At 44.9% G+C, this 54594-nt stretch carries 53 protein-coding genes, 1 tRNA gene and 1 rRNA gene; 15 read left to right on the top strand and 40 right to left on the bottom strand.

Annotated elements, in window-relative coordinates; all coding sequences use genetic code 11:
* Nucleotides 1-199: ribosomal RNA gene (locus BHE18_RS23440) — 16S ribosomal RNA — on the bottom strand; the annotation flags it as partial.
* A 355-nt stretch (nt 200-554) separates the two neighbouring features.
* Between BHE18_RS23440 and BHE18_RS03355 the strand changes: the two genes are divergently transcribed.
* On the top strand, nt 555-734 hold the full coding sequence (locus BHE18_RS03355) for a hypothetical protein (protein WP_071617231.1): 180 nt from the start codon (nt 555-557) through the stop codon (nt 732-734).
* A gap of 70 nt (nt 735-804) precedes the next feature.
* On the opposite strand, the gene BHE18_RS23725 is transcribed toward BHE18_RS03355, so the two are convergent.
* The 3 genes from BHE18_RS23725 to BHE18_RS03345 form a co-directional block, all read right to left on the bottom strand.
* Nucleotides 805-939, bottom strand: coding sequence for a hypothetical protein (locus tag BHE18_RS23725; protein WP_268876288.1), 135 nt, complete (start codon nt 937-939; stop codon nt 805-807).
* A 75-nt stretch (nt 940-1014) separates the two neighbouring features.
* Nucleotides 1015-1302 carry a hypothetical protein gene (locus BHE18_RS22640; RefSeq protein WP_083573597.1) on the bottom strand — a complete coding sequence of 96 codons (288 nt, stop codon included), beginning with the start codon at nt 1300-1302 and terminating at the stop codon, nt 1015-1017.
* The gene (locus BHE18_RS03345) at nt 1283-2212 is read right to left on the bottom strand and encodes a DMT family transporter (protein ID WP_071617230.1); all 930 of its coding nucleotides are present in this window, start codon (nt 2210-2212) and stop codon (nt 1283-1285) included. The genes BHE18_RS22640 and BHE18_RS03345 overlap by 20 nt, the downstream gene beginning before the upstream one ends.
* Nucleotides 2213-2357: 145 nt before the next feature.
* Between BHE18_RS03345 and BHE18_RS03340 the strand changes: the two genes are divergently transcribed.
* Nucleotides 2358-3050, top strand: coding sequence for an MgtC/SapB family protein (locus BHE18_RS03340; protein WP_440480376.1), 693 nt, complete (start codon nt 2358-2360; stop codon nt 3048-3050).
* A gap of 31 nt (nt 3051-3081) precedes the next feature.
* Here the strand turns inward: BHE18_RS03340 and BHE18_RS03335 are convergent, their stop codons facing one another.
* The 7 genes from BHE18_RS03335 to BHE18_RS03305 all read right to left on the bottom strand — a co-directional run bounded on the left by BHE18_RS03335 (nt 3082) and on the right by BHE18_RS03305 (nt 12581).
* On the bottom strand, nt 3082-3816 hold the full coding sequence (locus BHE18_RS03335) for an MgtC/SapB family protein (RefSeq protein WP_071617229.1): 735 nt from the start codon (nt 3814-3816) through the stop codon (nt 3082-3084).
* Nucleotides 3817-3965: 149 nt separating this feature from the next.
* Nucleotides 3966-5837, bottom strand: coding sequence for a PTS fructose transporter subunit IIABC (locus BHE18_RS03330; RefSeq protein ID WP_071617228.1), 1872 nt, complete (start codon nt 5835-5837; stop codon nt 3966-3968).
* A 15-nt stretch (nt 5838-5852) separates the two neighbouring features.
* On the bottom strand, nt 5853-6764 hold the full coding sequence (gene pfkB / locus BHE18_RS03325; RefSeq protein ID WP_071617227.1) for a 1-phosphofructokinase: 912 nt from the start codon (nt 6762-6764) through the stop codon (nt 5853-5855).
* Nucleotides 6761-7513: a DeoR/GlpR family DNA-binding transcription regulator gene (locus BHE18_RS03320; protein WP_071617226.1), complete on the bottom strand. Its 753-nt coding sequence runs from the start codon at nt 7511-7513 to the stop codon at nt 6761-6763. Before BHE18_RS03320 ends, pfkB begins: the two co-directional genes overlap by 4 nt.
* Before the next feature lie 207 nt (nt 7514-7720).
* Nucleotides 7721-9697: an LTA synthase family protein gene (locus tag BHE18_RS03315; RefSeq protein ID WP_071617233.1), complete on the bottom strand. Its 1977-nt coding sequence runs from the start codon at nt 9695-9697 to the stop codon at nt 7721-7723.
* Nucleotides 9698-10116: 419 nt separating this feature from the next.
* Complete coding sequence (locus tag BHE18_RS03310; protein WP_071617225.1) at nt 10117-10938, bottom strand: Cof-type HAD-IIB family hydrolase; 822 nt, start codon at nt 10936-10938, stop codon at nt 10117-10119.
* 119 nt (nt 10939-11057) lie between these two features.
* On the bottom strand, nt 11058-12581 hold the full coding sequence (locus BHE18_RS03305; RefSeq protein WP_071617224.1) for a BCCT family transporter: 1524 nt from the start codon (nt 12579-12581) through the stop codon (nt 11058-11060).
* Nucleotides 12582-12847: 266 nt separating this feature from the next.
* Between BHE18_RS03305 and BHE18_RS03300 the strand changes: the two genes are divergently transcribed.
* Nucleotides 12848-12920 (top strand) — tRNA-Ala (locus tag BHE18_RS03300).
* A 92-nt stretch (nt 12921-13012) separates the two neighbouring features.
* Here BHE18_RS03300 and BHE18_RS03295 read toward each other — a convergent pair.
* The 3 genes from BHE18_RS03295 to cidR all read right to left on the bottom strand — a co-directional run bounded on the left by BHE18_RS03295 (nt 13013) and on the right by cidR (nt 15019).
* Complete coding sequence (locus BHE18_RS03295) at nt 13013-13387, bottom strand: hypothetical protein (protein ID WP_071617223.1); 375 nt, start codon at nt 13385-13387, stop codon at nt 13013-13015.
* On the bottom strand, nt 13384-13920 hold the full coding sequence (locus BHE18_RS03290; protein ID WP_071617222.1) for an acyl-CoA thioesterase: 537 nt from the start codon (nt 13918-13920) through the stop codon (nt 13384-13386). The genes BHE18_RS03295 and BHE18_RS03290 overlap by 4 nt, the downstream gene beginning before the upstream one ends.
* Nucleotides 13921-14125: 205 nt before the next feature.
* Entirely contained in the window at nt 14126-15019 is an 894-nt protein-coding gene (gene cidR, locus BHE18_RS03285; RefSeq protein WP_071617221.1) for a cidABC operon transcriptional activator CidR, read from the bottom strand.
* 184 nt (nt 15020-15203) lie between these two features.
* Between cidR and BHE18_RS03280 the strand changes: the two genes are divergently transcribed.
* Nucleotides 15204-15617 (top strand): hypothetical protein, encoded by a 414-nt coding sequence (locus BHE18_RS03280; RefSeq protein WP_071617220.1) that lies wholly within the window; start codon nt 15204-15206, stop codon nt 15615-15617.
* A 53-nt stretch (nt 15618-15670) separates the two neighbouring features.
* On the opposite strand, the gene BHE18_RS03275 is transcribed toward BHE18_RS03280, so the two are convergent.
* The 4 genes from BHE18_RS03275 to BHE18_RS03260 form a co-directional block, all read right to left on the bottom strand.
* Complete coding sequence (locus tag BHE18_RS03275) at nt 15671-16285, bottom strand: PH domain-containing protein (protein ID WP_071617219.1); 615 nt, start codon at nt 16283-16285, stop codon at nt 15671-15673.
* A 370-nt stretch (nt 16286-16655) separates the two neighbouring features.
* On the bottom strand, nt 16656-17930 hold the full coding sequence (locus BHE18_RS03270; RefSeq protein WP_071617218.1) for an exo-beta-N-acetylmuramidase NamZ family protein: 1275 nt from the start codon (nt 17928-17930) through the stop codon (nt 16656-16658).
* Nucleotides 17931-17956: 26 nt separating this feature from the next.
* Complete coding sequence (locus BHE18_RS03265; RefSeq protein WP_071617217.1) at nt 17957-20059, bottom strand: glycoside hydrolase family 3 protein; 2103 nt, start codon at nt 20057-20059, stop codon at nt 17957-17959.
* Between the two features lie 20 nt (nt 20060-20079).
* Nucleotides 20080-21765, bottom strand: coding sequence for a serine hydrolase domain-containing protein (locus BHE18_RS03260; protein ID WP_071617216.1), 1686 nt, complete (start codon nt 21763-21765; stop codon nt 20080-20082).
* Between the two features lie 490 nt (nt 21766-22255).
* On the opposite strand from BHE18_RS03260, the gene BHE18_RS03255 reads away from it, so the two are divergent.
* Nucleotides 22256-23653 carry a cryptochrome/photolyase family protein gene (locus BHE18_RS03255; RefSeq protein ID WP_071617215.1) on the top strand — a complete coding sequence of 466 codons (1398 nt, stop codon included), beginning with the start codon at nt 22256-22258 and terminating at the stop codon, nt 23651-23653.
* A 30-nt stretch (nt 23654-23683) separates the two neighbouring features.
* Here BHE18_RS03255 and BHE18_RS03250 read toward each other — a convergent pair whose 3' ends face one another.
* A complete protein-coding gene (locus BHE18_RS03250; protein ID WP_071617214.1) occupies nt 23684-23866 on the bottom strand; it encodes an archaellin/type IV pilin N-terminal domain-containing protein in 183 nt (60 codons plus the stop codon).
* 27 nt (nt 23867-23893) lie between these two features.
* Nucleotides 23894-24328, bottom strand: a complete 435-nt coding sequence (locus BHE18_RS03245) for a hypothetical protein (protein WP_071617213.1) — start codon at nt 24326-24328, stop codon at nt 23894-23896.
* A gap of 164 nt (nt 24329-24492) precedes the next feature.
* On the opposite strand from BHE18_RS03245, the gene BHE18_RS03240 reads away from it, so the two are divergent.
* Nucleotides 24493-25047 (top strand): sigma-70 family RNA polymerase sigma factor, encoded by a 555-nt coding sequence (locus BHE18_RS03240; RefSeq protein WP_071617212.1) that lies wholly within the window; start codon nt 24493-24495, stop codon nt 25045-25047.
* Nucleotides 25040-25693, top strand: coding sequence for a hypothetical protein (locus BHE18_RS03235; protein WP_071617211.1), 654 nt, complete (start codon nt 25040-25042; stop codon nt 25691-25693). The genes BHE18_RS03240 and BHE18_RS03235 overlap by 8 nt, the downstream gene beginning before the upstream one ends.
* A 32-nt stretch (nt 25694-25725) precedes the next feature.
* Here BHE18_RS03235 and BHE18_RS03230 read toward each other — a convergent pair whose 3' ends face one another.
* Nucleotides 25726-26013, bottom strand: a complete 288-nt coding sequence (locus BHE18_RS03230) for a hypothetical protein (protein WP_071617210.1) — start codon at nt 26011-26013, stop codon at nt 25726-25728.
* Nucleotides 26014-26220: 207 nt separating this feature from the next.
* On the opposite strand from BHE18_RS03230, the gene BHE18_RS03225 reads away from it, so the two are divergent.
* Together BHE18_RS03225 and BHE18_RS03220 are read left to right on the top strand one after the other, a co-directional pair.
* Nucleotides 26221-26772 (top strand): GNAT family N-acetyltransferase, encoded by a 552-nt coding sequence (locus tag BHE18_RS03225; RefSeq protein ID WP_071617209.1) that lies wholly within the window; start codon nt 26221-26223, stop codon nt 26770-26772.
* 62 nt (nt 26773-26834) lie between these two features.
* Complete coding sequence (locus BHE18_RS03220) at nt 26835-27827, top strand: potassium channel family protein (protein WP_071617208.1); 993 nt, start codon at nt 26835-26837, stop codon at nt 27825-27827.
* A gap of 59 nt (nt 27828-27886) precedes the next feature.
* Here the strand turns inward: BHE18_RS03220 and BHE18_RS03215 are convergent, their stop codons facing one another.
* From BHE18_RS03215 to BHE18_RS03205, 3 genes are all read right to left on the bottom strand, one after another.
* Entirely contained in the window at nt 27887-28294 is a 408-nt protein-coding gene (locus BHE18_RS03215; RefSeq protein WP_071617207.1) for a YugN-like family protein, read from the bottom strand.
* 423 nt (nt 28295-28717) lie between these two features.
* A complete protein-coding gene (locus BHE18_RS03210; protein ID WP_071617206.1) occupies nt 28718-30067 on the bottom strand; it encodes a glucose-6-phosphate isomerase in 1350 nt (449 codons plus the stop codon).
* Between the two features lie 449 nt (nt 30068-30516).
* Nucleotides 30517-31680 (bottom strand): iron-containing alcohol dehydrogenase, encoded by a 1164-nt coding sequence (locus BHE18_RS03205; protein ID WP_071617205.1) that lies wholly within the window; start codon nt 31678-31680, stop codon nt 30517-30519.
* Nucleotides 31681-31864: 184 nt separating this feature from the next.
* Between BHE18_RS03205 and BHE18_RS03200 the strand changes: the two genes are divergently transcribed.
* Nucleotides 31865-32098, top strand: a complete 234-nt coding sequence (locus BHE18_RS03200) for a DUF378 domain-containing protein (RefSeq protein ID WP_032086367.1) — start codon at nt 31865-31867, stop codon at nt 32096-32098.
* 99 nt (nt 32099-32197) lie between these two features.
* Here the strand turns inward: BHE18_RS03200 and BHE18_RS03195 are convergent, their stop codons facing one another.
* From BHE18_RS03195 to BHE18_RS03185, 3 genes are all read right to left on the bottom strand, one after another.
* Complete coding sequence (locus BHE18_RS03195; protein ID WP_071617204.1) at nt 32198-33595, bottom strand: aldehyde dehydrogenase; 1398 nt, start codon at nt 33593-33595, stop codon at nt 32198-32200.
* A gap of 142 nt (nt 33596-33737) precedes the next feature.
* Complete coding sequence (locus BHE18_RS03190; protein WP_032086368.1) at nt 33738-34982, bottom strand: Glu/Leu/Phe/Val family dehydrogenase; 1245 nt, start codon at nt 34980-34982, stop codon at nt 33738-33740.
* A 185-nt stretch (nt 34983-35167) separates the two neighbouring features.
* Nucleotides 35168-36364 carry an ornithine--oxo-acid transaminase gene (locus tag BHE18_RS03185; protein WP_071617203.1) on the bottom strand — a complete coding sequence of 399 codons (1197 nt, stop codon included), beginning with the start codon at nt 36362-36364 and terminating at the stop codon, nt 35168-35170.
* Between the two features lie 282 nt (nt 36365-36646).
* Here BHE18_RS03185 and BHE18_RS03180 point away from each other — a divergent pair, with 282 nt between their 5' ends.
* Nucleotides 36647-38038, top strand: a complete 1392-nt coding sequence (locus BHE18_RS03180) for a sigma-54 interaction domain-containing protein (protein WP_071617202.1) — start codon at nt 36647-36649, stop codon at nt 38036-38038.
* A gap of 286 nt (nt 38039-38324) precedes the next feature.
* Here BHE18_RS03180 and BHE18_RS03175 read toward each other — a convergent pair whose 3' ends face one another.
* The 10 genes from BHE18_RS03175 to BHE18_RS03130 all read right to left on the bottom strand — a co-directional run bounded on the left by BHE18_RS03175 (nt 38325) and on the right by BHE18_RS03130 (nt 46699).
* A complete protein-coding gene (locus BHE18_RS03175; protein WP_141771803.1) occupies nt 38325-38624 on the bottom strand; it encodes a hypothetical protein in 300 nt (99 codons plus the stop codon).
* 54 nt (nt 38625-38678) lie between these two features.
* The gene (locus BHE18_RS03170) at nt 38679-40139 is read right to left on the bottom strand and encodes a catalase (RefSeq protein ID WP_071617200.1); all 1461 of its coding nucleotides are present in this window, start codon (nt 40137-40139) and stop codon (nt 38679-38681) included.
* Between the two features lie 189 nt (nt 40140-40328).
* A complete protein-coding gene (locus tag BHE18_RS03165; protein ID WP_071617199.1) occupies nt 40329-40661 on the bottom strand; it encodes a DUF779 domain-containing protein in 333 nt (110 codons plus the stop codon).
* A 1-nt stretch (nt 40662) separates the two neighbouring features.
* Nucleotides 40663-42183 carry an aldehyde dehydrogenase gene (gene adh / locus BHE18_RS03160; protein WP_071617198.1) on the bottom strand — a complete coding sequence of 507 codons (1521 nt, stop codon included), beginning with the start codon at nt 42181-42183 and terminating at the stop codon, nt 40663-40665.
* 181 nt (nt 42184-42364) lie between these two features.
* Complete coding sequence (locus tag BHE18_RS03155; RefSeq protein ID WP_071617197.1) at nt 42365-42931, bottom strand: MEDS domain-containing protein; 567 nt, start codon at nt 42929-42931, stop codon at nt 42365-42367.
* 203 nt (nt 42932-43134) lie between these two features.
* Nucleotides 43135-43710 (bottom strand): MEDS domain-containing protein, encoded by a 576-nt coding sequence (locus tag BHE18_RS03150; protein WP_071617196.1) that lies wholly within the window; start codon nt 43708-43710, stop codon nt 43135-43137.
* Between the two features lie 120 nt (nt 43711-43830).
* Nucleotides 43831-44238: a S1 domain-containing post-transcriptional regulator GSP13 gene (yugI, locus tag BHE18_RS03145; protein ID WP_071617195.1), complete on the bottom strand. Its 408-nt coding sequence runs from the start codon at nt 44236-44238 to the stop codon at nt 43831-43833.
* Nucleotides 44239-44428: 190 nt separating this feature from the next.
* The gene (locus tag BHE18_RS03140; RefSeq protein WP_071617194.1) at nt 44429-45694 is read right to left on the bottom strand and encodes a hypothetical protein; all 1266 of its coding nucleotides are present in this window, start codon (nt 45692-45694) and stop codon (nt 44429-44431) included.
* On the bottom strand, nt 45687-46280 hold the full coding sequence (locus tag BHE18_RS03135; protein WP_235860239.1) for an RNA polymerase sigma factor: 594 nt from the start codon (nt 46278-46280) through the stop codon (nt 45687-45689). Before BHE18_RS03135 ends, BHE18_RS03140 begins: the two co-directional genes overlap by 8 nt.
* A 122-nt stretch (nt 46281-46402) precedes the next feature.
* Nucleotides 46403-46699: a spore morphogenesis/germination protein YwcE gene (locus tag BHE18_RS03130; RefSeq protein ID WP_071617193.1), complete on the bottom strand. Its 297-nt coding sequence runs from the start codon at nt 46697-46699 to the stop codon at nt 46403-46405.
* 368 nt (nt 46700-47067) lie between these two features.
* Between BHE18_RS03130 and BHE18_RS03125 the strand changes: the two genes are divergently transcribed.
* Entirely contained in the window at nt 47068-48396 is a 1329-nt protein-coding gene (locus BHE18_RS03125) for a sodium-dependent transporter (RefSeq protein WP_071617192.1), read from the top strand.
* A 628-nt stretch (nt 48397-49024) separates the two neighbouring features.
* Entirely contained in the window at nt 49025-49387 is a 363-nt protein-coding gene (locus BHE18_RS03120) for a helix-turn-helix domain-containing protein (protein ID WP_071617191.1), read from the top strand.
* Between the two features lie 173 nt (nt 49388-49560).
* On the opposite strand, the gene BHE18_RS03115 is transcribed toward BHE18_RS03120, so the two are convergent.
* Nucleotides 49561-50736, bottom strand: a complete 1176-nt coding sequence (locus BHE18_RS03115) for an aminotransferase (RefSeq protein WP_071617190.1) — start codon at nt 50734-50736, stop codon at nt 49561-49563.
* Nucleotides 50733-51233 (bottom strand): Lrp/AsnC family transcriptional regulator, encoded by a 501-nt coding sequence (locus tag BHE18_RS03110; protein WP_071617189.1) that lies wholly within the window; start codon nt 51231-51233, stop codon nt 50733-50735. The genes BHE18_RS03115 and BHE18_RS03110 overlap by 4 nt, the downstream gene beginning before the upstream one ends.
* A 168-nt stretch (nt 51234-51401) precedes the next feature.
* On the opposite strand from BHE18_RS03110, the gene BHE18_RS03105 reads away from it, so the two are divergent.
* Both BHE18_RS03105 and BHE18_RS03100 read left to right on the top strand, forming a co-directional pair.
* Entirely contained in the window at nt 51402-52304 is a 903-nt protein-coding gene (locus tag BHE18_RS03105) for an alpha/beta fold hydrolase (RefSeq protein WP_083573592.1), read from the top strand.
* A 154-nt stretch (nt 52305-52458) separates the two neighbouring features.
* Nucleotides 52459-53655, top strand: coding sequence for a MalY/PatB family protein (locus BHE18_RS03100; protein ID WP_071617188.1), 1197 nt, complete (start codon nt 52459-52461; stop codon nt 53653-53655).
* Between the two features lie 97 nt (nt 53656-53752).
* Here the strand turns inward: BHE18_RS03100 and BHE18_RS03095 are convergent, their stop codons facing one another.
* Nucleotides 53753-54289 carry a superoxide dismutase family protein gene (locus BHE18_RS03095; protein ID WP_071617187.1) on the bottom strand — a complete coding sequence of 179 codons (537 nt, stop codon included), beginning with the start codon at nt 54287-54289 and terminating at the stop codon, nt 53753-53755.
* Nucleotides 54290-54594: the final 305 nt, after the last annotated feature.

The raw sequence follows: 54594 nt of genomic DNA, 5'->3' as shown, positions 1-54594 counted from the left end.
CACACATGCGAGGAACTGAGTTATCCGGTATTAGCCCCGGTTTCCCGGAGTTATCCCAGTCTTACAGGCAGGTTACCCACGTGTTACTCACCCGTCCGCCGCTGATCTCAGGGAGCAAGCTCCCATCGATCCGCTCGACTTGCATGTATTAGGCACGCCGCCAGCGTTCGTCCTGAGCCAGGATCAAACTCTCCGATAAAAGTTTGAATAGCTCTTTTTGCAACGATTAAATCGTTGCGGTAAATCTAGAATTAACGTTGACGTAATTGTCTTGTTTTGTTCAGTTTTCAAGGTTCAATTTGTTGCTTTCGCTCCGTTTGAAGCGACTTTATTAGCATAACATATATTTCTCATTCGCGTCAACAACTTTTTTTAATTTCTTTTCTGAAATGTTGTTGCTGTATCAGCGACGTTTATTAATATATCACGCCCTCAAAGTTATTGCAATATATTTTTACAAAAAAATTATTCTGTGTCCATTTTTTTCTTGTTCTTCCTTTGGGACAAGCTTCATATATTTGAAAGTAGACTTTCCCTGAAAGGAGTTTCAGTTAATGACAGTTATGGATGCAGCCCAGTACCTCTCTTACTTTATGGCCATTTACCTGTTTGCATACTCGTATGTAGCCGGACTGAAAATCTGTGAAAGCACAAAACCAGTCAGAGGTTTGACTTTTATATTGTCAGTCGTCATGGCATTTGTTTTTTCATGTTTCACTTACACGTTCTCATAATACAAATAGTATCAGCCATAAAAAAAGACGCAAATCAATTTGCGTCTTTTTCTGTGCCCTTCATGCCCGTCTATAATCCAAACAGCAAGCCTTCTTCATCATATACCTTTCCGCCGATTGATATCTTTTGCTCTTTGACGATCTCAGGACAGAAAGAGTAATAAAAATGCTTGGATGGATTTTCTTTCAACACCCAGACGAGCATATTGGAATGGCCCTGTGCTTTTAACTCCGCCCTCGCAAAGCGGAACAGTTCGCTTCCGATTCCACTTCGCTGGTTCTATTTTAATAAATAGATGGCATAAAGTTCACCATCATACAGTTTGTCACGTTCCCTTCCTATGGAAACGAAACCGGCAATCCTTCCGGTATGAAGTACGCATACATAGGTTTGATGAGGACCGGCAAGAATGCCTTCCCACCTCTCCCTTCTCTCCTCCACATTTAAGGCATCAAGGTAATCGCCTGACACAATTCCTTTATACGTCGTTTTCCAGCTGTTAATATGTACATTGGCAATTCCTTCTGCATCCTTTCGCACCGCTTTTCTAATACGGTATTTCTTCATTGTTTTTCACCTCATTCACTTGTTGTACCATTTTCTTAACCTTTCTTTCTTCTATTAGAAAAAGAGTTACACCAAGAATGATGATCAAACCGCCAACTACCTGGGTAAGAAGTATTTTTTCAGACAACAGCCAATAGGCTAGTAAAGAGGCCCCGATGGGTTCGAATAAAATCGCCATCGATATGGTCGATGTGCTTAACCACTTCAGTGACCAATTAAAGAGGGTATGACCAAGAAGCGTAGGGACAATCGCCAGTAGCAGGAAGTAGACCCAGTCTTCTCTTGGATAAGGTCCGAGACTCTCACCCCGGCTTAAAGCATAAAATAACAGTACTATTGCACTGATTGTATAGACCAGGTACGTATAGGTAATCAGAGAAAGCCTTTTACGGATGGTCTGCCCGAAAAGGAGATAGCCGGTCACCAAAGCGCAGGCAAGCAAGGCTAAAATATCCCCCCAAAGTGCTTCTCCGCTGATTCTGAAATCCCCCCAGCTGATGATGAAGCTGCCCGCCACCGCAAGGAATGCGGAAATGACCGCTTTTCCGGTCAGCTTTTCCTGAAAGAAAAGATACGCACCAATAAATGCGAACAGCGGCTGCAGGGTAACAAGTACCGTCGAACTTGCAACAGACGTGTAGTTGAGAGACTCGAACCAAAGAATAAAATGAAAAGCCAGAAATATACCGGCGACGATGGAAAATGCCCAATCTCTTAAAGTAATAAGTTTGAGTTCCCTCACATATTTTAAGAAAAATACCGGGGACATCAACAAAATTGTGAAGAAAAGCCTGTAGAATGCCAGAATCCCGGCAGGAGCGCTCGAAACCTTCACAAAGATGGCTGAGGTTGATACGGAAATCACCCCGATTGCAAGTAGAAGATAAGGATTTACTTTTGTATCTGACATGTAGACACCCCCGTGTTTTCTTAAGGTAATAACAGGCATTCAGCCTTAATAATCAATTGTTCTCATTTTAATAAAACGAGAGAAAGAATACTATAACCAATTCATCATTTTTTACAATTGTTGAAAGGGAGATGGAGGGGGTCAAGTGCATTTCATAGACACGGCACTTTACTTGAAGCTGGGAATCTCTGCTGTACTGGGGCTGGTCATCGGGCTGGAAAGGGAATTAAAAAGGAAGCCTGTCGGTCTTAAGACTTCACTTGTCATTTGTATCGTAAGCTGCCTTTTGACGGTCGTATCCATTGAATCGGCGTATATTTCCGAAGGCTCGGAAAAAGTGAACATCACCATGGATCCGCTGCGGCTTGCAGCTCAGATTGTATCAGGGATCGGATTTCTTGGCGCAGGGGTCATCCTGCGGAAGGGAAATGACAGTATATCCGGGCTTACAACTGCAGCGATGATCTGGGGGGCGGCGGGCATCGGAATTGCGGTAGGGGCCGGCTTCTATATGGAAGCAACTGCAGGAGTCATCCTTATCATCGTTTCCGTGGAGGTCGTACCTACGATCATCACGTTCATAGGACCGAAGCGGCTGCGCGAAAAGGAATTATTCCTTCGGGCTACAATCAAGGAAAAGCATGAGATCAGAGCAATTATAGATCAAATCAAACAAGAGGACATTGCAATTGAAAACATCCGTATTAAAGATTTGAAAAATAATTTGCATCTGCTTGAGTTGAAGATCATTGTTGACTTCAGAAAGAAGACAACGGATATTTATTACAGGATATCCGAGATTGAAGGGATCAAGGATGTTGAAATTGAAAGTCTGTAAATGTAAAATGACCCCCTGTACACCACGGGGGTCATTTCTTATGAAGCTGGATCTTTTCAATGCATGGCAGTTCTTTCACCACTTCAAGTACTCTATTGAAGTTGACAATATCAGGGGTGAGGATGAGCAGGGAATATTTAAAACTGTCAATCCCTTTAAGATCATCATCGTCCTCGATCTGATACTGTGTGATTTCGATGCCGTGACTTGTAATCGCATCATTGATGGCACTGATATTCCCTTCACCTTTTTTCACAACAAGGCTTAAAAGCAGGAGTTTCTTATGCCTGACTCTTTCTTTATAGAACATTTCAAATTTATTTAAGAAAAATAAGGTCATGACGATGATCAAAGTCGTAAATATCGCTTCATAATACATACCGATCCCTACAACAAGTCCGAGACCCGCCACAACCCAGATGCTCGCTGCAGTGGTCAGTCCCCTGACTGTCACTCCTCCATGCACCATGATCGTTCCTGCACCGAGAAAACCGATCCCTGAGATAACATAAGACGGGATTCGGCTGGGATCGAACCCCACCAGCTCCGGGTGCTCCTCCAGGAAAGGTTCAAAACCATATAATGAAACCAGCATCAATAAACAAGACCCTACACCCACAAGGATATGTGTCCGCAATCCGGCCGGGTGGTTCTTTGATTCCCTTTCAATCCCGATCAGACCGCTCAAAATCACAATCAGCATGATGCGGATCAGGGAAGTTTCATACTCGTCCGGAAGTTCCGGCACCCATTCGAAAAAGTCCATAAGCGTCCCCTCTTTACTTTCTTCTATTACGTATACTTTTAACCTGAAACGCCAATTTTAAAACCAATCATTTTGGAAGAGGCGTTGAAACGTCATTCAATGCAAAAATAAAAACCAGGCGACAAACGCCACCTGGTAGGATGTTCTTTTTATTTTACAGGCTTCTTCAAGAAACCAACCATCAAGGCCGTAATGACTGAACCAATCAGCACAGCCACCAGATAAAGGAACGGATTACCTTCGACCACCGGGAAGACGAATAGTCCTCCGTGCGGGGCAGGCAGTCCGATGCCAAAGGCCATCGTCAGGGCACCTGCAACCGCTGAACCAGTCACAATCGATGGAATCACCCGGAAAGGATCTGCCGCCGCGAACGGGATCGCCCCCTCCGTGATGAAGGATGCTCCCATGAAGTAGGCGGCAATCCCTGCTTTCCTTTCATTATCTTTGAATTTACTTTTAAAGAATGTAGTGGCAAGTGCCAATCCAAGCGGAGGAACCATACCGCCCGCCATAATCGCTGCGTGTGGTGCAAGGTTTCCTCCTTCGATCATCGCAATACCGAAAGTGAATGCGGCCTTGTTGATCGGTCCGCCCATATCAACCGCCATCATTCCGCCAAGAATCAACCCAAGTACAACCAGGTTTCCTGTGCCCAGTCCGTCCAGCCAGTTCTGAATCCCGCTGTTAACTGTGCTCAGCGGCTCTACCAGGAACTGAAGCATAATGACACCGGTAATGAAAATGCCGAGCAACGGATAAATCAAAACGGGTTTAATGCCTTCAAGCGGGGCCGGGAAATTCTTCGTTAAACGCTTGATTCCCACGACAACGTAACCTGCAAGGAAACCGGCAATGATCCCTCCCAGAAATCCACTCTGGCCAGTCGCAGCAATCAGACCCCCGACCATCCCCGGGGCAAATCCTGGACGGTCTGCAATGCTCATCGCAATGAATCCGGCGAGAACAGGAACCATCAGGTAAAATGCATTCTCTCCGCCTATTTTATTTAAAATGGCCGCAAATTCATTATACTCCGGAGAATCGGGATTCGCGGATTGAATCCCAAAAAGGAATGAAATCGCGATCAGGATCCCCCCGCCGACAACAAACGGAAGCATATTCGATACACCATTCATCAAATGCTTGTAGAAACCTGTGCGCTGCTTTTTCTCTTCCCCCTGTTCCTCTTTATCTTCCGACCCCTTAGTTCCGCTGTACAGGGGAGCATCCTTGTTGACTGCTTTTTCAAGAAGCACCTGCGGCTTTCTGATCGCTTCTGCCACCGGGACTTCGATGACAGGCTTCCCTTTAAAACGGTTCATCTCCACTTTTGTATCGGCAGCGACAATGATGGCTGGAGCGCTTTCAATTTCGTCCGCAGTCAGCACATCCTTCGCTCCCCCGGAACCATTCGTCTCCACCTTCAGACCAATCCCGAGCTCTTTTGCCTTCGCTTTCAGCGCATCGGCTGCCATGTAAGTATGCGCAATCCCGGTAGGGCAGGCAGTCACAGCGAGCACTTTCCCTTCACTGGGGGAAGACTCTTCGGAAGCTGGCTCTTCTTCTTTATCATGAAGATTAATAATCTCTAAAACTTCCTCCTCCGTGGCTGCATTCACCAATGCTTTACGGACACTTTCATCCATCAATATGGAAGAAAGGCGGCTGAGCGCCTCCAAGTGTGTTTGGTTCGCCCCTTCGGTTGCCGCAATCATGAAGAACAGATGTGCAGGAGCTCCGTCCAGGGACTCATAATCGATTCCGTCCGCCGATTTTCCGAATGCAATCGCCGGTGACTTTACTGCCGATGTTTTTGCATGGGGAATGGCAATCCCTTCACCGATGCCTGTCGTACTCTGTGATTCGCGATTGTGAATCGCTTTTTTGAATTCTTCCGCATCCTGAAGTTTCCCGCCTTTATCAAGGACGGAAACAAGCTCATCAATGACCGATTTTTTTGATGATGCCTGCAGATTCAATGCGATGGTCTCTTTTCTTAAAAGCTCTGTTATACGCATTGTACTTCCTCCCTTTTATCTTTTACTGATTTCAATTTGTTTAAATAAGTCGTTTACTTTAACTTCATCGCAAAGTCCGATTGAAAAAGCCGTCGCCGATCCTGCTGCAGTTCCCAGTCGGAATGAATCTTCAATGCTGTACCCTTTTGAAAGGCCAGCAAGGAATCCGGCCACGGTTGAATCTCCCGCTCCGACTGAACTCTTCAGCTCACCAACAGGTGCGGACGCTTGATACACATCTTCACCCGTTAACAGGAGAGCACCTTTCTCTGCCATGGATACAATCACATTTACAGGGCCTTTTCCTTTCAATTTTTTCCCATAATGGACCGCGTCTTCGATTGATTTGATTTCCACACCGAATATTTCTCCCAGTTCATGATGGTTCGGTTTGATCAAAAAAGGCTTTAAGGAAAGTACCGGTTCAATCAATTTCTTTTCAGCGTCAATAATAATCCTCGTTCCCCGCTTCTCACAGAGAGAAGCCGCTTCCTGATAGAATGATTCAGGGACGGAAGCAGGTATACTCCCAGCGAGTACAAGGGTATCTTTCTCTGATAAAGCTGAAATTTGATTAAGCAGAATATCCAACTGCTCCTTCGTGATGGATGGCCCGTTTCCATTTATTTCAGTTTCTTCGTCTGCCTTCACTTTCACATTGATCCTGGATACTTCATCTACTTCCACAAATTCAGATTCTATCTGTTCATCTTGCAAAAACCGCTTGATGAATTCACCAGTGAAGCCCCCCGCAAAACCTAACGCAGTACTTTTCACATCCAGGACATGAAGGACGCGTGAGACATTGATCCCTTTTCCGCCGGGCAGAGCATTTTCTTTCACCGACCGGTTCAATCCTCCCTGCGTGAAATGATCAAGCTCCATGATATAATCAACTGATGGATTCAGGGTTAAGGTATATATCATGCTGTCACAACCTTTACTGTAGTTTTTTCCATATATGCCGTGTCAGGTTCTTCCCCACTGCCATTCGTAATGACAACCGCCTCATTTAAATCAGCAATTTTACTGAACGCTATCTCACCGAATTTCGAATCGTCGGCGAGAATAAATGCTTCTCTCGAAAGTTCAATTGACGTCTTCTTCACTTGCGCTTCTTCAGGGTCAGGTGTCGTGAATCCGTATTGCGGATGGACCCCATTCGTTCCAAGGAACGCTTTATCAAACCGATATTTTTGAAGAGATTCAATGGCGCCGCTTCCTATCACCGCTTTTGTTGTCGGTTTCACGCTCCCCCCGATGAGGTACGTCTTGAATCCTTTTTGGAGCAGGGCATCCACATGAGTCAACCCATTTGTCACAATCACGATATCAATCTCAGGAAGAAACTCGATTATACCTAATGTGGTGGTCCCTGCATCCAGAAATATGCAGTCCCCTTCTTCAACAAGACCTGCCGCAAAACGTCCGATCATGCTTTTTTCATGAAAGCTTTTGGATGTTTTCTCAGAAACCGTCAATTCTTTCAGCTTTCCTTGCAGCCGCGCCGCTCCCCCGTGAACCCTTTTTAAATACTTTCCTTGTTCAAGCTGGGTCAAATCCCGTCTGATCGTTGATTCAGACGCTTCCGTCAATTCAGCGATATCCTGAATCTTGATGGTTTCCTTATCTTTCAGTAAATCTAAAATGATTCGGTGTCTTTCCTCAGTAAGCATAAGCTCCTCCTGCAATTCTTTATTACCTTCATTATAATGAGAACGTTTTCAAAAATCAATCATTTTCTGTCACTTACAGTCAAAAACAATCATTAAACCATCAAAAACACTCATGATGAATTACTCCGGTTAAGGACGGACCAGCATCCAGTACCAATAAAAAAGCCAGCCCCGGAATGCACCGGAACTGGCTTTTGATCAAATAAATTATTCGTGATTTTCTTCATGCTGCTGAGCTTCAGGATTTTCTGAGCTTTTTGGATTTGGATTGACATACTGATAATCCTTACGATCGATCGGCGTATATCCTTCCGGCTCATAGAAGCGCATTAAATCCTCATAAACTACTTTGTCTGAAAGCTCGAGACGTTTTTGAGCGTCTTTACTCATGCCTTCGCAAGCTTTTGCGGCTTCTTCATTACCTTCTTCAACCGGCTTGCCTGTTTCGTTATCGTAGCAGACACCTTTAATGTTTGAATACTTATCGGAAATGACATCACCATTTCGGAAAGGAACAATCTGCTTATGTTCTTTAGAAAGCAAGTCCTGACCGAAGCTTAGATAATCTTTTGTCTCCACTCCGAGAAGGTGCATGATCGTAGGGCGAATGTCAATCTGTCCGCCGTACGTATGGTTGACTCCACCTTCAGCACCAGAATTCAGGATGAATAATGGTACACGCTGGAGCTGGGCACTCTCATAATCTCCGACTTCTTTTCCAAGGATTTCTGACATTGCTTTATTGTGATTGTCAGAAATACCATAGTGGTCACCGTAAAGGACGATCATCGTATTGTCATAAAGACCCTTTTCTTTCAAGTCGTTCACGAAGTTTTCCAATTGCTTATCCATGTAGTGAGCGGTCTGGAAGTAACGATTCACTACACCATCATTCGTTTCAGCCGTAGGGAAGTTTGCATCCTCCTCGTGACGGTCAAACGGGAAGTGATTGGACAATGTGATGAACTTCGTATAGAACGGCTGCTTCAAGCTTTCGAGCATCGGCATTGATTCTTCAAAGAACGGGCCGTCCTTCAAACCATAAGGAAGCTGTTCTTCCGGTTTGCTCATGTCGTAATACGTTGCATCAAAGAACTTGTCATACCCCATGGAACGGTACATCTCTGAACGGTTCCAGAACGTTTTGTAGTTACCATGGAACACAGCAGACGTATATCCTTTGTCCTTTAAGAGTGCAGGTGCTGACTGATACGTATTGTTCGCATGTGTCATGAATACCGCACCCTGTGGAAGCGGATATAGAGAGTTTTCAATGATAAACTCCGAGTCGGATGTTTTACCCTGCCCTGTTTGATGAAACAGGTTATCAAAGTACATGGCATCTTTATTATCAACTAAAGAATTCAGGAATGGTGTAACCTCCTGGCCATTGAGCTCTCTTCCAATCATAAATGACTGAAGGGATTCCATTGAGATGTATATAACATTTTTTCCTTCGGCTTTACCAAATGCCTCCGGGTTTGGAGCCGCTTTGTTCGCTTTCACAAAGTTCTCAACCTCCGAAACCTCGTTGCTGTCGGCCATGGCACGTTTAGCGTGTGTCTTTGAGTTCTGTACAACATCATAAATCGTAAAGTTCGTCGTACCCAGATATTTCACAAGATAGTTACGGTCAAAGCTGCGTGTCAATAACTCTGGACGATCAATATTCGCAAGACCAAGATTCAATAAGAACACAAGCACTGCTGATGTCATGACTGCAAATACCGCACGGAAGCGAAGTTTTTCCTGAGGCTTCACTTTCTTCGCGATCACAAGCCCAATGATGATGAACAGATCAAGGAAGTAAAGGATATCCACAGGACTGATCAGTTCAATGGCACTGCCTCCGAGCCCGTTATTGGTTTTTGCCTGCATAAGAACCGGTACTGTAATGAAATCATTAAAGAAACGATAGTACACTACGTTTGCATATAGAATGAAAGACATCAATAAATTAATGACGATAAATGCAATGTACCGTCCTCTGCCTTTCCAGAAAAGAGCAATTGCAAAGAAAAATAGTGCTGAGCTAAGCGGGTTTATAAATAGAATGAATTGCTGCATCACATTTTGAATGCCAAGATTGAATTCCGCCAAATAGACAGCATACGTTTTTAACCAGAATAAAATGACGACTGTAAAGAAGAAAGTCAACTTCCCAGCACGCATCTCACTGCGCATGTCATTGAAACGGTTCTTAAAGAAGTTCATACTTCATCACCTTTATTATTAATATTTAGTAAAGTAAATTTGTAGTTTTGTAAATCAGATTGAGTCAACAGAAAGTATTATAACAGAAATTAATTTCAGCTGTATAACATTTTGGTGTGATTCGTAACAAAAATATTTCACCGTGATTCGACAAAAATGGTTGGCTTCTGTAGTGGAATACGATAATGACAAGGATTGTTACGTTATTTCGAAATGAATTACATTTTAGATACGTGGATGAAGCTTCATAAATTGTAAATAAATACAAGAAAGATGTTTCCGTTGTTTTTATCCTTTATCTCTTTCCCGCAACTATACCGCCCGTAAACCTGGAATGTAAATGTAAAATTAACCAAATGTAAAGCTTTTACAGAAAAAGTTTGAAACCTTTACACATGTGTCATTTCCTTGAGTACAAACTGTTCCACAACTTCAGCCACGCCGTCTTCCATATTAGAAGATGTGACATGATCAGCATTCTTCTTTATATCTTCCGGTGCATTGCCCATCGCAACACCAAGACCGGAAAACTCAATCATAGCCAGATCATTGTAGCTGTCGCCGATGGCTATGACTTCTTCCCTGCTGATACCGAGTGGTTTGATCAGATAATCCAGGCTCGCCCCTTTTGTCACTCCAAGCTGCGTAAATTCGAGAAAGAATGGTTTTGAGCGCATGACACACAGTTCGCCGTCCAATTCCTCCTGCAGCTTCTTCTCCACTTCCACCAGTCTTTCCGCTTCTTTCAGCATAAGAGCCTTGACGACCGGTCCGTCTATCGCTTCTTTAAAGTCCGGCACCACCTGCACCGGCAGTCCTGTCAGTCTGCTTTCGATCTCTGCAAATTCATTCGGTTCTTCTACAAGGATCGCATCATCAGAATACGTCAGGATCCCGACACCTTCACGTTTGCTTAAATCATATAATCGATGCGCTGTTTCAGCTGATAATGAACGGCTGTAAATTTCGTCATCCGTACTGCAATTGATGATGACGGATCCGTTAAACGATAAAATATAGCTTCCAAACTCATTCAGTTTCAGTTCTTCCGCCACCCGGCGCATCCCATAGGTCGGCCTGCCAGATGCGAGGACCACCTTCACACCGTTCTCCTGAGCTTTCATCAGTGCTTTTTTTGTTCGTCCGGAGATCGTTTGGTCATCCCGGAGCAATGTATCATCTAAATCAAGAACGATCATTTTATAATTCATTAATAGAAATCCTTTCTATAGTAGAAAATATATTTCCCTACTATAACATCAAAAGGATTTTTAATAAAAGGAAATCTTTGTGAACAGTAGCCCCCTTCCCCCAAAAAAGACAGCTGAGATCAGCTGCCTTTTTTCAATGTATGATGTTTTTGGTCATGTGACGTGGATCTTAACTCCGATCGTATGTCTTTGTAAAAAGAGACTCCCATCAGGATGATCACCAGGGCAAACGGAAGAGCTGCGATGATCAGCATATTCTGCAGTCCCTGGGTGCCCCCGAAATAAACGACGGCGGCCGCCATCATCGATTGAATCAATCCCCATGAAATCTTGACCTGATTTCCAGGATTTAATCGGCCGTCCGTACTGAGCATTCCCAATACAAAAGTTGCGGAATCTGCGGAAGTGATGAAGAAAATCGCGATGACAAAAATCGTAATGATGGACATAAAGGTTCCGAGCGGATATTCAGCAAGCGTCCCGAATGTCGAGGTCTCAAGACTTAACTTAGAAATGGCCGCTATCCCAAGATTCTCGAGACGCAGGGCAGAGACCCCAAATACAGAGAAGAAGATGAAGCATACAAGGGAAGGGAGCAAAAGAACACCGAATAAAAATTCCTTGATTGTCCGGCCCCTTGAAATCCTCGCAATGAATATCCCGACAAAAGGCGCCCAGGAGATCCACCACGCCCAGTAAAAAATGGTCCAGCCATTGATCCAGGTCCTGCCCTCGGCATCCATTGGAGCTATGCGCAGGCTCATTTTAAAGAAATCCGCAGCATAATTTCCAAGTGTATTCGTAAACATATTCAAAATCAGCATTGTCGGCCCGACGATGAATAATAGAACTAACAGGAATGCGGCAAGACCCATATTGATGTTACTCAAATATTTGATCCCTTTCCCGATGCCTGACCATGCAGACCAGATGAATAAAATGGTCGATACAGCCAATACAATCAGCTGTACAGTGTAATTGTTGGGGGTGCCGAATAAAAAGGACAGCCCTCCTGTTATCTGTGCCGATCCGAACCCGAGGGTAGCGGCAACACCGACAACCGTCGCAAATACAGCAAGGACATCGATCCCTTGCCCCAATGGGCCTCTCATACGTTTCTCTCCGAATAACGGGGTGAGCGTGGCACTGATGAGACCCCTTGCCCCCCGGTTGAACTTAAAGTAGGCCAATACCAGCGCAACAATGCCGTAGACCGCCCACGCATGGATGCCCCAGTGAAAAAAGGAATATTTAAGCGCATCCCTTACCGCTGCATCTGTTCCCAGCTCTGCTGACGGACTGCTTTTGAATGCATGGGATATTGGTTCTGCTGTCGTCCAGAAGACAAGCCCCATCCCCATTCCTGCACTGAACAGCATAGCGAACCATGAGGAGTTGCTGAACTCAGGTTTTTCTCCATCCTTCCCGAGTCTGACTTTCCCGTAGCGAGAAAACATTAAATATACGCAGAATAGTAAAATGGCAATAACAATAAGCAAATAAAACCAGCCGAATTTATCCAGGATTCCCTGTGTGAATGCAGCAGTGATTTTTTCCAAATGTTTCGGGGCGGCAGACCCCCATACAACAACGATCAAAGAAACAAATAGTGAATACCAAAATACTCGTGTAGCCTGATTCATGTGTCACCTCTCTAAATTATGTATCGTACCATGTTAACATACCTCTCTTAGATAGCCGGAAAACCGACCGGAGGGAATTAATTTTTATTATTATCCTCGCAGCCGGACTTCCTATACGGATATGAATAAGGTGAATAGTGATGCACCATTTAAATATGAAAGAAAGTGAAAAAATTTAATTCTGCATAGAATTCTTATTGACAACAAAACAGACTATCCATTAAACTATTTTCATAACCGTTAACGCGGGGTACATATTGAAACAAGGGGCATTAGCTCAGCTGGGAGAGCGTTTGGCTGGCAGCCAAAAGGTCAGCGGTTCGATCCCGCTATGCTCCATACCAAGAAAAACAGGGAAAACCTTAGTGGTTTTCCTTGTTTTTTATTTATAGAAAAAACCGCCAGATTACTTAAGCTGACGGCTTTTCTCACTATTTAATGATTGTAGACCCCTGAAGCAGTTCCGGCTTAGCCCCAAGAATCAACAAAAACAGTTTCGAATCACTGATGTTGCGGTGTTTCTTCATAAGTTCCTTCAATTGAATGACTTGCGGATGATCTTTCAATTTTCTCACTTCCTGCTGATACAAAGTAAGAATCGATCCCCTTACGAAGCGCGGCTCGTAATCCGGCAGTTCTTTATCCCTCAATAAAGATCCCATATATCCATATTTCAACTGAAGCTGTCTCGTCAGACTGACTACATGAACAAGCTGCTCGTTCAAGTCCGGATATTCATGCTTCAGAGATTCCACATCTTTTTTTGCATCGTTCAGATCATGTAAGCTTTCAAGCATAGTTGTCATGAAGCTTCCCCTCCCAAGTTCCAAGGTTTCTCAAGTCCTATGATTTCAGTCAGTGTTTTACTGTGCTTCCGGCGGATCCGTCTTCTTTCTGCACGTTCCTTCCCTGATTCATAAAGGAACTTTTCCTCTTCTGTCTCAGGGATAATTTCAGGTACCTTGACCGGTTTTTTATTTTCATCAAGAGCTACAAAGGTAAGAAAAGCTGTTGCGGCCATCCTTCTTTCCCCTGTCATCATGTCTTCAGCGATCACCTTGCAGAAGATCTCCATCGATTTATTTCCAACGTAAGAGACATATGACTCCACGCATACGGAATCAGATTGTTGAATCGGATAAAGGAAATCGATGGAGTCGGTTGATGCTGTCACGCATTCTTTCACCCTTGCATGGCGTCTTGCAGATAATGTTGCATTATTATCAAGCTTCTTCATCAATACACCCCCGAACAATGTATTGTAGTTATTCAGATCATTGATCATGACCTGGTCCGTATTGACGACCAGACTTTCTTTAGGATGCTTGGCTTCTTTCATGGTGAACAATCCCTTCTGTGTGAATTGGTATTTCAAACGTTTGATACCCAAAGTGTACGCCTGAGTGTTCTATAAGTGAAATGAATGTTCTTTATCACTGGCATAGATATCATCAATGAGAATGCTTTCATCCAATTGGTATCAACGTATATATCTGGAAGATCATGATGAATTTTTTTACTATTTGAATAAAAAAAGCATCCCTTTATTCAGAGATGCTTCCCATCAGCCTGCCCTGGGTGTACTTCAGCCACTCGGCAGTCGCGTAAGATAAATATTGATTTTTTCTCCATATAATTGCAAGATCCCATTCAATGACAGGTTTCACCACTTTGATTGCGGTGAGGTCCTCCTTGAGAAGACTGTATACGCTGGCAGGCAAAATGGAAATCCCCAGCTCCGCCTCGATCATCTTCCCGATAAAATCCCACTGAGAGCTTTCGGAAACGACCTGCGGCATAAAACCGGCTTCTTTACACGCTGCTTTGATCCGGTCATTCAGTGCAAAATCTTTGTTGAAAAGAATGAATGATTCTTCCTCCAATTCTTCCATTTTGATCTGTTTTCTGATGGCGAACTTATGGCTTGGAGGAATGACTGCCAGGAGTTCTTCTTTCATGAAGGAGAAATGATGAAAATCATCGCCGCTCACAGGAAGGACGGCGATCCCGACATCCAACTGGTCTGACATGATGTCTTCTTCTATCCTTTTCGTCCCGTTTTCGATAAGCTGAAACGTGATGCGTGGATACAGTTTGTGGAATTCCCCAAGCACACGGATAAAATGACCGGCATCCATGATCGGCGGCAGCCCGATCCTGATATGCCCCCTCTGCAGTCCGATCAGGTCATCGAGTTCATGCTGGATGTTCACGAATGCTTTATCGATCGTTTGCGCCTGCTGCAGGATCGCCCTTCCGGCATCGGTCAGCACAAGCTGCCTCCGCGAGCGGTCGAACAGCTCCACCCCAAGTTCTTCTTCAAGATTCCTGATCATCTTACTGATGGTGGGCTGGGTCACAAATAAGTGATCCGCTGCCTTGGTAAAACTTCTAAGCCTCGTCACTTCAATGAAATATTTTAAGTGTCTGATATCCATAACTGCACCTCTTTTCTTAGGTCTCCGGTTCACACATTATAGCATCCCGGCGGCTCCCGGATACAGATCACCCGAGACAACCAGATATTGCATGGCCGCTTTCCATGTTCACAGTTAGATCTTTGACCAAACCTGCATAAGTTCTTATACTGATTAGTAAGTTCTTGAAGGGCAGTGATACAAAATGCTATACATATGGAATATTGAGAAGATCATCCAGCAGACATTATCTCAGCACAGCTTGAAGATCAACTACGAAGCGAACAACAGTCTCACTGTGCCGATGAGTTATAACGTATCCCATAATACAATCAGATTTAATTATTTGAAGATCAATGGATATATAGCGAAGTTGAATATCAGGGTACCGGAGGAGGAGCTTGTCCGGATTGTCCTTTACCGCGTGCTCGGTTATTATCTGGACTTTAAGAAAAACAAACATGACACCAGGATTTTGATGTACGGGGATGACAAAGAGAAAGCAGTCCTTAAGAATCTGATTGAGAAAAATGCGTGGATTTACGGCAGGACACTGGTGCCTGAAGAGCTGATAAGCGCTTATGACCGGATGTATGAATTGGATAAAGTTCTCCTGTAATAACGTGAAAATCACCTGCCGCTCTTAAGCGGCAGGCGATTCTGGTTATCTATCTAGTTTTGAATATACTTACTGAAAACCTCTCCAAAGTCTTTTCTTGTATTGGCATTATAATGGTCATTGAACCATTCAAACGCAAAACTGGTCGTTTGTTTGAATTCGTCTGAGATGTCATTATCATGGAAACGGTTATTGGCTATGAGTTCCCTTGCCGTCGACAGACTTTTCTCTGCAGAGTCGATGATCCGCTTTCCTTCATCCTGGATATGGGAGATGGCAAGGAGTGATTTGTATAGATCGGCGATTGCCTCTCCTTCTTTTTTATCGATATCGACTGAGAAGGCATGGTTCCCCATGGTGAATTTGATTTCAAGGTCAAGGTCGATTGTGCCTGCCGTTTCGATGGATACGTTGCTGATCGGGTGTTTGTAATAGTCATAGCGGTAAAGGTTGCGTTTGCTGCTTGAGGCCTTTTCACCATCTAAATGAATGAGCGCACGGTTGGTGAAGCAGTATTCGTCGGTTTTGGACTTGATAAGGAAGTGGATTTTTTCTCCGTCTTCGCTTAGGACATAATCGTCTGATTGTGTTTTGTCGAAGTCTTCACGTTTGATGATTTTTCCAATGTCGCTGATACCCAATGCATCACTTGCGAATTTCTTTAGCATGATTGATAACCTCTTTTCGTTTTTAATAGTTAGAAGCTTCGTTAAACAGCTTAAACAACGCTGTTGATTTCCGTGGAAGGCTTCGCTTTCCGCGGGCAGCCCGTGAGCCTCCTCGGTCGTACCTCCCTGCGGGGTCTCATATTAGCTACTTTTCACGCAGGAGTCTTCGCCTTCCACTCCAATCAACAGCTGGTTCCAGCCAGAATCAGCTGTTGCCTAACAAAACTTCACTCTACATTATGCTATCAAGAAAAGGCTGAAAATGTAAGTAGTAAGGTGGGGGTAAAATCATCAATGACTTTTAAAGGTTAAAATGAAAAGAAAAGACCCCAAGGCATATAAATGGGCCGTTGGGGTCTTTTGGGTTTGATCAGTATAGCAGGTATTGTTTTCGTACTTTGTTGAATTCTTTTAGTTCTGGCTGCCATTGGGCGGTCATTTCTTCTATGCTTCTCCCTTCTTCGATTCCTTCACGGATCCAGCCGTTTCCGATGAGGTTGTCGAAGAATGAGATGCCTGCGCTGTTTTCTGCACGGAACTGGAAGTCTTCAGGGTACATGTCATGAATTGTTTTCACGATGTGAAGCCCCGTTTCGACAGGTTTGAATGTTTGTCTGTCAGTGACATGAATCTCGATTCCGTGTGACAGTTTGCCTGCGTGCTTGGATGATGCAGGTGTGAAAGATGCCGCTCTGAAGGTGACGCCTTCAAGCTTAAGCCCATTCAGTTCATCTGCAAGGTCGGCTGCATTGATGAACGGTGCCCCGATCAGTTCGAACGGCTTCGTTGTGCCGCGCCCTTCAGAGACATTTGTACCTTCAATGAGTGCCGCACCAGGGTATACCAAAGCTGTATCAAGGGTAGGCATGTTCGGTGAAGGCATGACGAATTCGAGTGGTGTTTCATCGTAATACTTGTCACGTTTCCAGCCTTCCATTTCAACAACGGTCAGGTCTGCGCCTATATCAAATTCTGTGTTGAATAATTTTGCAAGTTCCCCGACTGTCATTCCATGACGGAGCGGTATGCTGTAGTTTCCAACGAATGAAGAGTATTCCATATCAAGTACTGGACCTTCGACTTTAGTTCCGCTCAGCGGATTCGGACGGTCGAGCACGATGATTGGGATATCATTTTCTTTTGCAGCTTCCATCGCGTATGCCATGGTGTAAATATAGGTGTAAAAACGCGTTCCTACATCCTGGATATCGAACAGAAGGACTTCTACATTTTCTAGCATTTCAGGTGTCGGTTTCTTGGTAGCGCCATAGAGGCTGTATACCGGAAGACCTGTGCGTTCATCGATATAGAAATCGACATACTGCCCTGCTTGTGCGTCTCCGCGCACACCGTGTTCAGGACCGTAAAGCGCAGTCAATTCCACATCCGGATCGTTATGCAATGTATCCACGATACTGTTCAGCTCTTGATCCACCCCGGTAGGGTTCGTGATCAAGCCTACTTTCTTCCCTTCAATCAGATCTTTTTTCTCTTTTAAAAGCTGCTCAACACCAAGTGAGAATTCTTTATGTTTTCCTTTCCCTTTTCCGTGTCCATTGCCTTTGCCATTATCATGCGCGGAGCCTGCAGACATCGTAGAAAAAATGAGTATCAGTGTGAGCAGTGCAATCATCCACTTTTTCAAATTCTTCCCCTCCCGTTAACTGAAATTTAATACGTCAAACCATGTCCGAATTCATACAGAGTACCTTCATCCACTCCCGGAATAGATACAGGAAGCTTTCCGCCTGGTGCATTCGCTCCGAAAATCGTCGCGGCTGATGCCTTAAAGCTTGCCGTGCGGAAACCGTATTGAGCAAGATAAGCGTCAACTTCTTCGTTATACGCCATGATGTCGTATGGGTTGCGGATGCCGACAGTGATTACAGGGGCATCTGTTTCGTCTTGTAAAGCTTTGACCATCTGCATCTGGGAACTCTCAGGAGATCTGCCAGAAACATTGTAAGTGTAAGTACCGGCGATGACAGCTGAAGCTTCCCTGATTTCCGCTTTCTGTTCTTCAGTTAATTGGTAGCTCGATGAAACCTTGATGACTGTAGTATTTTCATGCTGTTCCTTTACAGCTTTCCCTAGATCCTCGATATACGTATTACCGATAACAACGACCTTTTCACCTTCAGAAGGATTTAATGGAAGTGCCTGCTCGTTTTTCACAAGCGTGATGGAACGCTCGGCCGCTTCTTTTTCCACTTGTTTATGCTCTTCAGATCCAACGATTTCATTTGCTTCAGCGATTTTTTCTTCCAATGGTAGCGGGGTTTCTTCCTTGATGACCCCCCGTTTGATTTTAAGGGAAAGGATTCGTTCAACGGAGGATTCGATACGATCAACCGTCAGTTCACCGCTGACGACCGCATCCAGAAGCCCTTGTCTCACTTCGCTCAGTCCGACCGGCATAAGGACGATATCCGTTCCCGCTTTTACTGCTCGTACGGCCGCATCGACTGCACCGAAATGGTCGGCGATCGCTTTCATATTCATGGCGTCTGTCGTGATGATGCCCTCATAGCCCATTTCTTCACGCATCAATTCTGTCAGGACTTTATGAGAAAGAGTGGCCGGGACTGCAATTTCTTCTCCTGTTTTTTTCGAAATTGCCTTGGAGTCGTCGATTTTAGGGAACGTGACGTGAGCCGTCATGATTGCATCGATCCCCGCATCCATTGCCTTCTGGAACGGATACAGTTCAACTTCCTTCAATCGTTCTTTATCGTGAGGAACTTCCGGCAGCCCAAGGTGTGAATCAACAGCAGTGTCACCGTGGCCCGGGAAATGCTTGGCAGTTGCTGCGACACCGGCGGACTGAAGTCCTTCCGTATAGGCTACTCCCATTTCCGCGACCAATTCGGGATCACCGCCGAAAGAACGGACCCCGATCACCGGGTTGTCAGGGTTGATATTGACGTCCATTACCGGTGCAAAGTTTACATTGATTCCAAGGGAATGAAGTTCTTCCCCAATCGCTTTCCCTACATTATGGGCAATTTCAGGTGACCTTGCAGCCCCCAATGCCATATTCCCAGGGAAGTCTGTTCCAGATTGAAGACGTGTAACGATTCCGCCTTCCTGGTCGATTGTCATCAATAGACCATACTTTTCAGCCGCATCCTGATAGTCGGCGACCAGCTTCGTCGTTTGGTCGGTCGTGACGACATTCTCACGGAATAAAATAACCCCGCCGAGATGATAATCCTTCACCAGCTGTTCGATTTCAGGAAGCATTTCCGTTACATTTTCCCCGTCCCAGTTCCTGAAGTCAGGCATGAGCATCTGACCGATTTTTTCTTCAATCGTCATGTTTTCGATCGCTTCATCAACCAGATTGTAGCGCTCTCCTTTTTGCTTTATGATCTTTGCTTCCGATGCAGGTTTGCCTTTTTCTCCTTTTTTATGGACAGGCTTTACATGCACGGCTATGCGGTCGGAATATGTTCCGTTTGACACTTTGATAAAGGTTTTACCATTCTTGCCGGTCAAAGTGACTTTTCCATCCTCATCCACTGAGGCCACTGTTTTGTTTGAAGAACTCCAGTCCAATCCTTCGGACACAAGCGTAAAGTGCCCGTCGTTATAGACATTCAATGCCTTCATTCCTAATTCTTCACCCGCTTTGACCTCCACTTGAGGTGCATTTTGATAGATGATCAAATCTTTCAGACTGCTTTCCGCCTTCACATTGTTCAGCGGCAGTCCGGAAATGATGAGCGCAAGTACCAGGACGGATAAAGAAAAGATTTTATTAAAGTGTTTCATGCGTGTTCCTCCCCTTCTTTTTAATAACTGCGTTTAGCCCAGCCTTTGAAATGCGCCTTCAGCTTATGTCCGATATCCGATTTCAGTCCGATATCTTTCACATACCACCCGCGGTAGTTAACGGATGCATCTGTTTCGTAGTTGAAACGGATGTACCTTGTTCCTGCAGGGATAGTTACTTCCTCTTCCGACCAGCCTTCACTGTTCCCTGTAAGAGAAGAACCGGCCGCTGTCCAGGTTTCCCCGTCCACGGAGGTTTCTACATGACCGAAATCCGAATCCTTCTCGATCCGGTACCAAGTATCAAAGGATAAGACTGCATCCTTATCAATGTTCACTTCTGCCACCAGGCTGCGTTCCAATTTATCTCCGTACCCTGCGAACCAGGCTTGTTCTTTCTTTTTCCCTTCCATATCCACAGGGATTGAATCTGCAACCAACTGTGCAAACGGACGTCTGACCGTATTGGTCGACACGGTGTTCCGTGAAGGATGCACACGATTTGTCAGGAGGATGGCGATCGTATCGTTATCCTTATCCACAACGATCGAAGTTCCTGTGTATCCTGTATGGCCCAGTGAATTCTCTCCTGCAAGACCGTCCATGAACCACCCCTGGTTCAGTTCCCAGCCAAGTCCATGGTCATCACCCGGGAATTCGGGGATTTGATTCTCCGAGAGCAGTTTGACCGTCTCGGGTTTCAGAATCTGTTTGTTTCCATAGCGCCCCTCTTTTACAAACATATGGGCGAATTTAGCCAGATCTTCCGCTGTTGAAAATACTCCCGCGTGACCGGCAACACCGTCGAGTGACCAGGCATTTTCATCATGCACTTCTCCCCACACGAGTCCGCGCCCGATCGCAGGCTGGTATTCAGTTGCCGCAATCCTTTCTTTCAAGGATGCAGGCGGATTGTACATCGTATCTTTCATCCCGATAGGTTCAGTAATATTTTCTTTCACGAATTCATCAAGACGCTGACCGGACAATCTTTCGATGATGGCACCCAGGGTAATCATGTTTAAATCACTGTATGTATAGGCGGTGCCGGGTTCATTCGCAAGCGGCTGGTTGAACACCAGCTGCAGCCTGTCTTCTCTATCATTCCCTTTACTGTAAAGGGGAATCCATGCCGTGAATCCGGACGTATGCGTCATAAGCTGCCGGATCGTCACATCTTCTTTCCCGTTCGCTGCAAACTCGGGGATATACTCCGCCACCGGATCGTCAAGCCCGAATGCCCCGTCCTCATAAAGGATCATTGCGGCAGTGGTAGTAAAGATCTTACTGATGGAGGCAAGGTCGAAAATCGTATCCTCCTGCATGGCTACCGGTGAGTCTGCTTCTGTGAAATCACCATCTGTATAACGGTAAGCATCCCCGTATGCCTCATGCTTCACGATATGGCCGCTCCTCGCGACAAGTGCAACGGCCCCTGGCATGACACCCTCCTCAATCTTCTCTTCCATCAACGGATCGATCCGGTCCAAAGTCGACTGAATCATCCCTGCCCCGCGTGCTGTACCTTGATGAAGAACAGGCGCTGAGGGTGCGGGATTCCCCCATGTGAATGCAGGATGCGACTTTACCTGCTCTGCTTTTGCTGCCGGCCTGTCTTTATCCCCGCCTTCCGCAAATACTGCGGGACTAAATAAGGACGTACACATCAAAGCGGTCAAGGCGATTGAAACTGGTTTCTTTTTCATCCATATTTCCCTCCTTTTAGTTATAAATGTAAGGGTTTCCAATTACTCTACTATTCTAGTTTATGGAATTAAAAGTATAGATGTCTATACCACTTAAGTCCTGTTAGCTCGCAGAATGTCGTTATTACGTATGACATATGGACTATTTTGAAAATTTAGACTATTTTTGTTGAAATTTCCGGAGGTTTGCGGCTGTTGACTCCATAATGATGTGGGTCTTTTACCAATTAATAGGTTATGATAATATAATTGAATTCTTGATAATATAATGTTTATATTTGATAATATATTGTGATTTCTGATAATATTCTCCCTGTTTTTGATAATATATCCTCTTTGCACAGTCAAATGGCCAGAAGATACATACAAAACCTGCCCCAATTCGTTATTTTCCACTCTCAATTCTTATAACCCATCCATTTTTGAACCCGAACCCCTGACTTTTATATAATTTTCATAAGAAAATAATCAAGAAAGCGAGGTGGCATCCATGAACAAACCGACGATCGTCCTGATCAGGCAGGACCTCCGCCTGCATGATCATCCTGCTCTTTATCACGCATCCAAAGAAGGACCCGTCATTCCACTTTATATTCATGATGAGAGTCTGTCACAACCAGGCGAAGCCAGGAAATGGTGGCTCCACAGGAATCTCGAACATTATCAAAAATCCCTCGAAGCGATTGGCGGATGCCTGTTGTTTGATGAAGGCAAATTGGAAGAAGTGCTTCCCAAATGGGTGAAGAAGACAGAGGCTGCAGCGGTTTACTGGAATCGCTTGTACGACCCGGACACATTTGAAAGGGATAAGAAACTTGCAGAGGAACTGGCTGCGGATGGAATCAAGGTAAAAACATTTGAAGGGACCCTCCTTCTTCCTCCATGGAAGATAACAAAAGCAGACGGGGCTCCTTACAAAGTGTATACTTCCTACTACAAGGCCCTTAGGAAAGCGGAAATCCCGAAACCTGTTCCCACGCTTAAATCAATGTCTGTCCCTGAAATTGTTGACATGCACATGCAGCTTGCAGATTTACGGCTGCTGCCTGAAATCAGCTGGTACAAGATAATGGAGAAAGTCTGGGATCCCGGAGAGAAGGCAGCGTTAAAACGGATGAAGCGGTTCAGCAACAGAGTCCAGGATTATGATGAAGGCAGGGATTATCCGGCAGCAGGAATCCATTCCACTCTTTCTCCTTACCTGTCAGTAGGGGCAGTTTCGGTGAGAAGCCTGTTCCATCACTTTACTGAAAAAATCGAGAAACAGACTGAACCGTTCATCAAGCAGTTGATTTGGAGGGATTTTTCGTATTCCGTCCTCATGCACTTCCCGCAGTCCCCTGAAGAACCTCTGCACGAGAAATTCAAGGCGTTTCAATGGGAAGAAAATGCCGCACATTGGGAGAGCTGGATCAAAGGCAGAACCGGCTATCCGATCGTCGACGCCGGCATGAGGGAGTTATGGGCAACTGGCTTCATGCATAACCGTGTCCGAATGATCGCGGCTTCCTTTTTAAGCAAGCATCTGTTGATCCCCTGGCAAAAAGGGGCGGACTGGTTCATGGACACGCTGATCGATGCCGACACCGCCAACAATTCGATGGGCTGGCAGTGGGTGGCGGGGAGCGGCTTTGATTCATCGCCTTACTTCCGAATCTTCAACCCGACCCTTCAAAGCGAGAAGTTCGACGGGGAAGGCGAGTACATCCGGATGTGGGTTCCCGAACTGAAGGACATGCCGTCCAAATACATCCACTCCCCTTCCGCGGCTCCCGATGACGTGTTAGAAGAAGCCGGTGTGAAACTGGGTGTAAATTACCCACATCCCGTTGTCGATCATAAAGCTGCCAGGCAGAGGGCCCTGGACCGTTTCGAAAAAATAAAATAGCAGGGGAACCGCCATTGTGCTGTTTCCCTGCTATTTTTTCACACCCTCTTGCGGGAGGACTTTTCTTAATAAGAGAGCTGTACCGAATGTCATGATAATTAATAGCAGCGCGCTGACGATCGGAGCTAGTCCTCTGCTTTCTTCAAAAACGTCCAATATCCCTGAATATACCCCTGCCATGATGGCTGCTAATATAATTCTTCCTGTCCTCAACAGGTATTCCCCCTTCAGCCTGTAAACTTATAAAAATGCCGCGGCAAATGCCACTGACCAGCTCCCGGCAAGGAAAATGAGGCTGGCAAGAAGATAGAGACTCATCCCATATGTACCGGCTGCTTCGTATTCATGTTTATACGCATTGTTCGTAATGTATTTTGCCGTCGTCCCCGCCGCATTCCTGCTCGCCCGATTCGTGATGTTCGTGACCCAGCCCAGACCGAAAAAGCAGAGGCTCGTAACAAAGATCGTATCGATGAATCTCCAGTCTCCGAGCCTGCTCAGGGCAAAGGACCCGCTGGCCATTAATAGAAGAAGCATAAAAATAATCGTACTTTTAAGATATTTAGGTTTGATCGACTTTTGCAGTACTTTGCCTATGCAGTCAATTGCAAAAGCCCCCATCGTCAAGACAATCAAAAGAACGATCGTGAAGCCGGCATTCACATAATAATTCATGATTCCCTCCTCCTCCCACTTTTTCTGCACAGCATTCAACTACATTTACGATCCCTTACTGGAAAAAGTTTCATAACCTTTCATAATTCCCACAAATTTCACAACTTTTTTCCAACCGGGCACGTCAAATTGTTAGAATGGAGAGGACGAAAGCAGGTGATTTTTTGCTGGAAAATCAAAAAGCAGCCTTTCCTGACTCATCTAGGGACCTCATCCTGGAAAGAGCGATGAGTGAGTATGGCAACGATATTTATTACATAGTGTATTCGTACGTGAAAGACCACAGCCTGGCTGAAGACCTGACTCAGGAAGTCTTTGTGAAGGTCTATAAGAAACTGGATTCCTTTCGCGAAGAATCTTCCTTAAAGACATGGATTGTACGGATGGCAATCAACCACTGCAAGGACTACCTGAGGCGGTGGGATACGAGGATGATATCGTTCACCAACTCCATCAATGAAATGGTGAGGGGCAAATTCGTAACACCTGAACAGAGTCTCATCCAGGAAGAAACCAAGAGTGAGCTCGTACAAAATCTATTATCTCTGCCGGTTAAATACCGGGAAATCATATTTTTGTTTTATTTTGAAGAAATGAAGCTGGCAGAGATTGCAGAGTGTATGGATTTAAACCTGAATACTGTCAAGACGCGTCTGGCAAAAGGACGAAAGCTTCTGGGTGCCGCATATCAAAACAGTGAGGTGTATGACAATGGATGAATTGAGCCGTCTTCGAGGACTGATGAAAGAAGAAACGTTTAAGCATCACGGCTTCACTGACAAAATGAGAAGAAATATATTAGATGAGATTCATTCCGGTAAAAGCAAATCCTCCTATAAAATGAGACCGGTGATTGCTCCGATTATGTCAGCGGTGTTCGTATTGGCATGCCTTACCTTTTTTGTGTATCTAAGCGGAAGCCAGCTTGATCTATTTCAGGAAGGTAAGAACGCAAGCCAGGCTGAATGGCATGAACTCGAATTAGAGGTGGACGAAAATGACACAAAATGGAATGAAGACATCAAGCTGCCCTCCTTGGTTCCTTTTGAAGTCGTCGATCGTTCCTACAAAGCTACAGAAGAAGATGGATTTGATACCTTTACGGTGAAACTGACTGGTCCTCAGGAACAAATGTTGACAGTGAAAATGGATCTTGGTCTTGAAATGTTCGAACCCGAAATCGATGTTCCGTTGAAGATTGGAGAAGTGACTGGGAGTTATCATTACAACCGGGAACTTCAAACAAGCAGTGTAAACTGGTTTGACGATGGAATTAAATACTACATGCAATTTAACCCCCGCACATCAAATATCACCTTAGATAAAGAAGACATGAAGCGGATTGCGGAGTCTATTGAAAAATGATTATGCTCTCGGGACATAATTATTTTTTATGGTTAATTTAACCCATAGGATGTTTTAACATATTGATTAGTTTTATCATAATATACTTTTTTCCAGTATTGCTCGTTTGTATCAAGATAGTTGTAAATGATGTAATAGGTCGTCCGGCTGAGCCCCGTGTATTCCCATGAAAGACTGCCGTACCCCCCCGGCGGTCCTTCTATGGACCGGTTAAAGTCTCCCTCTGCCGAAGCAGCTTTTACACTGATTGCCGCTGCCCCCGGTAAAATCAGGCCAAGTGCGAGTAAACATTTCAATCCTGTCCTTACCGCTTTCTTCATACCCATGTCCCCTCACTTCCAACTTTTTCATATAGTTATACTCTACTAGTTTAATTCCATTTATTGTATTTTTCAACAAAAAGCTAAGAGACATCTTCCAAACGTTTCACTTTTTCGAAATTTTCCTTATTTTCTAATTCACTCATGATATACTCTTTTAAAAGAGAGCTGCTTTCTATAAAAAGAGAACCTGAAGGAGAGATCAAGATGACGACGACAACGTATCCAATCTTTGAAACAGAACGCCTTATTTTAAGGCAGATCACAAAAGAGGATGTCAATTTTTTATTTGACCATTATACTTCGAGGGAAGTACTGCAATATTTCGGGATGAGCCCCATCTCTTCGAAAGAAGTGGCTGAAAACATGGTCGATAACTTCGAAAAACAGTTCGAAGCAGGCGGCCCGATGCGCTGGGCGATCGTGGATAAAAGCACGGATCAAATGATGGGGACATGCGGGTTTCATGGTATTGCAAAGTCTTATAAACGCTGTGAAATCGGATATGACCTTCACCCTGATTACTGGGGCAACGGCATAATGGGTGAGGCATTGAAACCGTTGATAACATACCTTTTCATAGAAAGGGAGATGAACCGCATCGGTGCAGTGATCGTTCCGAATAATATGGCCTCCTCAAGGGTCGTGGAGAAACTCGGGTTCCGCCGTGAAGGACTTCTGCGTGATTATATCCTGCAGGAAGACACCATGTATGATGCATATATGTACAGCCTGTTAAAGAAAGAATGGCTGGATTAGTTATGAAATAAAGCTTAATAGGCAATAATGGTCAGTGCAGAATAAAAAGGAGGCTGGATGAAATGGTTCAGCAAGTGTTTCATCAATTCCTGCGCTGGCCTTTATTAGTGCGGATTTTTTTAATCGCGATAAGCCTTATGACCGTTTTTGGGATCCTTATCCACTTTGTCGAACCCGATACGTTCCCTTCCTATTTCGATGGAATATGGTGGGCGGTCATCACAATGTCGACAGTCGGTTACGGAGACTTTGTTCCGGCCACCACCGAAGGAAGACTGTTCGGCGTCCTGCTCATCCTTGTAGGTGCGGGTTTCCTGTCCACCTATTTCATCACGCTGGCTACAAATACGGTCATGTCCCAAAATGCATATATCGAAGGGAAAGCGACATTCAAAGGAAAGGATCATGTCGTGATCATCGGCTGGAATGAACGTGCAAGGGAAATCATCAACCAGTTAAGTTCCCTCCATTTCAACGGGGAGATTATCCTGATAGATGAAACATTGCAGCAAAACCCCTATCGCAATCACCATATCCATTTTATCAAGGGAGAACCTTTTAAAGATAAAGTATTGGAAAAGGCAAGCATGCACGAAGCATCGATTGCCCTCATCACAGCCGATCAGAACCGAAATGAAATCGAAGCCGATATGCATTCGATCCTCACACTCCTCGCAGTGAAAGGGAATCATCCCAATGTGTATACCGTGGTTGAAATCCTGCAGAAGGACCAAGTCTTGAATGCTGAGAGGGCCGGCGCTGATGAAGTGATCCAGACCAACCTCCAGTCAGGCTATGTGATGATCAACAGTATCATTTCAAAAGGAATGTCAAAGGCGATCCTCAAGCTGTTGAACCACCTTAAAGGGAATCATCTTCAGCTTGTACCGGTCACAGAAGACTGCCTCAACCAAACCTTCCAATCTTTAAGCGAGAGTCTGCTGGAGCATAACATCATTCTCCTTGGGATTAAAAAGGGCGAGGAAACATTGGTGAACCCCCCCTTGACCACAATGGCAGAAGCTTCAGACGAACTGCTCGTCATCACAAATTAATAAACAAGAAGCTGCCCCCGTATATAAGGGAGTCAGCTTCTTTTTACGTATCGTCAAATTTAATTGGTCATCATAATATCTTCAAGTTCCTTTACCAGCTCCCGGCCGATATCGACATACTTGTCAGGTATACTTGCATCCGGATCCTGAGGCTCTGAGAATTGATTGACCGTCCCCGAAAAATCACCGGCTGCGGCAAAGTCATCCAATCCCCTTTGATACTTGTGTCCAAGCAGGAATGGTTTGCCGAATTCAACCGTTGCACCCCTTGAATCAAGCTGGCCGTCAACCGCCTTGAACGGTACCCGTAAAAATTGATAGCCGACCTCATCGTCTATCTTATAATCAAAATATCCGTGGTCGTAATCCCAGTTGCCGCCGATCGTATAACCGAGAGGCTTCAGAAGCTGTTCAAGTTTGTATAATTGATAATGTTTACCTTCAATAGTGGATGAAAGCTCAATCACTCAAATCAATCCCCTTTCTTTAGGAGTAGTTTTTCCAAAAGAGGGGGAAAGATGTATAAAAAGAAGAAGTACACTTATCGCAGGCTCTTAACACCGCTAATGATTTCCTTGCAAGACTTCGCTTTCCGCGGGTAGCCCGTCCTCATTGAAGTGGATATCTGTCTAGCTGCAGGACTTAGAGGCACATGTCATAAGCCAAACCGACCAAGAAGGCAAAGTGCACGCCTTCGTGGCCGATTCGTCTTATGCCACACGCCTCTGAGCAAAGCCCTTCCGCTTTTCGGTCAGGAGTCTTCGTCTTGCACTCCAATCAAACCGCTGGGAAGAGTAATATTTAACTGTACATTTATAAGAAGAACCCGAACAGTTGTGTTCGGGTTCTTCTTAGGCTAAAGCACTAATATCTCAGCCTCTTTATTAATCTTATTTTAAACGCTTTTCCAGTTCAGCTTTTTTCTCTTCGAATCCAGGCTTCCCTAGAAGGGCGAACATGTTGACTTTGTATGCTTCCACACCAGGCTGGTCAAATGGATTGACTCCGAGCAAGTAGCCGCTCATTGCACATGCTTTCTCGAAGAAGTAGACGAGATAGCCGAATGTGTAAGCATCCATCGCCGGAATTTCAACGATCAGGTTAGGCACTCCGCCATCAGTATGGGCAAGCAGGGTCCCTTCGAATGCTTTGTTGTTCACAAAGTCCACGGTTTCACCTGCAAGATAGTTCAAGCCGTCGAGGTCACTGTCAGCCTTTTCGATTTTCAGCTCATGGCGGGGCTCCTGTACTTTGATGACTGTTTCAAACAGGTCGCGGCGCCCTTCCTGAACATATTGTCCAAGTGAATGAAGATCGGTAGAGAAGTTTGCGGACGAAGGGAAGATCCCTTTCTGGTCTTTTCCTTCGCTTTCGCCGAACAGCTGCTTCCACCACTCGGAGAAATACTGCAGACCAGGCTCATAGTTGATCAGCATCTCAATCGTTTTTCCTTTATTGTAAAGGACGTTGCGGACTGCCGCATATTGATAGGCTGGATTCTCCGTCAATTCAGACTTGCTGAAGTCTTCACGTGCTTCTGCAGCACCCTTCATCATCTGCCCGATTTCAACACCGCTCACCGCAATCGGAAGCAGCCCTACAGCTGTAAGAACCGAGTAGCGTCCGCCGACGTCATCCGGTACGACAAATGTTTCATAACCTTCATCGTTAGCAAGTGTTTTCAAAGCACCTTTCGCCTTATCCGTTGTTGCATAGATACGCTTGCGTGCTTCTTCAACCCCGTACTTCTCTTCAAGCATCTTACGGAAAATACGGAAAGCGATCGCCGGCTCTGTCGTAGTACCTGATTTAGAAATCACATTGATCGAGAAATCTTTTCCTTCTAAAAGGTCCATAAGATCCTTCATATAAGTGGAGCTGATGTTCTGTCCGAGGAAAAGGACCTGCGGAGTCGAACGCTTCTCTTTTGGAAGGGCATTATAGAAGCTGTGGTTCAGCATTTCGATGGCTGCACGTGCTCCAAGATAAGAACCACCAATCCCGATCACAAGCAGGATATCTGAATCATTTTTGATTTTCTCTGCAGACTTCTGGATGCGGGAGAATTCTTCTTTATCATAATCGACAGGAAGATCGACCCATCCAAGAAAATCACTTCCTGCCCCTGTTTGTTCGTGTAAAGAATGATGCGCAACTTTCACTGCATCACTTAAGTATGTAAGTTCATGTTCTCCAAAAAACGATAGCGCTTTTGAATAATCAAAACGAATGTGTGTCATAACCATCCTCCGATTAAATTATTTTATTCTATCTCACTTTATCGAATGCTGAGACGATAATCAAGAACGCGCCATTTTTGAAAGCGCAGTCATGATGAAATTTTTCTTCCCTTGATGATTTTCCCCTGTTTTTGGTGATTTAAAACAGGGATTTGCCTTGAACGCCGCTTTTGATTTCCGTGGAAGACTTCGCTTTCCGCGGGTAGCTTGTGAGCCTCCTCGGTCGTACCTCCCTGCGGGGTCTCACATTAGCTACTTTTCCCGCAGGAGTCTTCGTCTTCCACTACAATCAAAAGCTGGAATCACCCAATTAACAAAAAGAGGATCTTCCCTAATCATCCCCTTATTATAATTTTCAAGTTCATCTCACTCTGCTCGTCTTTATAAAATAAAATAATTTCTTTTCACAAAAAAGAGCAGCGATAAAAGCTGCCCCTTTTTGATGGATATTATAAAGAAGCTCTCAGGATTGCAAGAACGTCTTCTTTGTTTAGTTTGTTGAAGTTGCCGAATTCTCCGTTTGCCATTGCTTTGTCGGCCATGAGGTCGAGTTTGCTGTCATCGATATCATAGTCGGCCAGGCTGGATGGCGCTCCGATTGAACTCCAGAATTCACGAAGCTTGGAAATTCCTTCAAGCGCCGTTTCTTCTTCTGTTTTTCCTGTTGGATCCACATCGAATACGCGCTCCGCCATTTGTGCGAAACGTGAAGGGTTCACCTTCAAGTTGTGCTTCATCCAGTTCGGGAAGAGAATCGCAAGTCCTCCGGCATGAGGGATATCATACACTGCAGAAACCGCATGCTCGATGTTGTGGCTTGCCCAGTCTCCGCGGTAGCCCATTTGAAGCATCCCGTTCAGCGCGATGGTTCCTGAATAAAGGATCGTTTCTCGCAGTTCGTAATTTTCAAGGTCATTGATCAGCTTCGGAGCTGTTTCAATGACTGTCCTTAATGTGCTCTCACACATACGATCCTGTAATGGTGTATTCGTTGCGTCATTGAAATACTGTTCGAATACGTGGGACATCATATCCACCATACCATAGATCGTATGATTCTTCGGTACAGTGAACGTGTTTACAGGATCGAGGATGGAGAACTGAGGGAAGGTGACAGGGCTGCCCCAGCCGTATTTCTCCTGAGTTTCCCAATTCGTGATGACTGATCCCGCATTCATTTCAGAACCAGTCGCTGCAAGTGTCAGCACCGTTCCGAATGGAAGGGCTTCATGTGCAAAAGCCTTTTTCGTCACTAGATCCCAGGCATCGCCATCATATTTCGCTCCCGCTGCGATTGCTTTTGTACAGTCGATGACACTGCCTCCGCCTACCGCAAGAAGGAAATCGATATCGTTTTCCTTACAGATCTTGACGCCTTCCTTTACAGAAGACAGACGCGGGTTCGGGTCTACGCCTGACAGCTCATGCACTTCAGCATTAATACTATTTAAGATGGAGATCACCTGATCATATAGTCCATTACGTTTAATGCTCCCGCCGCCATACACGACAAGCACTTTTTTACCATATTGAGGTACCAGTTCTTTTAATTGCTCCACTTGCCCCTTACCGAAGATCAATTTGGTCGGGTTATAATAAGTAAAAGTATTCATCCTTCGTTACCTCCTTTATTCATGACGCGCATTCAAATAAGCCGCGTTCATTCACCTTTCTATTATTGAATATATCTTTCCCAAATTGCAAAGAAACTGCACTCAGAAAAAACTTTCTTTAATGGAATAAGTCTGATGAGTTTGGACATCTTATAAATGAGCCATTGTTAAGGAGGAAAATAACATGAGTGCAATTCAACGTATTGCTTTGGTTCTGACGATCATCGGTGCCATCAACTGGGGTTTGATCGGATTCTTCCAATTTGACCTAGTAGCGGCAATCTTCGGTGGACAAGATTCTGCCCTGTCCCGTATCATTTACGGTTTAGTGGGAATCGCAGGTCTCATAAATCTCGGATTATTATTCAAGCCAACAGAAGAGATCGAAAGAGAACCACACACAGAACCTACGCGCTAACATTAACAGATAAGGCCCGTCCCTCGCTTTCAACAAGTGAGGGACGGGTTTTTCGCATGAAAAAAGTGACCCATCAGCCTCTGCGATGAGTCACTTCCATCATTTCATCAATTTTTTTATTATTTTCAATCCCAATTTCGAATTTGGATACTTAAAACTGACGTCAAATTTTGTTGTTTGCTTTAAAATGCTTTTATAATGGGAAAATGCAGTGAAGCTCGATTCCCCGTGGTAACTGCCGATTCCGCTTTCCCCCACTCCCCCGAACGGAAGGTATGGAGTGGCCAGATGCATGAGCGTATCATTCACGCAGCCGCCGCCGTATGAAATGGAACCATTCACCTTATCCGCCACCCCATCATCACTTGTGAACAGATAAAGAGCAAGCGGTTTGGGGCGGTCGTTAATAAAATCGATCACTTCATTCAAATCGTCATACCCCAAAACAGGGAATATCGGTCCGAAAATTTCATCCTGCATGACAGGGACAGAAGCGTCTTTCGGGACCATGAGAGTCGGCTCAATTTTCAATGAGGCATGGTCAACCCGGCCTCCTGTCAAAATCTCTCCGTCCTCCAGGTAAGCAGTCAGCCGGTTGAAGTGCCGTTCATTCACGATTTTTCCGTAAGAGTCATTGGCAAGCGGGTTTTTACCATAAAAATCCCTGACCGCTTTTTGGAATTCTTTAATGAACCGTTCTTTCACACTTTCATGGACGAATAGATAATCAGGGGCCACACAAGTCTGACCTGCATTCGTCACCTTGCCGAACGCGATTCGTTTGGCGGCAAGGGGGATATTGGCCGTATCATCTACGATACAAGGGCTTTTTCCACCGAGTTCCAGTGTGACGGGTATAAGCTGTTTCGCTGCGGCTTCCATGATCACTTTCCCGACCGGCACACTCCCTGTAAAGAAAATATAATCAAACGGCTGCTCTAAGAGATGCTGTGTCGTTTCCACCCCTCCTTCGATGACCGCTAAATATTCCGGATTGAAATGGGAATCGAAGATCCGCTTAATCAGATTCGATGTGTTCGGCGTTAGCTCGGACGGTTTGATAACGACTGTATTTCCTGCAGCGATCGCTCCGATGACAGGGGCAAGTGCCAGCTGAAAAGGATAATTCCAAGGTGCAATGATAAGGGTGGTCCCGTATGGCTCCGGTACTTTATATGCCTTCGATCCAACATGCGTCTTCGCTGTCTTTACCTTGACGGGAGCCGCCCAGTCATCGATGTGCTTCAAGGTGAACCTGATCTCTTCAAGCAGAAAACCTATTTCCGTGGTGTAGCTTTCCATTTCGGATTTATTCAAATCCTGTTTCAGCGCAACAATAATTTCTTTTTCGTGCTTTGAGATAATATCTGCCAGTTTCTGCAGCGTTTGTTTCCTCATATCCAGAGTCTTCGTACTGCCTTCTTTAAAAAACTGCTTCTGCTTTATAATTGCGTCATGTATGATTTCACGGGATGTTTCTTCAATTGCTGTCGTCAATGAGATCCCTCCTCGTTCTGCATAAATTCATATATAAGTTAATATAGCATGAATCACCATTATAATTCTTATGTAATATGCTGAAACACCAAAAAGAACCTGTTCCGAACGAATCGGGAACAGGTTCTTCTTATTTGATGGGTTACACCCAACCTCTGAATCTTGAGGCTTCTGCCATCTTGCGAGCGCCGACCATGTATGCAGCCAGGCGCATATTGACCCGGCGGTTCTGGGATGTTTCATATACATTGTTAAATGCATCGACAAGTTTAGCTTCAAGCTTCTCGTTTACTTCATCTTCGGACCAGTAGTACCCTTGATTGTTCTGAACCCATTCGAAATAGGATACCGTTACACCGCCGGCACTTGCCAGTACATCGGGCACGAGCAGGATCCCTCTTTCTGAAAGGATGCGTGTCGCTTCAAGAGTAGTCGGTCCATTTGCAGCTTCTACCACAATGGATGCCTTGATATCATGAGCATTTTTTTCCGTGATCTGGTTGGAGATCGCTGCCGGCACCAGGATATCACATTCAAGTTCCAGCAGTTCTTTATTCGAGATTGTATTCTCGAATAATGTCGTCACCGTACCGAAACTGTCGCGACGGTCCAGCAGGTAATCAATATCCAGTCCGGCAGGATCATGAAGTGCACCGTGCGCGTCAGAAATGGCGATCACTTTCGCTCCGGCATCATGCATGAACTTGGCAAGGAAACTTCCTGCATTACCGAATCCCTGGATGACAACCTTTGCACCTTTAATATCGATGCCGCGTTTCTTCGCTGCCTGATCGATACAGATTGTGACCCCTTGTGCAGTTGCTTTTTCACGGCCCTGGGAACCGCCGAGAACGATCGGTTTACCCGTGATGAAGCCGGGTGAATCATTTTCTCGGAGACGGCTGTATTCATCCATCATCCAAGCCATGATCTGCGAGTTTGTGTACACATCAGGGGCAGGAATATCTTTAGTCGGTCCTACAATCTGACTGATTGCCCTCACATATCCGCGGCTTAACTTTTCAAGTTCTGTGAAAGACATTGTACGCGGATCACATACTATACCGCCTTTTCCTCCACCATACGGCAGATCGACGATTCCGCACTTCAGACTCATCCACATGGACAAAGCTTTCACTTCTTCTTCATCCACTTCAGGGTGAAAACGAACGCCCCCCTTGGTAGGTCCGACAGCATCATTATGCTGTGCACGGTAACCCGTGAATACCTTGATGCTGCCGTCATCCATGCGCACCGGTATCCGGACAGTCAGCATACGGATCGGTTCTTTCAGGAGTTCATACATTTCCTCTGAGTAACCTAATTTTGATAAAGCATCATTAATGACATGCTGTGTAGAAGTAAACAGATTAAGGTTTTCTCCCATTTTAAACATTCGCCTCTTTATTATGTGATCTGAAACGTAGATATTGTAACATATTACCTTGTACTAAACCATTGGCTTTTCAAAAATAAATACAATCTTTCGTACGCGCTTTAAAGGGACATTACTTATCTATTCAAGGCGTAAGAAAAACGTGAAAGCTCGGGCTCTATCCAATCCGCTTTATCTTATTTGGAAAGGACTTTCTTGATGCGTTCGATTGCCCAGTCGAGCTCTTCCTGTGAAATCACAAGCGGAGGAGCGAAACGGATCACAGTGTCATGCGTTTCTTTACAAAGGAGCCCTTCCTCTTTCAATTGTTCACAATATTTACGTGCAGGTTCATGCAGTTCAACCCCGATGAACAATCCTCTTCCTCGGACTTCCTTAATCATAGGATTGTCTATCTCACGAAGTTTACTCATAAAGTATTCACCGAGTTCAAGTGAACGGTCCGCAAGCTTTTCATCAAGGAGGACATCAAGGGATGCGACCGATACTGCGCAAGCCATCGGATTTCCGCCGAAAGTCGAGCCATGTGAACCTGGATTGAATACACCAAGAACTTCTTTGCTTGCAACAACGCAGGAGATCGGGAATACTCCGCCGCCGAGTGCTTTTCCAAGGATGTACATATCCGGATCCACATCTTCCCACTCACATGCGAACATTTTACCTGAACGTGCAAGGCCGGCCTGGATTTCATCAGCTATAAACAATACATTGTTTTCTTTACAAAGCTCGTAAGCTGCTTTCAGGAACCCTTCAGGAGGGATGACGATTCCCGCTTCGCCCTGGATCGGTTCGATCAGGAATGCAGCAGTGTTCGGCGTAATCGCTTCTTTCAATGCATCAAGGTCACCATAATTGATGAGGTTGATGCCCGGGAGCATCGGACCGAATCCGCGCTTGTATTCTTCTTCTGAAGAAAGGGAAACCGCCGTCATCGTCCTTCCGTGGAAGTTTCCGTTACATGCGATGATTTCCGCTCTGTTTTCTTCCACGCCTTTCACATCATAAGCCCAGCGGCGTGCCGTTTTGATGGCTGTTTCTACTGCTTCTGCACCAGTGTTCATAGGAAGGGCCATATCCTTACCAGTCAGCTTACAAATCTTTTCATACCATGGAGCCAGCTGATCGTTATGGAATGCACGTGATGTCAAAGTCACGCGGTCTGCCTGATCTTTCAGCGCCTGAATGACCTTCGGGTGACGGTGTCCCTGGTTGACCGCTGAATAGGCACTCAGCATATCCATGTACTTATTGCCTTCCGGATCCTTCACCCAGACACCTTCTGCATGTGAGATGACAATTGGAAGCGGATGATAGTTTTTCGCACCATACTTTTCTGTTTGTTCGATAATTGAATGAGTACTTACTGACATAACAAAATTCCTCCTTACTTGAAATGACGGATGCCTTTTATAAAAATTGCTGCTTGCGGAATCTTTTTTTAAGGTTACATAACATACATGCAAAAAAAATTTGCATTTAGAAAACCCTTACATTTATAATAATGCAAAAGATGGTTGCATTTTTCAAGAGTTTTTTTAAAATTTTATCATTAAGCGCTTACAAATGAATTTGTTCTACTGGAATAATTATTTTATTGGATTTACACCGCCATAAAAAGAATCTGGAACATCAATAATGAGGAGAGGGACATCATGCAGGAATCCGAAAAACGCTTGTATATGTATGAAAAAGTAGCTGAACATCTCGAAACGGGTGTCCATGTCATCGACTCACGGGGCAGGACGATCATCTACAACCGCAAAATGCGGGAAATAGAAGGAATGGAAATAGAAGACGTATTGGACAAGAATCTGCTTGATGTATTCCAATTCCGCGGCGAAGAGGAAAGTACTCTTCTTAAAGTCCTGAAAACCAGGGAGCCGGCGCTCAATGTCAAACAAACCTACTTTAATATAAATGGAATAGAAATCACGACCATCAATGATACGTTTCCGATCTTCCATGACAGTGTATTGATCGGCGCAATTGAAATCGCCCGGGATATCACTATGCTTGAAAAGATGATGCGAGATAATCCGCACAAACGCATGAACACCCTCTATACATTCGATAGTATTGTCGGAAAGAACGTCCGACTGAAGGAAGCCGTCGAAACCGGCAAAAAAGCGGCAAGGACCTCTTCCCCGGTCTTGATCTGCGGAGAAGCAGGGACCGGTAAAGAGCTGTTCGCTCAGAGCATCCATAACGGAAGCGCCCGCTCGGATCATCCATTCATTGCACAGAATTGCGCCTCCCTTCCGGAAGAAATGCTTGAAAGCATGCTGATTGATGGACATAACGCAGCATCCGGCCTAAGTGAAACGGAACATCAACAAAACCTTTTTCAGCAGGCACATGGCGGTACGCTGCTTCTCGATGAAATCAACCTATTAACCCCTTCCCTCCAGAAAAAGCTGTTAAACATCCTGGAAGGAGATTCGAATCTCGCTTATGATGTCCGGGTGATCGCCACCGTAAATGAAGACCCGATCGATGCGATTTCAGAAGGACGCCTGTTGAAAGAACTGTATTATCGATTAAGCGTTATTTCCATCTTCATCCCTTCCCTCCGCGACCGGAAAGAAGATTTGAAAGAACTGCTCTCATTTTTCATCAAACAGTTCAATCATCATTTCGCATTGAACATCAAGGGGCTGACGAGGAAAGTCGAAGATACTTTCCTGGAATACGACTGGCCCGGGAATGTTCGCGAAATGGAGCATGTGATCGAAGGTGCTTTCAACCTGGCCGGCTTCGAGGAAATGATCGATTTCTACCATCTGCCCATCGGCTTCAGACAGCGTCTGCACCACGGTTTTTACAGCCAGGGAGTCCAAGAACAATCTGACTTTCTCTACCAGTCGGGAAGTGATATAAAACCTCTCGAGAAGTTTGTGGAGGAAGCCGAAACTTATTATATTCAAAAAGCTTTAAAACACCATGATTACAATATCACCCAGACTGCAAAATCACTTGGCATGAGCCGCCAAAATCTGCAGTACCGGATCAGGAAGTATGGGATTGAGCGAGGGGCAGGGTATTGAGTTGATGGTGGAATATTGTATGGTGGAGCGGCCATGCCCTGGGGTTGGGTGTGGCTTTTTTGTTGTTGGGTTGTGGATGGAATGTGAAGGTGGAGATTGGTGAATGGCACGTCAAGGACGGAATTTGTCGATTTTTGAAGAATCGTCGATATCTTGTTGATTTGGTCGATATAAGATTATTTTGGACGATATACTTAAAAATCAGGCGATAACTTGGGGAAATGGACGATATATTTAAATTCCGGTCGATAAAACGGATGAAAAAATTTTGTCATCACTCCTGCAATTAGTCAGCTGGTAAGTAGCATTGCCCTTCAATAAAGCGTGCGTGAATTATGTCGATTTTTGAAGAATTGCCGGTAAGTGCGTGATTTTTGTTGGTAAATCTGAATTTTTGTTGGTAAATCCAAATAATCGTTGGTAACCCCCTATTTTTTGTTGATAAATCCATATCACCCATACACCCCACCCCAATTTCTGTCCAAATCCCATAAATCCACCCCCGCCTTAAACCAAAACACAGCAAAAAAGCACCAGCCCCCTCACGGCAAACAAACCGAAAAGCGACCGGCACCCCTGCAATCATAGCTTAGCTGCTATTCCATCACTCCCAATTAGGAGTCGAACCCATAACCACCCTCTACTTCACATACTCCAAATAAGGACTCAAATCCACCCCTGCACCTTCTGCAATTCTCTTCCCGAGTTCCTCATCGGCGCGGTAGAAATTACAGATTGCACGCAGAGCAATGCGTTCGCTGACAGCGCTCAGCTCTGCTGTGAGATTTTTCACCAGCTGGTCCTTCACTTCCGCTGAATAGCTTCTGTACACACGACCTGCCTGACCGAAATCATCGGTCTTCTCGATTTTCTGCCGGCCCCTTTCGCCTGTCACAGGCTGGTTCACTTCTGTGTAGCCTTCCACTTCCTTCGGCTCGCCGCCAAAACTGTTTGGTTCATAATTGATCGGACTCGTTTGCTGCTTGAAAGGCATGGCACCGTCTCTTTGATAATTATTGACTTTTGCAAACGGACAGTTGATCGGCAGCTGCTGATAGTTTGCCCCGATGCGGTAGCGCTGCGTATCGGAATAGGAGAACAGACGGCCTTGAAGCAGTTTGTCTTCTGAAGGAAGCATGCCGTTTACGAGCACTCCCGGATTGAAGCCGACGGATTCCGTTTCCGCAAACACGTTCTCAGGATTCCTGTTTAAAATCATCGTACCAACGAAATGAGACGGGATTTCTTCTTCCGGCCAGTCCTTCGTTGCATCGAGCGGGTCGAAGTCGAACGAATCCAAATCCATCGGATCGAGGATCTGTACATATAAATCCCACTCCGGGTAATTTCCTTTTTCAATGGCTTCGTATAAGTCGCGGCTAGCATGATTGAAGTCATGAGCCTGTATTTCTGCCGCTTCTTCGGCTGAAAGATTCACAACCCCTTCTTTCGGCCTCCAATTCAACTTGATGTAAACCGTGTTCCCTGCTTCATTCACCCATTTGAAAGAATGGACGCTTGATCCTCTCATCTGACGGTAGCCGGCAGGAATTCCTTCATCCGTGAAAAGATGGACAAGCATATTGGTCGATTCCGGAGACAAAGACATGAAATCCCAATATCGCTCCCCGTCCTGGATATTTGTCCGCGGATCCGGCTTTAAGGAATGTACCATGTCCGGGAACTTCATGGCATCGCGGATGAAGAAGACAGGCAGATTATTCCCTACGAAGTCCCAGTTTCCTTCTTCCGTGTAAAATTTCACGGCAAACCCGCGTGGATCCCTTAATGTTTCAGGAGAATGCTGCCCGTGAATGACTGTGGAAAAACGGGCAAACACCGGTGTCTCTGTTCCGGAATCTTGCAAAAACTTCGCTTTCGTATACTTCTTCATGCTGTTTTTCGTGATGAAGACTCCGTGGGCCCCGGCCCCTCTCGCGTGAACGACTCGTTCCGGCACGCGCTCCCTGTCAAAATGGGCCAATTTTTCAATCAGTTGATAATCCTCCAGTAAAGAAGGTCCCCTGCGGCCTGCAGTCATTGAGTTCTGATTATCACCGATGGGCGTACCTTGGTTCGTCGTTAATTTCTTTCTATCCATATTGAACACTCCTTTAAATTAGAATGATTATTAAGTAAGTATATTTTTATTTTACTTAATTGAGAATGAAAGTCAATAACAAATTATAATTATTTTAAATTAATAACTATTAAAAAAGACAACTTAAACAAATAAGTTGTCTTTTTAAAGCTATTATTCTCTTTTTAAAAATAGAACTGCCTTGAGAAACTAAGACTTGATCAACTTGGAATCCGTGATGAACCTCATTCCTTCGGTGGATTCCAAAGAGAACACGCCTCCCCTTCCTGGCTTCACATCCAATATGATCTTGAAATGCTTCCAGTATTCATATTGCTGCGAGTTCATATAGAAAGGACAATCAGCCACAGTACCCACCAACACATCGCTGTCACCAATGATCAAATCATCCTGGCTCAAACACATCGGGGAACTACCGTCACAGCAGCCTCCTGATTGATGAAAAAGGAGCGGTCCATGCTTGCTCTTAACCTTTTCGATCAATTGGATTGCCTGCTCTGTCGCTTCCAGTCTGTTTTCCATTTTAGAAGAATCCTAATTTCTTAGGGCTGTAGCTTACAAGAAGGTTCTTCGTTTGCTGGTAGTGGGAAAGCATCATCTTATGGTTTTCACGTCCGATACCTGACATTTTGTATCCGCCAAATGCTGCGTGAGCAGGGTATTGGTGGTAACAGTTTGTCCATACGCGTCCCGCCTGGATTTCCCTTCCGAAACGGTAAGCGGTATTCATATCACGAGTCCAGACTCCCGCTCCCAGGCCGTAAAGTGTGTCATTGGCAATTTCAAGCGCTTCTTCCTTCGTTTTGAAAGTTGTGACTGACACAACTGGTCCAAAGATTTCTTCCTGGAAGATGCGCATGCTATTGTCGCCTTTAAATACAGTCGGCTTCACGTAGAAACCTGTTTCATGATCGCCGTCTAATTTATTCTGCTCCCCGCCAATCAGACATTCTGCCCCTTCTTGTTTACCGATTTCGATGTAAGAAAGGATTTTATCCAATTGTTCCTGAGAAGCTTGAGCACCAAGCATAGTGTCTGTATCCAGCGGATTGCCCTGCTTGATTTGTTTCACGCGCTCGATCGCTCTTTCCATGAACTTGTCATAGATTGATTCCTGGATAATCGCCCTTGAAGGACAAGTACATACTTCACCTTGGTTCAGCGCGAACATGACAAATCCTTCCACAGCTTTATCCAGGAAATCATCATCTTCATTCATGATATCTTCAAAGAAGATATTCGGTGATTTACCGCCAAGTTCAAGTGTGACAGGAATGATATTTTGAGAAGCATATTGCATGATCAGGCGTCCGGTCGTCGTTTCCCCGGTGAAGGCAACCTTGCCGATGCGCTTACTTTGTGCAAGCGGTTTACCTGCTTCAACACCAAAACCTTGAACGACGTTTAATACCCCGTTAGGAAGCAGATCCTGTATTAATTCAACAAGAACCATGATGGAAGCCGGTGTTTGTTCAGCCGGTTTCAAGATGACGCAGTTCCCGGCAGCCAGCGCAGGAGCAAGCTTCCATGTAGCCATCAAAATCGGGAAGTTCCAAGGGATGATCTGTCCAACTACCCCAATCGGCTCATGGAAGTGATAAGATACCGTGTCTTGATCAAGTTCGCCGACGGAACCCTCCTGAGCTCTGATGCATCCGGCGAAATAACGGAAATGATCAACGGCTAACGGTAAATCTGCAGCTAAAGTCTCACGGACGGGTTTTCCGTTATCCCATGTTTCGGCCACTGCAAGCATTTCCAGGTTTTCTTCAATGCGATCGGCGATTTTATTTAAAATGGACGATCTCTCAGCTACAGATGTTTTCCCCCAGGCATCCTTCGCCGCATGCGCTGCATCCAGTGCCTTTTCCACATCCGCTTCGTTTGAACGCGCGATTTTCGTAAATACTTTCCCTGTTACAGGTGATACATTCTCGAAGTACTCACCACTTGCCGGCGGAACAAATTCCCCGCCGATGAAGTTATCATATGTGTCTTTGAATTGAACCAGTGAACCTTCTGTATTCGGATTATTATAAAGCATTGGAGTCCCTCCCGATTGTTATGTATTTCCATTTATTAAAGCGCTTTCATTTTTCATTATAGTCTATCTTAGTTGTACGGACAAGTATATTGTTTGAAAATTATTTATTTTCCGCTAAATGATGGACTGGATATAAATCAAGCGGCAGATACCCACAACTGGAATTTGCCGCTTTCCCTGGTTACAGCTGGACTTTATTGTATAAGGTCGATTCAATAAGATCCTCATCCGTCATAATAAGAGGATGGCTTTGCTCTAAAATCGCCTGCATATCCGCTGGCATTTTTTCTGCTTCATATGCACATACAAGAGTAAGCTGCTGTTCATTAACCAATTTATCCGTTTCTTTTTCGAACCAATCCACGATATGGGACGGGTTCTCAAGCGCCCCCCACTCTACGTTTGTCCAGGTTCTGAATGGAGCATCACCGTTGAAATAAGGCGTGTAAATCTTCATCAATTGCTCATAGATGGCAGGTGGATGATAGCTCCCGCTTGATAGATAAAAATCGTAATTACTGATCGCGTGAACACGTTTAAATTGATTATCAGTCAGCTCCTCTTTTAAGCGATCGATCAGAAACTTCAGGTTTCTTTCACTCTCAATAAGAATGACCGTTTCCCCTGACTTCACCCCGTCAACAAGATAGGCAGTAACCTTTTTGATATAAGTTTCTTTGTTGTGGTAACAGTAAAGGATGTGTGCGCATGGTTTTGATTTTACAAAACCATTTATTTCTTCTTCCATTCCATGACACTCTCCTTTCGTTTCCCTTATAACATGTATTCGTTATCAATCTTTAATACCCTTGTTCAGTTAAAGAAGTCTTCCATCCAATTATTGATCTTTCATAGTGGTCAGATTGGTAAATCCACTATAAAGATGCCTTCAGTGGGCAGAAGTTTAATTCAGCACATATAATAAAAAGCGAATGAGTCATGTATGTGGAATCAATCGCCTTTTTTAACCAACATATCTGAAGGGTCGTATGTATTTGATTTCATCAGGTTCTCATCCGTCATGATATGAGGATGGCTTTTTTCCAGAATGGACTGCATCTCTGGAGGCATTTTCTCCTTACCATATGCACAAACCACTTTCAGTTTATACTGGAGTACTGCTTTATCCGTTTCTTTTTCAAACCAGTCTATGATTTGAGAGGGATCGTCCAGCGAACCCCATTCCACGTTAGCCCAGGAACGAAAGGGAATATCGTTCTCTATATAGGGAGCGATCGTTTTGGTCAATTGCTTGTAAACGGCAGGTGGATGGTAGCTCCCCCTTGTAAGGTAGAACTCAAAGTTACTGACCGCGTGAACTTTTTCTATTTGATCATCAGTCAAGCGACTCTTTAATTGTTTGAATATAATCTTTATGTTCCTTTCATTCTCAATAAGAATAACTGAATCTCCACTCTTGATTCCCTCGGTAATGTAGACAATGGCATTTTTTATATAAGCTTCACCATTATCATAGGAGTACAGGACATGAGCACATGTGTTTTGGTTCATTATTTCCCCTTTCATTTTAATCTCTCCCCCTTCCCTATCACTCTTTCTATATACAATTTCGGTAACACCCCGCAGAAACCCTTTATAAAAAGAAAAACCACCCCGTCTCTATGACGGGGTGGTTTTATTGAAAGATTACTTCTTGATTAGATCTTCACGTTCAGATTGCTCGATCCATTCTTCAAGCTTGTCTTTAAGTGTGTTGAAGCCAGCTGGAGTAGTTTCTTCCGCTGCCGGTTTCACACTTCCTTGACGGCGTGCTTTTTTCGCTGCTGCAGGTTTTGCTTGTGGTGCAGGAGCTTCTTCTGTAGCACGGATTGAAAGGCTGATTTTACCAGCTGATTCGTCCACTGATAATACTTTAACCTTTACTTCGTCGCCTACTGAAAGGTGCTCGTTAACGTCTTTCACGAAACCGTGTGTGATTTCAGAGATGTGAACAAGTCCTTGTGTTTCTTCGTCTAATGCAACAAATGCTCCGTATGGCTGGATGCCTGTAACTTTACCTGTTACGACAGATCCTGTTTCGAATTTTGTAGTCATGGTAACACTCCTAGTATATATATTATTTTTCTCTTTTACACGCAATTTTAGATTATACCATAGATTATGGTTTTCGGCAAAAAGGATTTACAGGAGCAGCCAATATTCCTTTTATTCATCTAAAAAACGCATCTCACTAGTTATGTTTCCCTATTTTCCTCATTATTAAAACAATTGCCATTTTCGCTTTTTACTGATTTTCGTATATATCTTCCGTTTCTGAAGATATGATGACAGGCGTATATTGAACCCAGCGATCAGGCTTCATATAATCAGATTCACTCAGTTCCTGCAACACTTCTTTCACCTTGCCTCCGGTTTCATATGAAGGATATGTTTCTGCCACATATTCATACGCTTCCTGGACTTCGGGCTTCAGCTTTCCATTTCCCGAAAAAATCGGCTGATCGACGCCGCCGTTCACGAAATAATGAAAGAGAAGGTCAAAATCCCTGCTCACTTCATTTCTGAATGCAGAATCCTCGGGGAGTTCCTTCAACAATTGTTCTAACATAATGAGACGGTCTCCAGCTTCCTTCCACCCTTTTGTGAACTCTCCTGCCTTCAGTACAGATGACTGGCGGGCTTTCATATAAGAAACATACACTTCCGGAAGGGCATTGCCTGAAATCATGTTGAAATACTCAAAGTTAATGGACGTTTCAAGGGTGTCTTCCCTTTCATTGTAAGTCAGCCCAACGGCATTGTTCATGATCCCGTCCAGCATCTTTCTGAATTCACCTGGATAAGGCTGAGGGGCATTCAGGCTCTTCATATTGATTTCACCATTTTTTATATGCGGTTCCCACGATTCTTTGTATTCATTTAATTTGGCCTCATAGATGGGCAGCAGATTTGTCTGCTTTTCCATAAACTCCTTGGTCCACACTTCCGCTTCCACCATTGTGATACCGTCCTTGAGGCTTCTTATCATCATATCCGGGGTCCTCAGTGATTCTTCGACCCAGTCCTTCCCCCGATCCACCCAATCAAGTTTCTCTTCAAGAGTATAATCACGCTTTGGGATCGATTCAACATAAACCAAGTGGCCTTTTGCATCCTTATCTAGCTGTGTGGTGCTGAAGGTTGCCTCATTAAAGCCGAGTCGCTCCATCGCCTGTGTTTTCCTTAGGTCGTAGAGAGCTTCTGCATCCTCCATTTCTGCCTGCAGCGTTTCATTTTGATGTGACTGCTCGGTCGCCTGACGGTTTTGCCCTTCTCCATCGTCGGTTTTTTCGCCTCCCATTGTCAATTGCAGCGCCAGTACGGTCCCGATCAGAAGGACACCGAAGAAGCTGGCGGCATAGGGCCAATGAATGAGGGGGCGGGGGTTTTTGACAGTGTTTCGTTCTTCCCTAATGGCTTTAATAATGTCACTGGCATCTGTTTGAACAGGCATTTTCTTATACGACCGGTCAAGCAGTTCCATCCTTTTATCAAACATTTTGTCATCCATTGAGTGTCCCCTCCCCGTTTTCCGCTTCCTCCAGCAGTTTTTTCAAAAGGCCTTTCCCTCTCAGGATCCTGGTTTTAATGGTTGAGAGATTCACAGATAAAATGTCGGCTATCTCTTCATATTTCCTTTCGTGAAAATAATATAGGATGATCGGCGCTCTATATTTGTCGTCAAGCTCCTGGATGCATTCGTGGAGAACACGATCCTCTTCTTCCCTTATTAATTGCCCACTCTCTTGGACTGAACCTTCACCCGGTTCGTTCATTATTTTTTGGAGCCGCTTTGCATGCTGGTTCTCTTTCCTTTTGAAATCCCTCGATACATTCAGTGTTATTTTATATAACCAGGTAGTGAACTTCGCATGGGTGAACCCGTCGATGAACCGGTACACCCTTATGAAAACCTCCTGACTGATGTCAGGAATGTTATCGATGTGATTTCCCATCTGATAAGCGAAACGCTCCACAATGGGAGAATATACAGTAATCAGTTTGCTGTAGGCGGAAAGATCGCCCTTCTTTGCCCTCTCGATGAGCTGAAAATCATCCACTGCGGTTAACTCTCCTTCCATACTGCTTTTCTTCATTATGTAACGCTGCCAAATTAGATATTGTTTCACAAAAGAGGGAATTTTTAAAAATTATGTACATTCCATTCTATCATCCGGATTTAGGGGCAAAAAAAATAAATCCCCGAAGCAAGGGGGATTTATTTTTCAGTATTCAATTTGCTCATTTCCATCATTTTCTTTCTGTGCTTTTTCAGATACGGAGCAGCATATAACCAGAACGCTGCCAGATGTGCGAACGCAAAGTTGAAGACAAACAGGCTCCAGAATGTAACATGGCCCCATCCTCCCATTTCAGGGACGGCTACATAATAAATGAAGATTGCCCATAATGCGAGTAAAAATGGAATGTGGATCAATGCCCATTTCCGGTGTTCGATCCATAAAAATAAAGGAGTGGCCGTTGCAACGAATAAATACACCATAAACATATCCATAAATGATCCCTCCTGTTTCAAGTTATGAAGCGCTTTCAATTTTGACTAATTAATGACGAATTTTTGTCCAATTTGTGAACGTATTGTTACCATTAGTATACTATACTTTTCTAACTTTTCCAGCCCGTTTTTATATTTTCAATTAAATAGGAGTTTTTTCATGATTTAAAGTGCTTTCAACCATACTATTTCTGAAGGGATATTGATTTTTTTGAAAAATCCATGAATTCATTACATTTACAACCATTTTTAATATATATTGAAAAATTCAAACTCCGGTGTACACTCCCTGAAAAACATAGTAGTATGAAAAAATCGTTTTGTTTTTAAAACTTAAAAAGAATAGTCTTCAGAAAGGAGCATCTGACATGGCAAAGAAACAACAATGGTCTTCGAAAATTGGATTTATTTTGGCGGCTGCGGGGTCTGCAATCGGCCTCGGGGCCATTTGGAAATTCCCATATATGGCCGGGGCAAACGGCGGAGGGGTGTTCTTTCTTCTTTTCATCGTTTTCACCATTTTGATCGGCACACCGATCCTGCTTGCTGAGTTTGTGATCGGCAGACGGGCCGGGGCCGATGCCATTACTTCTTATAAGAAGCTGGCACCCGGATCAGCGTGGTACTTGATCGGCTATCTCGGCACGGTCGTTTCGTTTATCATTCTTTCGTTTTACAGTGTCGTGGGAGGGTGGATCCTTTCTTACCTTGGCAGAAGCTTTACAGGTGCACTTTCTGGTAAAACACAGGAGCAATACGGAACCTTATTTGAAAGCATCATTGCAAACCCGTGGGAGATCCTGATTACCCAAGCGATATTTATCGTCATGACGGTCATGGTCGTACAGGGCGGGATCCAAAAAGGGATTGAACGTGCAAGCCGCTATATGATGCCGTCTTTATTCATTTTATTTCTTATTCTTATGGCACGCTCGCTCACCCTTGAAGGCGCAATGGAAGGTGTCAGGTTCCTGCTTGTCCCCGACTGGAGCTTCCTGACGGGTGAAACAGCCCTGCTTGCGCTTGGACAGGCCTTCTTCTCCTTGACGGTGGGGTTGTCCGTCATGGTAACCTACGCATCCTATCTTTCAAAGGAGGACAGTATGCCGCGTTCGGCGATTTCCGTAACTGGACTGAATATTTTCATTTCTCTGCTGGCCGGGCTGGTGATCTTCCCGTCTGTTTATGCACTGGGATTCCAGCCTGATGAAGGACCAGGAATCGCCTTTGTCGTTCTGCCGGCCGTCTTTAATGAAATAGCTTTCGGCGGAATTTTCCTGACCGTCTTTTTAATTCTCCTGCTGTTTGCAACGCTGACATCCGCATTTTCAATACTTGAAATCGGTGTCGCCGCCCTTACAAAAGGAAATCAAAAGAAAAGGATGCCATATACGTGGCTGATGGGAATCCTCGTATTCATCGCTGGAATTCCAAGTGCCCTGTCTTTCGGTGTATTCAGTGACTTCACCCTGCTCGGACGGAATTTCTTTGATTTTGCAGACTATATCACGAGCAGCTTCGGCCTCCCGATCGGCGCACTATTCATCAGTATCTTTGTCTCTTACCGTTTGAAGAGGGAGGATGTCCTGCACGAAATCCAGCAGGGTTCCTCCATTTCAGGGGGCATGTTCAACGCCTGGATCATCCTGCTGCGCTACATCGTTCCGGTGGCGATTATATTGGTATTCTTATCCTGAACCGTTTGAATGAGAATAGGAACTGGCGTTTTGGTCTTAGTAGAACCCGGACTAACTTGTATTCTAAGAAGCAAATCAGTTCGGGTTTTTAGTTTCTATAATCTTGATTAGTTCTTCCCAGCGGTTGATTGTAGTGCAAGACGAAGACTCCTGCGGGAAATGTAGCTTATGTGAGACCTGTCAAGCTCCAGGGCTTAGAGGCACATGTCATAAGTCAAACCGGCCAAGAAGGCAAAGAACGCCTTCGTGACCGATTCGCCTTATGCCACCAGCCTCTAAACAAAGCCCTTCCGCTTTTCTTCCCGCAGGCTTGCCGAGGAGGCTCACGGGCTACCCGCGGAAAGCGAAGTCTTGCACGGAAATCATTAGCGGTATTTTACGGGCTAAACTGGAAATAGTCGCATTAGTTTTTTTGCTTTGTCCCTCCGATATTTATTAACAGAATGTTCAAGTATCCGCCGTCTAATTATTTCCAGCCGGTGATAAACTGGAAATAGTCGCATTAGTTTTTTTGCTTTGTCCCTCCGATATTTATTAACAGAATGTTCAAGTATCCGCCGTCTAATTATTTCCAGCCGGTGATAAAATAGAAGTAAGAAGAAACTATGATCATTGGGAGGGATCCAGGATGTCACACTTTGGTAAGAATTTGAAGAGAGTCAGAGAAGACCGCAATATCTCTCAGCGGGAGTTAGCCCTGAAAGCGCGTTTAGGCACTAGTACAATCGAGAAGTATGAGAACAATGAACAGATTCCTGATACACAGACCATCCTGAAGCTGTCTACGGTTCTTGACATTCCCGCTTCGGAGCTTCTGGAACGTGAAGAAGTCAATCATCATCCGTCAGGGATCGATGCTGAAATTGAACAGCTGATCAAAGAAATCGGTTCCAAACGGACAAAACTCATCCTCAGAAAAGCGAAGGAATTCTCAGAAGAAGATTTTTTGCGCGTGATGCAGATGCTGTATGAAGTGAAATACGAAAAATAATATAAAAAATATGTATAGAAGTCTTAAAAACGGTTCATACTGAAACTAAGCTTTCTAAGTATTCCCCCTTTTGTTTTCATTTGTTGGACGATTATCGGATCGTCCTATTTTTTTTTTGCCTTAGAACTCCATAAAAAAAACAGGCGCCAAATAAGCAGGCACCCGGTCCTTCATTAATTACCGCTATGATTCTCAACAAACCTTTTCATCCGCTTGACCGCTTCCTGCAGCTGTTCCATCGAAGACGCATAGGAGCAGCGGATGTGTCCTTCCCCGCCTTTGCCGAACACATTGCCGGGAACGACTGCAACCTTTTCCTCCATTAATAGCTTTTCTGCAAATTCTTCAGACGACAGCCCGGTTTTGGCTACTGACGGAAATGCATAGAATGCCCCTCCGGGAAGATGGCACCCGAGACCCATTTCATTCAGGGAATCAACAAAATAATGTCTGCGATGGCGATAGCTCCGCTTCATTTCCATTACTTCTTCCATTCCCTTATCAAGCGCCTCGACTGCAGCATATTGTGCAGGGGTCGAAGCACACATCATCGCATACTGATGGATTTTCAGCAGGGGAGCCGCTATTTCCGCCGGTGCGCAAATAAAGCCGAGTCTCCATCCGGTCATCGCAAATCCTTTGGAGAAACCGTTGATCACGATTGACCTGTCCCTCATCCCTGAGAGGGAGGCGATTGAAACGTGACCGTGATCATAGGCAAGCTCTGAATAAATTTCATCTGACAGCACTACAAGGTCATGACGGCGGATGACTTCCGCTATCTCCTCGAGATTTTCCCGTTCCAGCACGGTCCCTGTCGGATTATTCGGCGAGCACAGAAGAACAGCCTTCGTCCTTTCTGTTATCGCTTCTTCCAGTTCTTCGGCAGTAAGTTTAAAACCATTCTCAGGCTTCGTTTCCACGGTCACGGGTGTACCGCCTGCAAGCTGCACGAGCGGGACGTATGATACGAATCCAGGTTCGACGACCACTACTTCATCACCCGGATCGATGATGGCGCGCATGCTGATATCCAGTGCTTGACTCGCCCCTGTTGTTAAGATGATTTCAGTGTTGGGATCATACTCGGCTCCATAGCCATTTTTCATATATCCGCTTATTTTTTCACGCAGTTCCAGAAGACCCGCATTCGCTGTATAAGAAGTGAAACCCTGCTCCAATGAAAGGATGGCCGCTTCCCTCACCGTCCAGGAAGTAATGAAATCAGGTTCCCCCACTCCAAGGGAGATGACGCCTTCCATATTGGCCGCCAGATCAAAGAATCGGCGGATTCCGGACGGCTTCAGGTTTTCCACCGACTTCGCAATATATGATGTCTTAGTCGTCATGGTGACACCACAATCCGTTTGTCTTCATTGGAATCACCGAAAATGGTGCCGTCATGCTTATATTTTTTCAGCTGAAAATGAGTCGTAGTGGAAATGACTGAATCCAGCGTAGAAAGCTTTTCTGATACAAATTTGGCGACTTCATTCATGGAACGCCCTTCGACCGTGACCGACAGATCATAGGCACCCGACATGAGGTAGACGCTTTTCACTTCTTTATATCGGTAAATCCGCTGGGCCACTTCATCGAAACCGACGCCCCGCTTCGGGGTCACCTTTACGTCGATGATTGCAGTGACACCTTCATGCCCTTCCACTTTTGACCAATCCACAATCGAGCTGTAGCGCACCAAAATATTTTCATTCTCAAGCTTCACCAGTGTCTCTTTCACTTCTTCAGATGAAACCTGAAGCATTTTCCCCAGACTCTCTGATGAAATCCTTGCATCTTTCTGTAAGATTCTCAGTAAATCAAGCTCCAAATCGCTAAGCTGCATAGTGCTCCTCCTTCATATCACTTAAATGGTACCATTATAGCAGAAGCTGCAAAAATAGAAAGCGATCCCCCGGGTTTTTCCTATCCTGAAATCAAATTGTAAAAAGGTGTTAAATAACTGAAAAAGGGTAAAATACGATAAAACCATCATTGCGGGGAGTGACGAATCATGCGGGAAAACGATTTTGCAAGAACGGTAAACGTCAATGGAGCGAATATTTACTATGAATACCATCAGCACCCGACAGCATCGGAAACCTTCGTTCTTCTACATGGATTTCTATCTTCATCTTTCAGTTTCAGACGGCTGACCCCTCTTTTGAAAGAAACGTATAATGTCATTTCAATTGATCTCCCCCCATTCGGCAGCAGTGATAAATCGGGCCGCTTCATCTATTCATATGACAATCTGGCCAATACCGTCATCTCGCTGCTCGATCACTTGGATGTGAGGAACATCCACCTGACCGGGCATTCTATGGGAGGGCAGATTGCGCTGAATGTGATGAAAAAAGAACCTACACTCGTCGATAAAGGGATTCTTCTGTGCAGCTCAGGTTATCTGAAAAAAATGAAATGGCCCGTTATGATGGCGAGCCGTATTCCATTCTTCCACCTGTATGTAAAGCTTTGGCTGACACGTTCCGGCATCCGCAGAAACCTGGAGAATGTCGTCCATAACCTGGATCTCATCGATGATGAAATGATGTTCGGCTACATGAAACCATTCCTTGAGGATGATATCTTCAAAGCACTGACCCGCATGATACGGGACCGTGAAGGGGACCTGTCCATCCGCGACTTAAAAAAAATAGATACCCCCTGCCTGCTCGTATGGGGAGAGCATGACAGGGTGGTGCCGCTCTCGACAGGTCACAGACTTGCCGCGGATCTCCCTCAATCAAAGCTTGTCGTTTTAAAGGATACCGGTCATCTGGTACCTGAAGAAAGGCCCGAGGAAGTACTGGGGCACATCCGGGAATTTATAAGCTCTGAAGCAGAGGGATACGTAAGGCGGGAACGTCAGCAGTTTGAAAAGGGAGTTCCCTCTGCGCTTCTCAGTGAAACGTAAGGAGGAAGACCCTTTATGGTCAATGTCCGGCTTGCGGCTTGCCCTCCCTCCTTTAAATGGTAAACAAATCATTTTCATCTTTTTGCATTCCATAATAAGATGAAAGCAGCATGCAAAAACTGCCGCTCCATTTGCGGCACCATTGCTGCAGGCTATGACCATTTTAACCGGAAAGGGGTATTTGATCGTGAATGAATTCAAGACAATAATCGACCGGAAAGGGACATCCTCCGTCAAATGGGATATGACCAAGACGGTATTCGGAAAAGAGGATATACTCCCTATGTGGGTGGCGGATATGGATTTCCTCCCTCCCAGAGAAGTAACTGAATCCCTGAAAGAGAGATTGGATCACGGCATATTCGGCTACACCTTTGTCGGCGACGGTCCCGCCGAAGCAATCGCCGGATGGGTCAAAAAACGCCACGGATGGGATATACATACCAAATGGCTGCAATATAGTCCCGGTGTCGTACCGGCTATCGGAACCATCATCCAGGCACTGACCGAACCAGGCGACAAGGTATTGGTGCAATCCCCGGTCTATACTCCGTTCTTCAGCATGACCGAGGAAAACGGCCGCGTCATCGAAAATGCTCCGCTCGTCTATGAAAACGGAACATACAGCATTTCCTTCACGGAATTTGAAGAGTCATTGAAAAAAGGGGTTAAAGTCTTCCTGCTCTGCAACCCTCACAATCCAAGCGGACGTGTATGGACCCGGGAAGAATTGACCAAAATGGCGGACCTTTGCAAAAAATACGATGTCATCATCGTCTCCGATGAGATACACTCAGACCTAGTTTATAAATCCCATACACATATCCCGATTGCATCCATCGATGAAAGCTATCAGGATATGACCATCACGTGTATCGCACCAAGCAAAACCTTCAACCTGGCAGGTCTGCAGTCGTCAGCCATGATCACACCGAACAAGGACTTCCGCGAAAAAATCGCAGGCGTCCATAAAAAACAGGGCTTTTTCACCCTTAACACATTCGGGATCACAGGCATGGAAGCTGCCTACCGCCACGGTGAAAGATGGCTGGAAAACATCCTGGACTACTTATCCGAAAATGCTGCCATCACAAAGTCATATGTCGAGGAACATCTTCCTGATCTGCATCTTGTCGAGCCGCAGGGAACCTACCTCCTTTGGATCGACTGCAGCAAACTCGGCCTCACAGACGATGAACTTAAAGAGCGCCTGCTGGAAAAAGGCAGGCTGGGCCTGGAACCCGGACCTAAATACGGAAAGGGCGGCGAAGGCTTTGTGAGGATGAACATCGCCTGTCCGCGCGAAATCCTGATGGATGGACTGGATAGACTTCTTAAGGCGCTTGGATGATTGCTCTTTTGCTTCAGACGGACTGCTCTAGTTGCACATAGAAAAGCCCTCTGTGCCGAAAAAAATCGGTAAAGAGGGCTTTTTCTTGTTTCTCATTTTATTTCTTCTCTTTTTCCTTTGCGATTTCACCGCAGGCGATCCTGGCCCCGGAATCCCCTGCCGGCTGCGTCATGCCGTCATCTTTATTTTCGGTGATGATGAGGGATGTTCCGTCTTTCGTAAATAAGGACGTCTTCCCTTTGCTCATCGTCACGGTAGGCGCCATTAGTTTCACCTTTGCCACACCGTCGCCTTCCACGATGATATTCGGCAGGTCGCCGCCATGAGCACCTTCAGGATGAAGCAGTCCATGCTTTTTATCATCAGGATTGAAATGATTGCCGGCAGATACGAAGTCAGGACGCTTGCACGCTCCCTTTTCATGAAAATGGATGCCATGTTCCCCCGGCGGCAGTCCTTCAAGATCAAGGTCCACTTCCACTCCCTCGGAAACTTCCTGCAGAATCACCTTACCAAGCGAATCACCCGTCTCATTTTTCATATCGAGTTCCATCTTCTTCGGATTTTCAATGGCACACGCACCGAGAAGCACAGCCGTCACTGCTATGTACAGTATCATATTCTTTTTCATCATAGATTCCTCCAAATGTACATACTCATCCTCCATTTTTGACTAGTTGGAGGGAAAGTATTCTTGTCGGGGGGAGGATTTTCGGTGACGGGGTTGCAATTGGTTATGGGAGTTTTCGGGAGAATTGTGTTTATGGACGTTTCTTTTGGGGGTATCAACGTTTTTCGGAGATTATCAACAATTTTGGACTTCTGTCAAGAAAATGGACACCTAAAAATGAGAATGTTTTAGCTGAAATCCCTACCGCACTTTCGTTTGGTGGGGCATTAGAAACAATCAATCTAAAACCAAGATTGATTGCCTCTAAC

Origin of the sequence: Rossellomorea aquimaris, assembly GCF_001877785.1 — a bacterium.
In the GTDB taxonomy this organism is placed as follows: domain Bacteria; phylum Bacillota; class Bacilli; order Bacillales; family Bacillaceae_B; genus Rossellomorea; species Rossellomorea aquimaris_A.
The sequence above is the reverse complement of the archived record's forward strand: the minus strand, read 5'-3'. Positions and strand labels throughout refer to the sequence as shown.

Coding starts and splice junctions, on each gene's coding strand:
- pfkB (WP_071617227.1), bottom strand. CDS start 6,764: ATGATATATACCTTAACCCTGAATCCATCAGTTGATTATATCATGGAG.
- BHE18_RS03315 (WP_071617233.1), bottom strand. CDS start 9,697: ATGCGCAGTGAGATGCGTGCTGGGAAGTTGACTTTCTTCTTTACAGTC.
- BHE18_RS03245 (WP_071617213.1), bottom strand. CDS start 24,328: ATGAATTATTATGTGAATGCCGGCTTCACGATCGTTCTTTTGATTGTC.
- BHE18_RS03185 (WP_071617203.1), bottom strand. CDS start 36,364: ATGTCAGTAAGTACTCATTCAATTATCGAACAAACAGAAAAGTATGGT.
- BHE18_RS03225 (WP_071617209.1), top strand. CDS start 26,221: ATGACGACGACAACGTATCCAATCTTTGAAACAGAACGCCTTATTTTA.
- BHE18_RS03280 (WP_071617220.1), top strand. CDS start 15,204: ATGCTATACATATGGAATATTGAGAAGATCATCCAGCAGACATTATCT.
- BHE18_RS03135 (WP_235860239.1), bottom strand. CDS start 46,280: ATGAAGAAAAGCAGTATGGAAGGAGAGTTAACCGCAGTGGATGATTTT.
- BHE18_RS03140 (WP_071617194.1), bottom strand. CDS start 45,694: ATGGATGACAAAATGTTTGATAAAAGGATGGAACTGCTTGACCGGTCG.
- BHE18_RS03155 (WP_071617197.1), bottom strand. CDS start 42,931: ATGGAAGAAGAAATAAATGGTTTTGTAAAATCAAAACCATGCGCACAC.
- BHE18_RS03330 (WP_071617228.1), bottom strand. CDS start 5,837: ATGCGTATAACAGAGCTTTTAAGAAAAGAGACCATCGCATTGAATCTG.
- BHE18_RS03305 (WP_071617224.1), bottom strand. CDS start 12,581: ATGAATCAGGCTACACGAGTATTTTGGTATTCACTATTTGTTTCTTTG.
- BHE18_RS03335 (WP_071617229.1), bottom strand. CDS start 3,816: ATGGACTTTTTCGAATGGGTGCCGGAACTTCCGGACGAGTATGAAACT.
- BHE18_RS03165 (WP_071617199.1), bottom strand. CDS start 40,661: ATGGAAAACAGACTGGAAGCGACAGAGCAGGCAATCCAATTGATCGAA.
- yugI (WP_071617195.1), bottom strand. CDS start 44,238: ATGACTACAAAATTCGAAACAGGATCTGTCGTAACAGGTAAAGTTACA.
- BHE18_RS03115 (WP_071617190.1), bottom strand. CDS start 50,736: ATGACGACTAAGACATCATATATTGCGAAGTCGGTGGAAAACCTGAAG.
- BHE18_RS03275 (WP_071617219.1), bottom strand. CDS start 16,285: ATGCTAAAGAAATTCGCAAGTGATGCATTGGGTATCAGCGACATTGGA.
- BHE18_RS03120 (WP_071617191.1), top strand. CDS start 49,025: ATGTCACACTTTGGTAAGAATTTGAAGAGAGTCAGAGAAGACCGCAAT.
- BHE18_RS03355 (WP_071617231.1), top strand. CDS start 555: ATGACAGTTATGGATGCAGCCCAGTACCTCTCTTACTTTATGGCCATT.
- BHE18_RS03265 (WP_071617217.1), bottom strand. CDS start 20,059: ATGAAACACTTTAATAAAATCTTTTCTTTATCCGTCCTGGTACTTGCG.
- BHE18_RS23725 (WP_268876288.1), bottom strand. CDS start 939: ATGCTCGTCTGGGTGTTGAAAGAAAATCCATCCAAGCATTTTTATTAC.
- BHE18_RS03235 (WP_071617211.1), top strand. CDS start 25,040: ATGGATGAATTGAGCCGTCTTCGAGGACTGATGAAAGAAGAAACGTTT.
- BHE18_RS03170 (WP_071617200.1), bottom strand. CDS start 40,139: ATGGATAGAAAGAAATTAACGACGAACCAAGGTACGCCCATCGGTGAT.
- BHE18_RS03100 (WP_071617188.1), top strand. CDS start 52,459: ATGACCATTTTAACCGGAAAGGGGTATTTGATCGTGAATGAATTCAAG.
- BHE18_RS03290 (WP_071617222.1), bottom strand. CDS start 13,920: ATGAAAGAAGCCAAGCATCCTAAAGAAAGTCTGGTCGTCAATACGGAC.
- BHE18_RS03210 (WP_071617206.1), bottom strand. CDS start 30,067: ATGACACACATTCGTTTTGATTATTCAAAAGCGCTATCGTTTTTTGGA.
- BHE18_RS03130 (WP_071617193.1), bottom strand. CDS start 46,699: ATGGATATGTTTATGGTGTATTTATTCGTTGCAACGGCCACTCCTTTA.
- BHE18_RS03190 (WP_032086368.1), bottom strand. CDS start 34,982: ATGGGAGAAAACCTTAATCTGTTTACTTCTACACAGCATGTCATTAAT.
- BHE18_RS03110 (WP_071617189.1), bottom strand. CDS start 51,233: ATGCAGCTTAGCGATTTGGAGCTTGATTTACTGAGAATCTTACAGAAA.
- BHE18_RS03255 (WP_071617215.1), top strand. CDS start 22,256: ATGAACAAACCGACGATCGTCCTGATCAGGCAGGACCTCCGCCTGCAT.
- BHE18_RS22640 (WP_083573597.1), bottom strand. CDS start 1,302: ATGAAGAAATACCGTATTAGAAAAGCGGTGCGAAAGGATGCAGAAGGA.
- BHE18_RS03125 (WP_071617192.1), top strand. CDS start 47,068: ATGGCAAAGAAACAACAATGGTCTTCGAAAATTGGATTTATTTTGGCG.
- adh (WP_071617198.1), bottom strand. CDS start 42,183: ATGCTTTATAATAATCCGAATACAGAAGGTTCACTGGTTCAATTCAAA.
- BHE18_RS03105 (WP_083573592.1), top strand. CDS start 51,402: ATGCGGGAAAACGATTTTGCAAGAACGGTAAACGTCAATGGAGCGAAT.
- BHE18_RS03260 (WP_071617216.1), bottom strand. CDS start 21,765: ATGAAAAAGAAACCAGTTTCAATCGCCTTGACCGCTTTGATGTGTACG.
- BHE18_RS03150 (WP_071617196.1), bottom strand. CDS start 43,710: ATGAAAGGGGAAATAATGAACCAAAACACATGTGCTCATGTCCTGTAC.
- BHE18_RS03180 (WP_071617202.1), top strand. CDS start 36,647: ATGCAGGAATCCGAAAAACGCTTGTATATGTATGAAAAAGTAGCTGAA.
- BHE18_RS03205 (WP_071617205.1), bottom strand. CDS start 31,680: ATGAATACTTTTACTTATTATAACCCGACCAAATTGATCTTCGGTAAG.
- BHE18_RS03095 (WP_071617187.1), bottom strand. CDS start 54,289: ATGATGAAAAAGAATATGATACTGTACATAGCAGTGACGGCTGTGCTT.
- BHE18_RS03320 (WP_071617226.1), bottom strand. CDS start 7,513: ATGCTTACTGAGGAAAGACACCGAATCATTTTAGATTTACTGAAAGAT.
- cidR (WP_071617221.1), bottom strand. CDS start 15,019: ATGGATATCAGACACTTAAAATATTTCATTGAAGTGACGAGGCTTAGA.
- BHE18_RS03230 (WP_071617210.1), bottom strand. CDS start 26,013: ATGAAGAAAGCGGTAAGGACAGGATTGAAATGTTTACTCGCACTTGGC.
- BHE18_RS03295 (WP_071617223.1), bottom strand. CDS start 13,387: ATGACAACTATGCTTGAAAGCTTACATGATCTGAACGATGCAAAAAAA.
- BHE18_RS03175 (WP_141771803.1), bottom strand. CDS start 38,624: ATGATTGCAGGGGTGCCGGTCGCTTTTCGGTTTGTTTGCCGTGAGGGG.
- BHE18_RS03310 (WP_071617225.1), bottom strand. CDS start 10,938: ATGAATTATAAAATGATCGTTCTTGATTTAGATGATACATTGCTCCGG.
- BHE18_RS03345 (WP_071617230.1), bottom strand. CDS start 2,212: ATGTCAGATACAAAAGTAAATCCTTATCTTCTACTTGCAATCGGGGTG.
- BHE18_RS03220 (WP_071617208.1), top strand. CDS start 26,835: ATGGTTCAGCAAGTGTTTCATCAATTCCTGCGCTGGCCTTTATTAGTG.
- BHE18_RS03200 (WP_032086367.1), top strand. CDS start 31,865: ATGAGTGCAATTCAACGTATTGCTTTGGTTCTGACGATCATCGGTGCC.